57 protein-coding genes (1 of these 57 only partly in view) are annotated in these 55,563 nt (G+C 65.4%); 34 read left to right on the top strand and 23 right to left on the bottom strand.

Annotation, left to right across the window (positions count from 1 at the left end; genetic code table 11):
- The 12 genes from xdhB to uraH form a co-directional block, all read left to right on the top strand.
- Positions 1-841, top strand: the end of a protein-coding gene (xdhB, locus tag HNW77_RS07895) for a xanthine dehydrogenase molybdopterin binding subunit (protein ID WP_172156681.1). The gene continues 1,526 nt to the left of window position 1, outside the view; the window shows 841 of its 2,367 coding nt (coding positions 1,527-2,367); its start codon lies beyond the left edge, outside the window; the stop codon is at positions 839-841.
- A 5-nt stretch (positions 842-846) separates the two neighbouring features.
- Positions 847-1,701 carry a xanthine dehydrogenase accessory protein XdhC gene (xdhC, locus tag HNW77_RS07890; RefSeq protein ID WP_172156679.1) on the top strand — a complete coding sequence of 285 codons (855 nt, stop codon included), beginning with the start codon at positions 847-849 and terminating at the stop codon, positions 1,699-1,701.
- The gene (locus HNW77_RS07885) at positions 1,698-2,654 is read left to right on the top strand and encodes a LysR family transcriptional regulator (protein ID WP_172156677.1); all 957 of its coding nucleotides are present in this window, start codon (positions 1,698-1,700) and stop codon (positions 2,652-2,654) included. Before xdhC ends, HNW77_RS07885 begins: the two co-directional genes overlap by 4 nt.
- Before the next feature lie 185 nt (positions 2,655-2,839).
- On the top strand, positions 2,840-4,276 hold the full coding sequence (locus HNW77_RS07880) for a SidA/IucD/PvdA family monooxygenase (RefSeq protein WP_241694358.1): 1,437 nt from the start codon (positions 2,840-2,842) through the stop codon (positions 4,274-4,276).
- 42 nt (positions 4,277-4,318) lie between these two features.
- Entirely contained in the window at positions 4,319-4,555 is a 237-nt protein-coding gene (locus HNW77_RS07875) for a DUF4089 domain-containing protein (protein ID WP_172156673.1), read from the top strand.
- The gene (locus HNW77_RS07870; protein WP_172156671.1) at positions 4,552-5,925 is read left to right on the top strand and encodes an AtzE family amidohydrolase; all 1,374 of its coding nucleotides are present in this window, start codon (positions 4,552-4,554) and stop codon (positions 5,923-5,925) included. The genes HNW77_RS07875 and HNW77_RS07870 overlap by 4 nt, the downstream gene beginning before the upstream one ends.
- Complete coding sequence (locus tag HNW77_RS07865; RefSeq protein ID WP_172156669.1) at positions 5,919-7,511, top strand: gamma-glutamyltransferase family protein; 1,593 nt, start codon at positions 5,919-5,921, stop codon at positions 7,509-7,511. The genes HNW77_RS07870 and HNW77_RS07865 overlap by 7 nt, the downstream gene beginning before the upstream one ends.
- Complete coding sequence (locus HNW77_RS07860; RefSeq protein ID WP_172156667.1) at positions 7,505-8,776, top strand: allantoate amidohydrolase; 1,272 nt, start codon at positions 7,505-7,507, stop codon at positions 8,774-8,776. The genes HNW77_RS07865 and HNW77_RS07860 overlap by 7 nt, the downstream gene beginning before the upstream one ends.
- Positions 8,773-10,002 (top strand): pyridoxal-phosphate-dependent aminotransferase family protein, encoded by a 1,230-nt coding sequence (locus HNW77_RS07855; protein WP_172156665.1) that lies wholly within the window; start codon positions 8,773-8,775, stop codon positions 10,000-10,002. Before HNW77_RS07860 ends, HNW77_RS07855 begins: the two co-directional genes overlap by 4 nt.
- 20 nt (positions 10,003-10,022) lie before the next feature.
- Complete coding sequence (puuE, locus tag HNW77_RS07850; RefSeq protein WP_172156663.1) at positions 10,023-10,934, top strand: allantoinase PuuE; 912 nt, start codon at positions 10,023-10,025, stop codon at positions 10,932-10,934.
- Positions 10,931-11,458 carry a 2-oxo-4-hydroxy-4-carboxy-5-ureidoimidazoline decarboxylase gene (uraD, locus tag HNW77_RS07845; RefSeq protein ID WP_172156661.1) on the top strand — a complete coding sequence of 176 codons (528 nt, stop codon included), beginning with the start codon at positions 10,931-10,933 and terminating at the stop codon, positions 11,456-11,458. Before puuE ends, uraD begins: the two co-directional genes overlap by 4 nt.
- On the top strand, positions 11,455-11,811 hold the full coding sequence (gene uraH, locus HNW77_RS07840; RefSeq protein WP_172156659.1) for a hydroxyisourate hydrolase: 357 nt from the start codon (positions 11,455-11,457) through the stop codon (positions 11,809-11,811). The genes uraD and uraH overlap by 4 nt, the downstream gene beginning before the upstream one ends.
- Before the next feature lie 146 nt (positions 11,812-11,957).
- Here uraH and HNW77_RS07835 read toward each other — a convergent pair whose 3' ends face one another.
- The 5 genes from HNW77_RS07835 to HNW77_RS07815 form a co-directional block, all read right to left on the bottom strand.
- A complete protein-coding gene (locus tag HNW77_RS07835) occupies positions 11,958-12,986 on the bottom strand; it encodes an isocitrate/isopropylmalate dehydrogenase family protein (RefSeq protein ID WP_172156657.1) in 1,029 nt (342 codons plus the stop codon).
- Positions 12,987-13,159: 173 nt separating this feature from the next.
- On the bottom strand, positions 13,160-14,932 hold the full coding sequence (locus tag HNW77_RS07830) for an aminopeptidase P family protein (protein WP_172156655.1): 1,773 nt from the start codon (positions 14,930-14,932) through the stop codon (positions 13,160-13,162).
- Positions 14,933-14,957: 25 nt separating this feature from the next.
- Positions 14,958-15,476 carry a GNAT family N-acetyltransferase gene (locus tag HNW77_RS07825; protein WP_172156653.1) on the bottom strand — a complete coding sequence of 173 codons (519 nt, stop codon included), beginning with the start codon at positions 15,474-15,476 and terminating at the stop codon, positions 14,958-14,960.
- Positions 15,469-16,371 carry a 50S ribosomal protein L11 methyltransferase gene (locus tag HNW77_RS07820; RefSeq protein ID WP_172156651.1) on the bottom strand — a complete coding sequence of 301 codons (903 nt, stop codon included), beginning with the start codon at positions 16,369-16,371 and terminating at the stop codon, positions 15,469-15,471. Before HNW77_RS07820 ends, HNW77_RS07825 begins: the two co-directional genes overlap by 8 nt.
- Positions 16,372-18,585, bottom strand: coding sequence for an ATP-dependent helicase (locus tag HNW77_RS07815; RefSeq protein ID WP_172156649.1), 2,214 nt, complete (start codon positions 18,583-18,585; stop codon positions 16,372-16,374). It abuts the gene before it with no gap.
- 63 nt (positions 18,586-18,648) lie between these two features.
- Here HNW77_RS07815 and HNW77_RS07810 point away from each other — a divergent pair, with 63 nt between their 5' ends.
- Entirely contained in the window at positions 18,649-19,344 is a 696-nt protein-coding gene (locus HNW77_RS07810) for a JAB domain-containing protein (protein ID WP_241694357.1), read from the top strand.
- 12 nt (positions 19,345-19,356) lie between these two features.
- Here HNW77_RS07810 and HNW77_RS07805 read toward each other — a convergent pair whose 3' ends face one another.
- Complete coding sequence (locus tag HNW77_RS07805) at positions 19,357-20,049, bottom strand: HAD hydrolase-like protein (RefSeq protein WP_172156647.1); 693 nt, start codon at positions 20,047-20,049, stop codon at positions 19,357-19,359.
- An 83-nt stretch (positions 20,050-20,132) separates the two neighbouring features.
- On the opposite strand from HNW77_RS07805, the gene HNW77_RS07800 reads away from it, so the two are divergent.
- The gene (locus HNW77_RS07800; protein WP_172156645.1) at positions 20,133-20,804 is read left to right on the top strand and encodes a JAB domain-containing protein; all 672 of its coding nucleotides are present in this window, start codon (positions 20,133-20,135) and stop codon (positions 20,802-20,804) included.
- Between the two features lie 117 nt (positions 20,805-20,921).
- Here HNW77_RS07800 and HNW77_RS07795 read toward each other — a convergent pair whose 3' ends face one another.
- From HNW77_RS07795 to HNW77_RS07785, 3 genes are read right to left on the bottom strand one after another with little or no spacing between them, the layout of a single operon-like run.
- Entirely contained in the window at positions 20,922-22,082 is a 1,161-nt protein-coding gene (locus HNW77_RS07795) for a 5-(carboxyamino)imidazole ribonucleotide synthase (RefSeq protein WP_172156643.1), read from the bottom strand.
- Positions 22,079-22,588, bottom strand: a complete 510-nt coding sequence (gene purE / locus HNW77_RS07790) for a 5-(carboxyamino)imidazole ribonucleotide mutase (RefSeq protein WP_276592077.1) — start codon at positions 22,586-22,588, stop codon at positions 22,079-22,081. The genes HNW77_RS07795 and purE overlap by 4 nt, the downstream gene beginning before the upstream one ends.
- Before the next feature lie 25 nt (positions 22,589-22,613).
- On the bottom strand, positions 22,614-22,814 hold the full coding sequence (locus HNW77_RS07785; RefSeq protein ID WP_061272640.1) for a YdcH family protein: 201 nt from the start codon (positions 22,812-22,814) through the stop codon (positions 22,614-22,616).
- A gap of 159 nt (positions 22,815-22,973) precedes the next feature.
- Between HNW77_RS07785 and HNW77_RS07780 the strand changes: the two genes are divergently transcribed.
- The gene (locus tag HNW77_RS07780; RefSeq protein WP_078526835.1) at positions 22,974-23,144 is read left to right on the top strand and encodes a YdcH family protein; all 171 of its coding nucleotides are present in this window, start codon (positions 22,974-22,976) and stop codon (positions 23,142-23,144) included.
- Positions 23,145-23,193: 49 nt separating this feature from the next.
- Here HNW77_RS07780 and HNW77_RS07775 read toward each other — a convergent pair whose 3' ends face one another.
- The 3 genes from HNW77_RS07775 to rpmE form a co-directional block, all read right to left on the bottom strand.
- Entirely contained in the window at positions 23,194-23,781 is a 588-nt protein-coding gene (locus tag HNW77_RS07775) for a DUF1013 domain-containing protein (protein WP_130729986.1), read from the bottom strand.
- Between the two features lie 298 nt (positions 23,782-24,079).
- A complete protein-coding gene (locus HNW77_RS07770) occupies positions 24,080-24,586 on the bottom strand; it encodes an Hsp20 family protein (RefSeq protein ID WP_172156641.1) in 507 nt (168 codons plus the stop codon).
- Between the two features lie 186 nt (positions 24,587-24,772).
- Entirely contained in the window at positions 24,773-25,003 is a 231-nt protein-coding gene (rpmE, locus tag HNW77_RS07765; protein WP_061272648.1) for a 50S ribosomal protein L31, read from the bottom strand.
- 249 nt (positions 25,004-25,252) lie between these two features.
- Here rpmE and mscL point away from each other — a divergent pair, with 249 nt between their 5' ends.
- Entirely contained in the window at positions 25,253-25,762 is a 510-nt protein-coding gene (mscL, locus tag HNW77_RS07760) for a large conductance mechanosensitive channel protein MscL (protein WP_172156639.1), read from the top strand.
- A 236-nt stretch (positions 25,763-25,998) separates the two neighbouring features.
- Positions 25,999-26,451, top strand: a complete 453-nt coding sequence (locus HNW77_RS07755) for a hypothetical protein (RefSeq protein ID WP_172156637.1) — start codon at positions 25,999-26,001, stop codon at positions 26,449-26,451.
- 93 nt (positions 26,452-26,544) lie between these two features.
- On the opposite strand, the gene secF is transcribed toward HNW77_RS07755, so the two are convergent.
- Positions 26,545-27,495: a protein translocase subunit SecF gene (gene secF / locus HNW77_RS07750; RefSeq protein WP_130730221.1), complete on the bottom strand. Its 951-nt coding sequence runs from the start codon at positions 27,493-27,495 to the stop codon at positions 26,545-26,547.
- Between the two features lie 13 nt (positions 27,496-27,508).
- Entirely contained in the window at positions 27,509-29,059 is a 1,551-nt protein-coding gene (gene secD, locus HNW77_RS07745; RefSeq protein ID WP_172156635.1) for a protein translocase subunit SecD, read from the bottom strand.
- 310 nt (positions 29,060-29,369) lie between these two features.
- On the opposite strand from secD, the gene HNW77_RS07740 reads away from it, so the two are divergent.
- On the top strand, positions 29,370-30,371 hold the full coding sequence (locus tag HNW77_RS07740) for a Gfo/Idh/MocA family protein (RefSeq protein WP_172156633.1): 1,002 nt from the start codon (positions 29,370-29,372) through the stop codon (positions 30,369-30,371).
- On the opposite strand, the gene HNW77_RS07735 is transcribed toward HNW77_RS07740, so the two are convergent.
- The 3 genes from HNW77_RS07735 to HNW77_RS07725 all read right to left on the bottom strand — a co-directional run bounded on the left by HNW77_RS07735 (position 30,359) and on the right by HNW77_RS07725 (position 34,487).
- On the bottom strand, positions 30,359-32,188 hold the full coding sequence (locus HNW77_RS07735; protein WP_172156631.1) for an ABC-F family ATP-binding cassette domain-containing protein: 1,830 nt from the start codon (positions 32,186-32,188) through the stop codon (positions 30,359-30,361). The genes HNW77_RS07740 and HNW77_RS07735 overlap by 13 nt on opposite strands.
- A 53-nt stretch (positions 32,189-32,241) precedes the next feature.
- Positions 32,242-33,621 carry an alpha,alpha-trehalose-phosphate synthase (UDP-forming) gene (locus tag HNW77_RS07730; RefSeq protein ID WP_172156629.1) on the bottom strand — a complete coding sequence of 460 codons (1,380 nt, stop codon included), beginning with the start codon at positions 33,619-33,621 and terminating at the stop codon, positions 32,242-32,244.
- A 125-nt stretch (positions 33,622-33,746) separates the two neighbouring features.
- Positions 33,747-34,487, bottom strand: a complete 741-nt coding sequence (locus HNW77_RS07725; RefSeq protein WP_172156627.1) for a response regulator — start codon at positions 34,485-34,487, stop codon at positions 33,747-33,749.
- 127 nt (positions 34,488-34,614) lie between these two features.
- Here HNW77_RS07725 and HNW77_RS07720 point away from each other — a divergent pair, with 127 nt between their 5' ends.
- The 12 genes from HNW77_RS07720 to thiL all read left to right on the top strand — a co-directional run bounded on the left by HNW77_RS07720 (position 34,615) and on the right by thiL (position 46,476).
- On the top strand, positions 34,615-35,106 hold the full coding sequence (locus tag HNW77_RS07720) for a sigma-70 family RNA polymerase sigma factor (RefSeq protein WP_172156625.1): 492 nt from the start codon (positions 34,615-34,617) through the stop codon (positions 35,104-35,106).
- Between the two features lie 104 nt (positions 35,107-35,210).
- Positions 35,211-35,783 carry a sigma-70 family RNA polymerase sigma factor gene (locus HNW77_RS07715; protein ID WP_172156623.1) on the top strand — a complete coding sequence of 191 codons (573 nt, stop codon included), beginning with the start codon at positions 35,211-35,213 and terminating at the stop codon, positions 35,781-35,783.
- 128 nt (positions 35,784-35,911) lie between these two features.
- Positions 35,912-36,298: a hypothetical protein gene (locus tag HNW77_RS07710; protein ID WP_172156621.1), complete on the top strand. Its 387-nt coding sequence runs from the start codon at positions 35,912-35,914 to the stop codon at positions 36,296-36,298.
- A 132-nt stretch (positions 36,299-36,430) separates the two neighbouring features.
- Complete coding sequence (locus HNW77_RS17705) at positions 36,431-36,613, top strand: hypothetical protein (RefSeq protein WP_241694356.1); 183 nt, start codon at positions 36,431-36,433, stop codon at positions 36,611-36,613.
- Positions 36,614-38,419 (top strand): sensor histidine kinase, encoded by a 1,806-nt coding sequence (locus tag HNW77_RS07705; RefSeq protein ID WP_172156619.1) that lies wholly within the window; start codon positions 36,614-36,616, stop codon positions 38,417-38,419.
- A 98-nt stretch (positions 38,420-38,517) separates the two neighbouring features.
- Positions 38,518-40,233 (top strand): thiol reductant ABC exporter subunit CydD, encoded by a 1,716-nt coding sequence (cydD, locus tag HNW77_RS07700; protein ID WP_172156617.1) that lies wholly within the window; start codon positions 38,518-38,520, stop codon positions 40,231-40,233.
- Positions 40,230-41,927: a thiol reductant ABC exporter subunit CydC gene (cydC, locus tag HNW77_RS07695; RefSeq protein WP_172156615.1), complete on the top strand. Its 1,698-nt coding sequence runs from the start codon at positions 40,230-40,232 to the stop codon at positions 41,925-41,927. The genes cydD and cydC overlap by 4 nt, the downstream gene beginning before the upstream one ends.
- Before the next feature lie 134 nt (positions 41,928-42,061).
- Entirely contained in the window at positions 42,062-42,436 is a 375-nt protein-coding gene (locus tag HNW77_RS07690; RefSeq protein WP_172156613.1) for an OmpA family protein, read from the top strand.
- 23 nt (positions 42,437-42,459) lie between these two features.
- Entirely contained in the window at positions 42,460-44,292 is a 1,833-nt protein-coding gene (recQ, locus tag HNW77_RS07685; protein WP_172156611.1) for a DNA helicase RecQ, read from the top strand.
- Between the two features lie 47 nt (positions 44,293-44,339).
- Positions 44,340-44,846, top strand: a complete 507-nt coding sequence (gene nrdR, locus HNW77_RS07680) for a transcriptional regulator NrdR (protein ID WP_172156609.1) — start codon at positions 44,340-44,342, stop codon at positions 44,844-44,846.
- 72 nt (positions 44,847-44,918) lie between these two features.
- Positions 44,919-45,464, top strand: a complete 546-nt coding sequence (nusB, locus tag HNW77_RS07675) for a transcription antitermination factor NusB (protein ID WP_172156607.1) — start codon at positions 44,919-44,921, stop codon at positions 45,462-45,464.
- Positions 45,465-45,489: 25 nt separating this feature from the next.
- Positions 45,490-46,476: a thiamine-phosphate kinase gene (thiL, locus tag HNW77_RS07670; RefSeq protein ID WP_172156605.1), complete on the top strand. Its 987-nt coding sequence runs from the start codon at positions 45,490-45,492 to the stop codon at positions 46,474-46,476.
- A gap of 91 nt (positions 46,477-46,567) precedes the next feature.
- Here the strand turns inward: thiL and HNW77_RS07665 are convergent, their stop codons facing one another.
- Positions 46,568-47,728, bottom strand: a complete 1,161-nt coding sequence (locus HNW77_RS07665; protein ID WP_172156603.1) for a hypothetical protein — start codon at positions 47,726-47,728, stop codon at positions 46,568-46,570.
- 155 nt (positions 47,729-47,883) lie between these two features.
- On the opposite strand from HNW77_RS07665, the gene HNW77_RS07660 reads away from it, so the two are divergent.
- Complete coding sequence (locus tag HNW77_RS07660; protein ID WP_172156601.1) at positions 47,884-48,681, top strand: SDR family NAD(P)-dependent oxidoreductase; 798 nt, start codon at positions 47,884-47,886, stop codon at positions 48,679-48,681.
- Positions 48,682-48,935: 254 nt separating this feature from the next.
- Positions 48,936-49,910, top strand: a complete 975-nt coding sequence (gene glk, locus HNW77_RS07655) for a glucokinase (RefSeq protein WP_172156599.1) — start codon at positions 48,936-48,938, stop codon at positions 49,908-49,910.
- A 171-nt stretch (positions 49,911-50,081) separates the two neighbouring features.
- Here the strand turns inward: glk and HNW77_RS07650 are convergent, their stop codons facing one another.
- On the bottom strand, positions 50,082-50,540 hold the full coding sequence (locus HNW77_RS07650; RefSeq protein ID WP_172156597.1) for a hypothetical protein: 459 nt from the start codon (positions 50,538-50,540) through the stop codon (positions 50,082-50,084).
- A gap of 215 nt (positions 50,541-50,755) precedes the next feature.
- Positions 50,756-50,890, bottom strand: coding sequence for a hypothetical protein (locus HNW77_RS17975; protein ID WP_275942142.1), 135 nt, complete (start codon positions 50,888-50,890; stop codon positions 50,756-50,758).
- Between HNW77_RS17975 and HNW77_RS07645 the strand changes: the two genes are divergently transcribed.
- The gene (locus HNW77_RS07645) at positions 50,883-52,583 is read left to right on the top strand and encodes a thiamine pyrophosphate-binding protein (RefSeq protein ID WP_172156595.1); all 1,701 of its coding nucleotides are present in this window, start codon (positions 50,883-50,885) and stop codon (positions 52,581-52,583) included. The genes HNW77_RS17975 and HNW77_RS07645 overlap by 8 nt on opposite strands.
- A 56-nt stretch (positions 52,584-52,639) precedes the next feature.
- On the opposite strand, the gene HNW77_RS07640 is transcribed toward HNW77_RS07645, so the two are convergent.
- Positions 52,640-53,137, bottom strand: coding sequence for a hypothetical protein (locus tag HNW77_RS07640; RefSeq protein WP_172156593.1), 498 nt, complete (start codon positions 53,135-53,137; stop codon positions 52,640-52,642).
- Between the two features lie 168 nt (positions 53,138-53,305).
- Between HNW77_RS07640 and HNW77_RS07635 the strand changes: the two genes are divergently transcribed.
- On the top strand, positions 53,306-54,130 hold the full coding sequence (locus tag HNW77_RS07635; protein WP_172156591.1) for a hydroxyethylthiazole kinase: 825 nt from the start codon (positions 53,306-53,308) through the stop codon (positions 54,128-54,130).
- Between the two features lie 104 nt (positions 54,131-54,234).
- Here the strand turns inward: HNW77_RS07635 and hpxZ are convergent, their stop codons facing one another.
- A complete protein-coding gene (gene hpxZ, locus HNW77_RS07630) occupies positions 54,235-54,624 on the bottom strand; it encodes an oxalurate catabolism protein HpxZ (RefSeq protein WP_172156589.1) in 390 nt (129 codons plus the stop codon).
- 28 nt (positions 54,625-54,652) lie between these two features.
- Positions 54,653-55,105 (bottom strand): hypothetical protein, encoded by a 453-nt coding sequence (locus HNW77_RS07625; RefSeq protein WP_172156587.1) that lies wholly within the window; start codon positions 55,103-55,105, stop codon positions 54,653-54,655.
- Positions 55,106-55,563 lie beyond the last annotated feature (458 nt).

The raw sequence follows: 55,563 nt of genomic DNA, 5'->3' as shown, positions 1-55,563 counted from the left end.
CCTGGGCACCGACCAGGTGCGCATTACCGCCACCACTACCGGCAAGGTGCCCAACACGTCCGCCACGGCGGCCTCGAGTGGGGCGGACCTCAACGGCATGGCGGTGCTCGATGCCGTGCGCCGCATCAAGCGCAGGCTGGTTGAATTTGCCGCCAGCCACTGGAACGTAGGCGAGGACGCGGTGCGCTTCGCCCCCGATGGCGTGCATGTGGGTGAGAAGGTGATCGCGTTTGCGCACCTGACCCGGCAGGCCTATTTCGCGCGCGTGTCCATGTCGGCCAACGGGTTCTACAAAACGCCCAGGATCTCGTGGAATGGCGATACGGGGCAGGGGCGGCCCTTCTATTACTTCGCCTACGGGGCCGCGTGTTCGGAGGTGGTGATCGACCTGCTGACGGGCGAGACGAAGATTGACCGGGTCGATATCCTGCATGACGCGGGCCAGTCGCTGAACCCGGCCCTCGACATCGGCCAGATCGAGGGCGGTTTCGTGCAGGGGGCTGGCTGGCTGACATGCGAGGAACTGGTGTGGGACGATGCAGGCCGCCTGCGCACGCACGCGCCCAGCACCTATAAAATCCCCGCCTGTTCCGACCGCCCGCGCGTGTTCAACGTGGAATTGCTGGAAAACGCGCCCAACCGCGAGCACACCATCTTCCGCTCCAAGGCGGTAGGCGAGCCGCCCTTCGTGCATGGGGTGTCGGTGCTGCAGGCCATATCGGATGCGCTGGCCAGCCTTGATGGCTACCGCACCTGCCCCCGGCTGGACGCGCCCGCCACGCCGGAGATGATCCTGCGCACGGCAGATCGCCTGCGCTGCGGCCAGCCTGCCGCTGGCTGAACCCCATGAGCATGGAAATGCGCGCCGATCTGGCCCGCTGGCGGCTCATGGGCCAGCCGGTCGCCCGGATCAGCGTGGCTGCCGCGCGGGGGTCCACCCCGCGTGAGGCGGGCACCTTCATGCTGGTCACCGCCACGGAGCAGTCCGGCACGGTGGGCGGTGGGGATCTGGAATGGAACGCCGTCTATCACGCCCGCCACCTGCTGGCCACGGGGGGTGGCGGGCAGGACCTGCGCATCGACCTTGGGGGCAACTCCGGGCAATGCTGCGGGGGCGAGGTGAGGCTGTTCATCGACGTGCCCGATGGCAGGGGGCTGGACGCTGTCATGGCGCAACTCGAGCGCCAGCGCCGCGAGGCTCCGCTGCTGTTGCTGTTCGGGGCAGGGCATGTGGGCCGCGCCCTGGCGCATGTGCTGGCCCCGCTGCCGCTGCGGCTGGCATGGTGCGATTCGCGCCCGCATGAATTCGGCCCCGTCATTCCCGCAGGGGTAGAGGTGCATGATGATGGCGACTGGCAGCGCCTTGTAACCGATGCGCCCGCCGGATCAGGCGCGCTGGTGCTGACCCAGAGCCACGCGCTTGACAGCCTGATTGTTGCATCCATCCTCGAACGGGGCGACTTTCGCTATGTGGGCCTGATCGGCTCGCACACCAAGCGCCGCCGCTTCGAGATGGCCTTCCGCGCGCTCGGCCTGCCTGAAGAGCGCATCAGGGCCATGGTCTGCCCCATCGGGGGGCAGGGCGTGCGTGACAAGCGGCCTTCGGTCATCGCGGCGCTGGTGGCGGCGGAAATCGTCACGCGCTTCGTGCATGCCGCACAGGAAGGCCGTGATGCAGATGGGGATGAGAGACGCCTATGAACGATCCGCTTTCGCGCACGCCCCGCATGATGCGCCTGCACGCGCGGGGCATTTCCTATTTCAATGCGGTGCGCGAATGCCGCTCCATCCGCGAGGCGGCGCGCAGGCTCAATGTCACGCCCTCGGCGCTGACGCGCCAGCTTGCGCAGATGGAGGCCGAGATCGGCGCGCCCCTGTTCGACCGCCTGCCCGAGGGCATGGTCCTGACCGAGGTGGGCACCATCATGGCCCGCCATATCGTGACCGTGATGCAGGATGCCGCCCGGACGGAGGAGCAGATCAACGCCCTGTCCGGCCGGCATGACGGCAGGCTGCGCATCATGGCGGTGGAAGGGATTGCGGGCCAGCTCTTGCCCGCGCTGCTCGAGCGCATCATCTCGGCCTTCCCCAGCGTTGAGCTGCATGTGGAGGTCGGCGCCCCAAAAACCATCGTCTCGGCGTTGCAGGATGGGCGGGTGGACCTTGGCATCGCGTTCTCGCTGGCGCTGTACCCCGAACTGCGGCGGGTGGCGGTGGGGCACTTCCCGGTCGGCGCGGTGGTGCGGGCCGATCATCCGCTGGCACACCTGCGCACCGTAACGGTGGAGGAATGCGTGGCCTACCGGCTGATCCTGCCCACGCGCACGCTCTCGCTCTACCGCGTGATGGAGCCCATGCTGCGCCCGTGGCAGGACCGGCTGAACGTGGTGCTGCATACCGGCTCGATCGAACTGACCAACCGCATGGTGCTTGCCGGCGCGGGGCTGGCCTTCCAGTCGCCGCTGGCCGTAGGCGTGCAGCCCGGCCAGGACAGCCTGCGCCATGTGCCATTGCGTGATACCCGCGCCGTGACCGACCTCGGGGCCTATGTGCGTGAATCCCGCTGGCTGCCGCCATTGCTGGAAACCGTGATCGAGGAACTGCGCCTCGAGTTGCGCCGCGTGCAGGGCGTGGGCGACGAGCGCGTGGTCTGAACCCTGTTGCGATTTACGCAACGGAACGATGAAATCATTCTACTGGACGGAACAGCCTGCGGGCTGATTAGATCAACCCATCGTGGTGCGGTTGGGGGATATCCGTATGGCGTCGGGGGACGTCATACGGGGCTGCATCAGCACAAGACGCAAAAACAGATGGGGACCCGCAGATGGATACCAACATGCAGCCGAAAGACGGGGGGCTGGCAGCGCTCGATGCAGCCGTGCGCCGCGATCTGGAAATCATCCGCTACCCGCGCAAGGAATGGATTCCCCCCATCGAGCGTGATGGACAGCGCGTGCTGGATGTGGCGATCATCGGCGCGGGGCAGGGCGGGCTTGCCACGGCCTTTGCGCTCAAGCGCAACAACATCACCAACGTGCGCATCTTCGACCGCGCCGCAAAAGGTGGCGAAGGCCCGTGGGTGACCTTCGCGCGCATGATCACGCTGCGCACCCCCAAATACGTGACCGGCCCCGACCTTGGCGTGCCCTCGCTCACCCCGCGCTCGTGGTATGAGGCGCGATACGGCGCGCAGGCGTGGGAGAAACTGGACAAGATCCCCCGTGGGGACTGGCAGGCCTATCTCGACTGGTACCGCGACATCCTTGACCTGCCGGTGGCCAATGACCACGAATTCAGCGGCGTGACGTGGGAGGACGGCCTGCTGCGCCTGACCTTCCGCCGCCCCGATGGCACGAGCCATGTGCATTATGCCCGCAAGCTGGTGCTGGCCACCGGCATCGAGGGCTGTGGCACGTGGCATGTGCCCGACTTCATCCGCAACGGCCTGCCGCGCGACCGTTATGCCCATACATCCGAGGCGATCGATTTCGCAGCGCTCAGGGGCAAGCGCATCGGCGTGCTCGGCGCCGGGGCCTCGGCGTTCGATAATGCCGCCACGGCACTCGAGGAAGGTGCGGGCAGTGTCACGCTGTGCCTGCGGCGTAAGGAAATCCCTTCCATCAACCCGTACCGGTGGATGGAGAATACCGGCTTCCTCGCCTACTACCCCGCCCTGTCCGATGAACTGCGCTGGGGCTTCATGCGCCGTATCTTCGACCTCAACCAGCCGCCGCCGCAAGATACGTTCTGGCGCTGCCGCAGGCATGAAAACTTTGCCTACCGCACCGGCTGCCCCTGGACCGCCGCCCGCATGGAAGGCGATGAAATCGTTGTCGATTCGCCCACCGGCGAGATGCGCTTTGACTTCGTGATCATTGGCACGGGCTTCGCAACCGACCTGTCCCGCAGGCCCGAGACCGCATCGTTTGCCCCCTCCGTCGCCCTGTGGGGCGAGCGCTACAAGGCACCCGCAGGGGCCGAGAGCGCGGTGCTCGAAAGCTATCCCTACCTGGGCGACTGCTACCAGTTCCTGCCGCGCGAGCCGAATGATCCGCTGGCGCCCATGCTGGCCAACATCCACAATTTCACGTTCTCGGCCACGCCGAGCATGGGGCTTTCGGGGGCGTCGATCAGCGGCATGCGCTTTGGCGTGGAGCGTCTTGCCCACGGGCTGGGGCGTGACCTGTACGTGGCCGATGGCCGCAAGCACCTTGAAAGTCTGCTGTCTTATGACGTGGCGGAACTAGTCAGTCTCGATCCTCCTGTTGCATGATGCGCCCCGGGTAGATTTATCCATTCGGGAGAGAGTGAGTAGATGAGCAGCACTGTAAGCCTTTCACCTTCCGCGCCGGGTGTTGCCGGCGCGGGGGCGAGCAATGACCACAAGGTGCCCCCCGTGGCAGACATGGCCCGGATGATCGGCCTGAACATTCCGGTGGCCTGCCTGCCAGATGTCGTGGCCAATATGGCGCTGCTGCAGGGCTATGCCGACCTCGTGACAGGCTTCGTGCTGCCTGATGACTGCGAGCCAGCCTATGAGTACGCGCCATGAGCGCCCATGCCATGGGTGCCGCGCTTGGCATTGCCGCCGACATACGCGCCGGCCGCCGCAATGCCGTGGGCGTGGTCACGGCGGTCATTTCCGATATCGAGGCGCGTGACACCCGCTTCAACAGCGTAACCCGCATTCTTGGCCCCGCCGCCGTGGCGCAGGCCGAGGCGGTGGACAAGGCCATGGCCGCGGGTCAGGACCCCGGCCCGCTCGCAGGCGTGCCCTTTGGCGTAAAAGACCTGTTTGACGTGCGCGGCGAAGTCACCACCGCAGGCTCGATCGTGCTGCGCGACAACCTGCCCGCCACCGAGGACGCCACCGTCATCGCCCGCCTGCGCGCGGCTGGCGCCGTGCCGGTGGCCACCCTGAACATGGATGAGTTTGCCTACGGCTTCTCCACCGAGAACGCCCATAACGGCACCACCCGCAACCCGCATGACCGCGACCGCCTTGCCGGTGGCTCGTCGGGCGGGTCGGCAGCCGCCGTGGCGGCGGGGCTGCTGCCCTTTACGCTGGGCTCGGACACCAATGGCTCGATCCGCATCCCCTCCGCGCTGTGCGGGGTGTGGGGGCTCAAGCCCACCTATGGCCAGGTGCCGCTGCGCGGTGTCTATCCCTTCGTGGCCAGCCTTGATACCGCAGGCCCCATGGCCGATACGCTTGAGGACCTGATGGCGGTATATGCCATCATGGCAGGCCGGGACGTATCGGTCCTGCCTGATGTGGCATCCGTTAAAGTGGCGCGGCTGGGGGGGTGGTTTGCCCGCAATGTCAGCACCGGGCTGACGGCCGCGATCGATGGCGTGATGGCGCATCTGGGCCATGACCGTGTCATTGAACTGCCCGAGGTGGCGCGCGCGCGGGCATCGGCCTTCCTCATCAGCGCGGCGGAAGGGGGCAACCTGCACCTGCCGCGCCTGCGCCGACGCTCCATGCAGTATGATCCCGCCACCCGCAGCCGCCTCATGGCGGGCGCCATGCTGCCCGCGGCGACCTTCGTGCAGGCGCAGCGCTTCCGCCGGTGGTTCCGCGCGCAGGTGCATGAAGCCCTGACGCAGGCCGATGTGCTGGTGGCGCCGACCACGGTGGGGGTTGCGCCGCGTATCGACCAGCCTTCCATCATGGTGGATGGCAAGAGCGTTTCCGCGCGGGCCAATCTGGGCATTTACACCCAGCCCATCAGCCTGGCCGGGCTGCCGGTGCTGGCCACCCCGCTGGCCGCGCCGGGCCTGCCGCTGGGCATCCAGCTCATCGGCGCGCCCGGAGCCGAGGCAAAGCTGTTTGCCGTGGCGGCCGAACTGCAGCGCGCGGGCCTTGCCGCCTGCCGCCCGCTTGATGCGGGTTACGCGCGGAAGGAAAAGGCATGCTGAATACGCCACGTTCATGCCGGGGGATGGTCACATCCCCCCACCACCTTGCCAGCCAGGCCGGTCTTGACGTGCTCAAGGCAGGCGGCACGGCCATCGAGGCCGCCGTTGCCACCGCCGCGGCCCTGGCCGTGGTCTATCCGCACATGACCGGCATTGGCGGCGATGCCTTCTGGCTGACCATGTGGCCCGATGGAAGGGTGGAAACCATCGATGCCTGCGGGGCTGCCGCAGGCAAGGCGGATGCCGCGTTCTATCACGCCGCGGGCCATGACACGATTCCGTGGCGTGGCCCGCTTGCGGCCAATACGGTCGCGGGCACGGTGTCGGGGTGGGAGATGGCCCTGTCATGGAGCCACGCCATGGCGCCGGGCCTGCCGCTTGGCCGCGTGCTGCGCGATGCGCTGTACTATGCCGAACAGGGCGTGCCCGTCACGGCGGGGGCTGCCGAGATCACCCGCCAGAAGGCGGAAGAACTCAAGGACGTGCCCGGTTTTGCCGCACAGTTCATGCCCGGCGGCAAGCTGCCGCAGGCAGGCGACATCCTGCATAACCCGCGCCTGGCAACGACCCTGCGCCAACTGGTTGATGAAGGGCTTTCCAGCTTCTATCGCGGCACGGTGGCGCGTGAACTCGCCGCCGACCTGCAGGCCCTTGGCAGCCCGCTGGCACTGGCCGACCTGCAGGCGCACAAGGCAACCCACCAGCCCGCACTCCATGCCCGCATTCACGGCGCGGACCTGTACAACATGGCGCCGCCCACGCAGGGCGTGGCCTCGCTGCTGATCCTGGCGCTGTTTGACCGGCTCAAGGCGGCAGAAGCGGATGATTTCGATTACCTGCACGGGCTGGTCGAGGCCACCAAGCAGGCCTTCCGCTACCGCGACACGCATGTGGGCGACCCCGCCTACATGACCGTGCAGGCGCAGGACATCCTTGATGACCGCAAGGCACTCGACCGCATGGCGGCAGGCATCGACCCCAACAAGGCGGCGCCGTGGCCATGGCAATCACAGCAGGGCGATACGGTCTGGCTGGGCGTGATCGATTCCGACGGGCTGGCCGTGAGCATGATCCAGAGCCTGTATTTTGAATATGGCTCGGGCGTGGTGCTGCCGCGCACCGGCGTGGTGTGGCAGAACCGCGGCACCAGCTTCGGGCTTGACCCGCAGGGGTGGAACGGGCTGCAGCCGGGCCGCAAGCCGTTCCATACGCTCAACCCGGCGGGTGCGCGCTTCGAGGATGGCCGGACCATGGTGTACGGTACCATGGGCGGCGAAGGCCAGCCCCAGACACAGGCGGCCCTTTTCACCCGCTATGCACGCTATGGCATGCCGTTGCAGCGCGCCATCACCGCGCCGCGCTGGCTGCTGGGCCGCACATGGGGCGAATCAAGCGTCAGCCTGAAATATGAGGACCGCTTCGACCCCGAGGTGATCGCCCGCATGCGTGCCGCAGGCCACCAGATGGAACGCGTGCCGCCATTTTCCTCCATCATGGGGCATGCGGGTGCGCTGGTGCGCCATGAATCGGGGCTGCTGGAGGGAGCGAGCGACCCCCGGAGTGACGGGTGTGTCGCGGCATGGTGAATCTTGTAGAACAGAGGCGGCAGCCTTCCGGCCCGCGCGCGGTCCGGCGCTGCACCGAACTGGGGCGTGCGCCGTATTCCGAGATGGAGGGCGGGCTGTTCCGCCCCTATCTCGGCCCCTCCTACCGCGCCACCTGCGACCGGCTGGCCACATGGATGCACGAAGCGGACATGACAACGCGCATGGATGCGGCCGGCAACCTGCTGGGGCGCTATGAAGGGTTGACACCTGATGCCCCGGTGCTGCTGATCGGCTCGCATATCGACAGCGTGCGTGATGGTGGCTTCTTTGATGGCATGCTCGGTGTCATCCTGGGTATCGAGACCGTGGCCCATTTTGCCCGGCAGGGAAAACGCTTCCCCTTTGCGCTGGAAGTGATCGGTTTTGGCGATGAGGAGGGCTCGCGCTTTCCATCCGGCATGCTGACCTCGCATGCCGTGGCAGGCGTGCTCGAAACCCCCGATCCCGCCATGCGCGACTGGGCCGAGACCACCACGCTGGCCACGGCGCTGGGGGCATTCGGGCTGGATGCGGGGCAGATGCACACGGCATCGCGCAGGGGCGAAAAGATCCTTGCCTATGTCGAGGCGCATATCGAGCAGGGGCCCGTGCTCGAGGCCGAGGGCCGTGCGCTTGGCGTGGTCAGCGCCATTGCCGCCCAGCACCGCTACCGCATGACCCTGCGCGGCATGGCGGGGCATGCGGGCACCGTATCGATGGACCTGCGGCGTGATGCGCTGGCAGGCGCTGCCGAGATCATCCTCGCCGCCGAGCGGATCGGCCGCGCGGGCACGGATGGGCTGGTGGCCACCGTGGGGTCGCTTGACGTGGTGCCGGGGGCGGCCAACGTGGTGCCGGGCGAGGTGGTGTTCACCCTGGACCTGCGTGCCGGCACCAATGAAGTGCGTGACCGTGCGGCCCGCGACATCCTGGCCGTAGCCCATGAAGTGGCAAAGGCACGCAGGCTGGAACTCGCCATCAGCATGCAGCAGGATCTTGATGCCACGCCGTGCGACCCGAGGCTGACCACCTTCATGGAACAGGCGGTCGGTACCGTAACCGGGCATGAGGCGCGGCTGCTGGTCAGCGGTGCCGGGCATGACGCCATGATCATGGCGCATCTGGCTCCTGTTTCCATGTTGTTCATCCGCTGTGCGGGCGGTATCAGCCATAACCCCGCTGAATCCGTAACCGATGCGGATACGGATGCAGCCCTGCGGGCGATGATCGCCTTTATCGGACTTTTTGAGAGACATTTCGGATGACCCAGACCTTTTTCGGCCAGATCAACCCTCCCGCCCGGCTGCTGATGGGGCCGGGGCCGGTCAACGCGCACCCGCGCGTGCTGCGCGCCATGGCGGCCGACATGCTGGGCCAGTTCGACCCCGAGATGACCGACTACATGAACCAGACGATGGATCTCTACCGTCAGGTGTTCATGACCAACAACCGCTGGACCCTGCTGGTCGATGGCACGGCGCGCGCGGGTATCGAGGCGGCCCTCGTCTCGCTCGTCGAGCCGGGCATGAAGCTTTTGATCGTGCGCGCGGGGCGCTTTGGCCTGCTGCTCTCCGAGATCGCGCAGCGCATCGGCGCCGAGATCGTGACGCTGGACCTGCCCTGGGGCGAGGTGGCCAGCCTCGAACAGATCGAGGACGCCATCATCACCCACCGCCCGCATGTGCTGGCGTGCATTCATGGCGATACCTCCACCACCATGGCCCAGCCGCTTGATGGCGTGGGCGCATTGTGCCGCAAATACGATGTGCTCTCCTATGTCGACACCACGGCCACCCTGGGCGGCATGGAAGTGGCGACCGACCGCTGGGGCGTGGACGTGGTGAGTTCGGGCCTGCAGAAATGCATGGGCGGCCCGCCGGGCTCGGCGCCCATCACCCTCTCCGACCGCGCGGCCGAGCACATCTTCGCCCGCCGCCATGTCGAGGCGGGCATCCGCGGCAGCGACACCACGGACGGCACGCGCGTGCGCATTCCGTCGAACTATTTCGACCTGGCCATGGTCATGGATTACTGGTCCGAAAAGCGCCTGAATCACCACACCGAGGCCACCACCATGCTGTATGGCGCGCGTGAAGCCGCCCGCGTGGTGCTGGAGGAAGGGCTTCAGGCCCGCTTCGCCCGCCATGCCGCCGCCTCGCGCGCGGTGTGCGCCGGGCTGCGCGCCATGGGGCTGGAACTGTTTGGCGGCGACGCACACCGCATGACCAACGTGACCGGCGTGTACATCCCCAGGGGCATTGACGGGGAGCAGGTGCGCAGGCGCATGCGCGAGGATTTCGAGATCGAGATCGGCTCCGCCTTTGGCCCGCTGCAGGGCAAAATCTGGCGCATCGGCGCCATGGGCTACAACGCTGAAAAGCACAAGGTGCTGCTGACCATGGGCGCGCTTGAAACCGTGCTGCGCCATGAGGGCCACGGCTTTGCCGCGGGCGCAGGCGTCGATGCTGCCCTTGCCGCCTATAACGACTGATAACGGGAGATTACGGCATAATGTCTGACACAGGTGCCTATCCGCGCGACATGGTTGGCTACGCGGGCAACCCGCCAGATGCAAAATGGCCTGGCGGGGCGCGGATCGCGGTCCAGTTCGTCATCAATTACGAGGAGGGGGCCGAGAACTCGGTCCTCCATGGCGATCGCGGGTCGGAGGCATTCCTGTCCGAGATGGTGGGCGCGCAGTCCATTCCCGGCGCCCGCGCCATTGCGATGGAAAGCCTGTACGAATATGGCTCGCGCGCCGGGTTCTGGCGGCTGCACCGCATCTTTACCCAGCGCAGGCAGCCGCTCACGGTGTTTGCCGTGGCTGCCGCCATGGCGCGCAACCCCGCAGCGGTTGCCGCGATGAAGGAAGCCGGGTGGGAAATCGCCTCCCACGGGCTGCGCTGGATCGACTACCAGCACATACCCGAGGCCGTGGAGCGCGCCCATATCCTTGAATGCATCGCGCTGCATGAAAAGCTGACCGGCTCGCGCCCGCTGGGCTGGTACCAGGGCCGCACCAGCCCCAACACCGCCCGCATCGTGGCGGAGGAAGGCGGCTTTGTGTACGACGCTGATTCCTACGCCGATGACCTGCCTTATTACGACCGTAGTGCGGGGCGGCCGCAACTGATCGTGCCCTACACGCTCGATGTGAACGACATGCGCTTCGTGGCGCTGAACGGCTTTACCGAGGGCGAGCAGTTCTTCAACTACCTGCGTGACACGTTTGACGAACTGTATGAGGAAGGGGCCGAGAAGCCGCGCATGATGTCGGTCGGCCTGCACTGCCGCGTGGCGGGCCGCCCCGGCCGTGCAAGGGCGGTGGCGCGGTTCCTTGACTATATTGCCCAGCGCGAGAAGGTCTGGGTTGCGACCCGGCTGGACATCGCCCGGCACTGGCTGGAGACGCACCCGGCATGAACCGTGTTTTTGACCGGGTGAATTCGCTCTCCGCCGTGCGGTTTGTGGAACTGTTCGGCCCGATATACGAGCATTCCCCCTGGATTGCCCAGCGCGCCCATGGCCATGCGCCCTTTACCGGGCGCGAGGCCATGCTGGCGGCCATGGCGCTGGTGCTGGAACAGGCGGACGAGGCCGAAAAGATGGCCCTCATCCGCGCCCACCCCGAACTGGCGCAGCGCATGGGGGTTGACCCCACGCTCACCTCGGCCTCGGCAGCCGAGCAGGCCTCCGCCGGGCTGGACCGGCTGACGCCGGATGAGTTTTCCAGCTTCCGCGCGCTCAATGAGGCTTATGCCGCCAAATTCGGCATGCCGTTCATCATCTGCGTGCGGCGCTCGGACAAGCAGGCGATCCTCAACGGCCTGCGCACCCGGCTGGACAACACGCCACAGGCCGAGCAGCAGACCGCGCTGGCCGAGATCAACAAGATTGCGGCACTCCGCCTGGCCGATGTGCTTGAACGCCTGGAGCATGACCTGTGAGCACGCTTTCCACCCATGTGCTTGACCTCGTATCGGGCAGGCCCGCTGCTGGCATGGCCATCAGCCTGTGGGCGGGGCAGGACTGCCTGTTCCGTGGCGTGACCAACGCCGATGGGCGCTGCCCTGAACTGGGCCAGCAGATGGGCGAGATGCAGCCCGGTGCCTACCGGCTGGAATTTGCCGTGGCCGCCTATTTCCGCGCGCAGGGCGCTGCCTTGTCCGAGCCGCCTTTCCTTGACGTGGTGCCGATTGCATTCGGCATGGCGGCAGCGGGGGCCGATGGCAGGGGCGGGCATTACCACGTGCCGCTCCTGGCCTCGCCGTTCGGGTTTTCGACCTATCGCGGGAGCTGAAAGCCAGACGTTTCCGGTGAAGCTTTTTTCAAAAATCTTCGGATAACGGTAACTTCTGGAAAATGCAAAAAGGGCCGCGGCAGTCATGCCACGGCCCTTTTTGCATGCCCCTGCGGCAGGTTGCCCCGCCGCAGGATGCACCGAAATCAGGAAACAGCCTGCTTCAGCGCTGCCGTCAGGTCGGTCGTGCTGGCCTTGCCGCCAAGGTCGCCGGTGCGCACGGCACCCGAGGAGATGACCTTCTCGATGGCCTTGTCGATGCGGGTGGCCAGATCCTGGCGGCCCACATGCTGCAACATCATGTTCGCTGCCAGCAGCAGCGAGGTCGGGTTGGCCTTGTTCTGGCCCGCAATGTCGGGGGCCGAGCCATGCACGGCTTCGAACACGGCAGCCTTTTCGCCAATATTCGCACCCGGTGCCAGGCCAAGCCCGCCCACGAGGCCAGCGGTCAGGTCGGACAGGATATCACCAAACAGGTTGGTGGTAACGATGCAGTCATACTGCCACGGATCGGTCACGAGCTGCATGGCGCAGGCGTCAACGATGCGCTCGTTCACTTCCACGCGGCCTTCATATTCCTTGGCGACCTTGCGGCCTTCTTCCAGGAACAGGCCGGTCAGCAGCTTGAGGATGTTGGCCTTGTGCACCAGGGTGACGCGCTTGCGGTTGTTCTTGACCGCGTATTCAAAGGCATAGCGCACGATGCGGTTGCATTCCGCGCGCGAGGTGTAGCCTGCGCTGGTGGCGATGGCGTGCGGGTCATCACCGACGGGGATGTAGTTTTCGAGTGCGGCGTAATAGCCCTCGAGGTTCTCGCGGAAGATGACGAGGTTGATGTTCTCGAACCGCCCGCCCGGCACGATCGTCTTTGTGGGGCGCACATTCGCGAACAGGCCGAACTCCTGGCGCAGTGTGACGTTGATGGACTTGAAGCCACCACCGACGGGCGTGGTCAGCGGGCCTTTCAGCGCAAGGCCGGTGCGGCGGATGCTTTCGATCGTCTCCTTGGGCAGCGGGCTGCCGGTGGCTTCAAGCGCGGACACACCACCAAGCGCCTTTTCCCATTTGAAGGGGGCGCCAACCGCATCCAGGATCTCGATAACGGAGTCGACAATTTCAGGCCCGATTCCATCACCGGGAATCAGGGTAGCGGGAATTGTTTTTTCTGCAGACATTCTCGAACGTCTCCCTTTAGTGCTTGCTACTGAAAAGCGTTTCAGCATACGCACCGGCTTGGCGGACCCGGTTCGTTGCCGGGTGCCCCGTCGGAACTGGTTAAAAGTCCTAGGCCCCCCAGTCCGGCGTGACAATCGGGCCACGGGGCCGGGCTGGCGGTTTTACAGTCACATTATCCGGCGTGCAGCGGCGCGCAGGCTGCCGCAAGCCATGTGCGCGCCGGAGTTTGCAGATGCGGCGCGACGCTTTCAAAAACCCGTGCATGATAGCCATCCAGCCATGCCGTCTCGGCTGCTGACAGGCTGGCTGCATCGATCAGCCGCCTGTCGAATGGGGCCAGGGTAAGCACCTCGAATTCCAGAAACGAGCGATTGGCCTCGCCCACATTGCTGGGCTGGACCAGATGCAGGTTTTCAAGCCGGATGCCAAACGCGCCGGGGCGGTAATAGCCCGGCTCGTTGGACAGGATCATGCCCGCATGCAGTGCTATGGGCCGGAACACGGGCGAGATCGTGGCCGGTCCCTCATGCACCGACAGGTAGCTGCCAATGCCGTGGCCGGTGCCGTGGTCGTAATTCAGCCCGCCCTCCCACAGGGCATGGCGGGCCAGCGCATCGAGCGCGTGGCCGGTTACGCCAGTGGGGAAGCGCGCGCGGGCCAGCGCGATATGCCCGCGCAGCACGCGGGTAAAGGCATCGCGCACATCCGCATCGGGCGCCCCCGGCCCGGTCCAGATGGTGCGGGTGATGTCGGTGGTGCCAAAGGGGTACTGCCCGCCGCTATCGATCAGGTAGACCTCGTTGGGGCGCAGCGCGCGGTTGCTCTCGGGGGTGACGCGGTAATGGATGATCGCCCCGTTCGGCCCCGCGCCGGAAATGGCGGGAAAGCTCTCCTCGCGGTAATCGGGGCAGTCGGCGCGAAAGCCATTGAGCTGTTCAGCCGCATCAAGCTCCGTGGTGCGGGCTGCATTGTCATCCAGCCAGTGCAGGAAGCGGCATATGGCCACGCCATCAAGCAGGTGGGCACGCCTGCTGCCCTCCTGCTCGGTCGGGTTCTTGATGGCCTTGGGCAACTGGCACGGGTCATCCTTGCGGATGATCGTGGCCCCCGCCTGTTCCAGCACCTGCATGAACCATATCGCGTTGCGGGCGGGGTCAACCTGCACGCGGGCCGGGGCGAGGGCGCGCAGGCTCTCCTCCAGTGCTGATGGCGGCAGCAGGGTCACGTCGGCGCCCAGCCAGTCGCGCGTCTGCTGCGCCACCTTGGCCGGGTTGATGAACAGCGTCACCTGTCCGTCGCCCTGCACAATGGCAAAGCTCAGGCTGAGCGGCGTGTAGGGCACATCATTGCCGCGGATGTTGAGCAGCCACGCAATCGAGGCCGGATCACTCAGCACCAGCGCGTGCTCGCCCGCTGCGCGCAGGCTGGCGGCAAGGGCTTCGCGCTTGGCGGCACTTGCCTGCCCCGCCCAGGCCTCGGGCTGGGGCACGCAGGGCGTGCAGGGGGCAGCAGGGCGGTCGGTCCAGACCTGGTCCACGGGGTTTTCGGCCAGCGGCACCAGCGTCAGCCCCGCATCACTGAACGGGCGCAGCGCGCTCTCGCTGGTCAGGCGCGGGTCGTAGCCGATGCGCAGGCTCGCTCCATGCTGCGCCAGCCAGCCTGCGGGCGGGGTCCGGGTAATGTGCAGCCGCTCCCACGCTGCTGCATCAACCTGCTGGTCCATCTGGGTCATGTAGCGCCCGTCGGAGAACACGGCGGCGCACCCGGGCAGGATGGCCGCCAGCCCCGCGCTGCCGGTAAAGCCGGTGAGCCAGGCCAGCCGTTCCGCGCAGGGGGCGACATATTCGCCCAGATGTTCATCGCCACGCGGCAGGATGAAACCGTCCACGCCCATCCGGCTCAGGGCGGCGCGCAGGGCATCGGGGCGGCTGGAAACAGGCAACATGGGGGTATCCTTGCTGGGGGTGGAACTACGCCGGTGACATGATGCGGTACAGGAACAGGAGGTCCATCCAGCGGCCGTACTTGGTGCCGCATTCAGGCAGCAGGCCCCCATGCTGGAAGCCAAAGCGCTCATGCAGCCTGCGCGAGGCGATGTTGGTGGACGTAATGCCCGCGATCATGACATGCACGTTTGCAGCCGTCGCCCGCTCGCACAGGGCCTGCAGCAGGGCGCTGCCAATGCCCTGGCGCTTGTAGGCGGGCGCGATATAGAGCGAATGCTCCACCGTATGGCGATAACCCGAGAACGGGCGGAACATCTTCCAGCTACTGTAGCCCGCCACATTGCCATCGGGCATCTGCGCCACCAGCACGGGAAAGCCGCTGGCCTGGCTGGTGTGCAGCCAGTCCAGCCGGGCCTCGAGCGTGGTTTCCTGCGTTTCCCACATCGAGGTGCTGTTGCGGATGGCGTGGTTGACGATCTCGACAATGGCCGGGATGTCATCATCCGTCGCATCGCGGATCAGGAGGGCGGGGGTATCAGCCATGGGGTTTGCGCAGGATCAGCGTGCCCCAGTCTCCCTCGCGCAGGTGGCGCTCGAGCACAAGCCCGTGCCGCCTGTGGGCGGCCAGCACCATGCGCACCTGCGTGTTGAGCAGCCCCGCCAGGATGGCGGTGCCGCCGGGCATCAGGTTAAGCGCGAGGTCAGCGGCCATGGCGCAGAGCGGGCGGGCCAGGATGTTGGCGAACACAAGGTCGTAAGGCGCATGGCGGCGGATGGCGGGCGTGGACCAGCCATTACCCAGATGGCAGTCGATCAGGTTGGACAGCCCGTTCATGGCGGCGTTGCGTCTGGTCACCCGCACCGACCACGGATCGATATCGGTGGCCAGCACCGGCTTGTGCAGCAGCGCTGCCGCCGCCATGGCCAGAATGCCCGACCCGCAGCCAAGGTCGAGAATGCGTTGCGGCCTGCGATATGCCACCATCTCGAGTGCGCGCAGGCAGCCGCGCGTGGAGCCGTGCTCGCCCGAGCCGAAGGCAACCCCCGCATCGAGTGTTATGGTAATGCGCTGCGGGTTGGGGGCATCCTCAAGGTGGGTGCCGCGAATGGCGAAGCGCCTGCCTGCAAGCTGCTCGGGGAAGGATTCGTAGGTGCGGGCCAGCCAGCCTTCGGCCTCGGTGTGGCTGCGCTCGAGTTCGGCATCCACGCCGCTGGTCAGGGCGGCGAGGATCAGGGCCGCGCGCAGTTCGTCCTCGCCGCTGCCGGTGTCCTTCACCCCTTCCACGCGCCACAGGGTCTGGCTGTCATCGAGTTCGAAGATGCCGATGGTGGCGCACACGGTGGCGAGGGCGGATTCATAGGCCTCGACCGCATCAGGCGGAACGGTGACCGATATGGTTTCAAGTTCGGTGGCGTGACGCCGGGGGGAAAGGCTCATCTATACCTGCTCAACAAATTTATCGATCACCCGCTTGGGGCCTGCTTTTTCAAATGCGACTTCCAGCCGGTTTCCCTCGACCGAGGTAATCGTGCCGTAGCCGAATTTCTGGTGGAATACACGCACCCCCACCTTCATGCCCGCAGCCGGGGCGGCTGCGGGGGTGACGTCATGCACCCGTCTGGCCGCCACGAGCGGGAAGGGGGAGGACCCGAATACCGCAGGCCGCCCGAGGAAGTTGCGGCGGCTGTTGGCGCTGTCGCCCCGGCTTTCAATGTGCTCGGCGGGCAGTTCTTCCACAAACCGACTGGGAATGGCGGACTGCCAGCTACCATAGATGAGCCGGTTGGCGGCGTGGCTGATGATGGCCAGCCTGCGCGCGCGCGTAATGCCCACATAGGCCAGGCGGCGTTCCTCCTCCAGCCCCTTCAGGCCGCCTTCATCAAGCGTGCGCTGCGAGGGGAACACGCCTTCCTCCCAGCCGGGCAGGAATACGGTGTCGAATTCCAGCCCCTTGGCGCCATGCAGCGTCATGATGCTCATGCTGTCATCGCCCGCCTTCGCCTCGGTATCCATGACAAGGGCGACATGTTCGAGGAAGCCGCCAAGGTTCTCGTAATCCGCCAGCGAGCGGACGAGTTCCTTGAGGTTCTCGATCCGGCCCGGCGCGTCGGGTGACTTGTCGGCCTTCCACATCTCGATATACCCGCTTTCATCAAGCAGGTTGTCGATGGCCACGACATGCCCCTCGCGCCCGGCCTGCTCGCGTGCGGTGGCGAGTGCGTGCATCAGCGCGGTCAACTGTTCCTTTGCCTTGCCCCTGATCTCGCCGGTAGCCAGCATTTCCAGCACGGCGGCGGTGAGCGGGATCTGGCGCTCGCGGGCGTGCATGTGCAGCTTCTGCAACCCCGTGGCGCCCACGCCCCGGCGCGGCACGTTGATGATGCGCTCGAACGCCAGGTCATCGGAGGGCTGGCTGACCACGCGCATATAGGCAATGGCATCGCGGATCTCGGCGCGCTCGTAAAAGCGCAGGCCACCCACCACGCGGTAAGGCAGGCCGAGGGTGATCAGCCGTTCCTCGAATGCGCGGGTCTGGAAGCCCGCGCGCACGAGGATGGCGATCTCGCTCATGGCGTGGCCATCGGCGCGCAGGCGCTCGATCTCGGCGCCGACCATGCGGGCCTCGTCATCGGAGTCCTGCACGGCAATCACGCGCACTTTCTCGCCTTCCGCATCCTCGCGGCCGGGGTGCAGCGTTTTGCCAAGGCGCTCCTCGTTATGGGCGATCAGGCCCGAGGCCGCGCCAAGGATCTGGCGGGTGGAGCGGTAATTGCGCTCGAGCCGCACCACGCGCGCACCAGGGAAGTCACGCTCGAAGCGCAGGATGTTCTCCACCTCCGCCCCGCGCCATGAGTAGATGGACTGGTCATCATCCCCCACGCAGCAGATGTTCGATGGCTGGCCCGGCCTGTGGGCCAGCAGCCGCAGCCACAGGTACTGGATGGTGTTGGTGTCCTGATATTCATCAACCAGGATGTAGCGGAAGTAGCGGTGATACTGCTCGAGCACGGCAGGATGCCTGCGCAGGATTTCCGTCATGTGCAGCATCAGGTCGCCAAAGTCGCAGGCGTTGATCTGCTTCAGCCGGTTCTGATAGTCGGTATAGATCTCGGCGCAGCGGCCATTGGCGAAATCCGTGTCCTCGGCCGCCGTGATGGCGTCGGGCATGAGGCCACGGTCCTTCCAGCGCTGGATCACGCCCATGATCGCCTGTGGCGGCCAGCGCTTGGTGTCGATACGGTAGGGCTCGAGCACCTGCTTGAGCAGGCGCAACTGGTCATCGGTATCAAGGATGGTGAAGCTGCTGGTAAGACCCACATATTCCGCATGGCGGCGCAGCATGCGCGCGCATAGCGCGTGGAAGGTGCCCAGCCACAGCCCCTCCGCCGGTTCACCGAGCAGCGCGCTCACGCGCTCGCGCATCTCGCGCGCGGCCTTGTTGGTGAAGGTCACGGCCAGGATCTGGTTGGGCCGCGCCCGGCCCGAGAGCAGGATATGCGCGAACCGCGTGGTCAGCACCCGCGTCTTGCCCGTGCCTGCGCCGGCAAGGACCAGCAGCGGGCCGTCGGTCGTCTCGATCGCGGCGCGCTGCTCGGGGTTGAGGCGGCTGAGGTATTCCGGCGCGTTGCCGGTGGGGATAAGGCTGTCCATCACGCTTTCTTCTATACCAATCCGGCGGGTCAGCACCAATGCTATCGGCTGTCAGGAGGGGGAATGAAAGAAACGGAACCCGCAAAGACACCGGCACGGATCGGCCCCGGTGGGCACAGGGCGCGCATGCGCCAGCGCATCCGCATGGCGGGCGCGCATTCGCTGGCTGATTATGAACTGCTCGAGGTGCTGCTTTTTGCAGCAACCCCCCGGCGCGACACCAAGCCGCAGGCCAAGGCGCTGCTGGCAGCCTTTGGCAGCCTCGAGGCGGTGCTTGAAGCGACGCCCGCCGCCCTGCGGGCAGCAGGACTCGGCCCGCGCGGGGTGGCGGTCATGGGCGTGCCGGGCGCGGTGGCGCAGCGCCTGGCCCATGCCGATCTGCGCGGGCAGGTGGTGTTTGCCGACATGGCGGTGCTGCTCGATTACTGCGACCGCCTGCCTGCCACCGCACCCGATGGCATGCGGCTGTTCTACCTTGATTCAGCCCGCCAGATGCTGGCCGATGAGGTCGTGCCCGCAGGTGCTGCTGCCGCGCAGTGCCGCGTGGTACTGGCCCGCGCGCTGGAACTGCATGCGGTCTCGCTCATTGCGGTGCGCGACATGGGCCAGCACGCGCCCCCACCGCCACACAGCCTGCCCGAACTGCGCTTTGTGCGCATGCTGCACACGCATGCCCGCCTGCTTGGCCTGGTGTTTCAGGACTGCCTGCTGCGCGGAGCAGGGCAGGTGGTGAGCATGCGGGGGCTGATGGACCGCTGAAACCGTCCTTCTTCAGGTGTGGGGATGGGCTTCTTCCGCCGCGAATTGCTGGCGGATGGCGGCCAGCAGTTCGGCAGGCTGGCTGACCAGCGCATCAGCACCCGCCTGCACCAGTTCCTCGCGCGTGCCATAGCCCCACAGCACGCCCAGCGCGCGCACGTGGTTGGCATGCGCGCCGCTGATGTCGAAGCGGCGGTCACCGATCATCAGCGCATCCTCGCGGTTGACCGCGTATTCACGCAGCACGGCGGCGATCAGTTCGGGCTTTTCGGCCCCGCTTTCATCCTCGCGCGCGCCGGACAGGCCATCAAAATACTGCACGAGGCCGCGCATGTGCAGGATCTTGCGCGCCAGGTAGCGCGGCTTGGAGGTGGCCACGAACAGCCGCACGCCCTCGGCCGAGAGGGTCTCGATCACCTCGCGCATGTGCTCGAAAACCGGGCTCTTGTGCATGCCGGCCGACTCGTAGTGCTTGCGATACAGCGCCATTGCCTCCTGAACCCGGTCATCGCCATAATGGGCAAGGATGTGGCCGATCAGTTCCTCAAGCGGTGGGCCGACCACCCAGGTCAGGTCCATCGACAGGTCGGGTTCATGCCCGAGGTCGCGCAGCACGGCATGGATGGATTCGACAATGCCATCGCGCGAGCGGATGATGGTGCCGTCGAGGTCAAAAAGTACGGTATGGGACTGATGAAGACGCATGCAGGTTCATAACCTCCTTATTTTGCCGCCATCATGCACCATGGCGGCGCGTTCTGTCCTGCAATTGTTGGGGAAGGGCCGTTTTGTCCGACCATAAGCCACCCGCCCCCGCATCGGTGCCGCTTGGCGGCAGCATCAGCCGCGCGCAGGACCATGCCCTGCTGCATCGTCTCATCCGCACGCTTGATACGGCGCACCCCGCTCCTGACCGGCTGGCTGCCAGCCTTCTGGCCCGGTTTGGTTCGGCGGGCATGGCGCTTTCGGCGCATGTGGGCGGGCTGGATGAAGTGGCGGGGCGCGAGGCCCTCGTGCCGCCACTGCTGGCAGTGGCGCGTGAGGCGGCGCTACGGCTGTACCGGAGCCGGGTGCGCAGGACTGATGTGCTCGCGGGCCGCAAGGGGCTGGAGGCCTACCTGCAGGCCTGCATGGGCCATGAGGTGATCGAGCAGTTCCGGGTGCTGTTCCTTGACGGGGATTTCCATCTGCTGGCTGATGACCTGATGGGCACCGGCACGGTCAACCATTCCCCCGTCTATCCGCGCGAGATCATGCGCCGTGCCCTGCACCTTGGCGCGCAGAAGCTGGTGCTGGCCCATAACCACCCCGCAGGCCGCCCCGAGCCATCGGGGGCCGATATCGAGATGACCATGCGCATTGCCCAGATCGGCAGGCTGATGGGCGTTGTGGTACATGACCATATTATCGTGGGTAACGGGCGCAGCCATAGCTTTCGCGCCATGGGGCTGATTGCCTGAGTAAGTGTTTGGTGAAGCCTTTTTCAAAAAGCTTCAAAGAGCACCGCCTTTTTGAAAAAAGGCGGCACCCCAAAACTTTTATCATTTTTCATCAATGAGTTGTTTTCAAACAGTCTCTTATTGATCAGCGGCGTCGTCTTTTGGGTTCACGGGCGTTGCCAGCGGGCCAAGGGCGGCTTCAACACCGAACGCGCCAGGCAGGCTGCCGGGCGGAAAGATCACGTTCACATGCCCCATCTTGCGCCCCGGCCGGGCCTCGGCCTTGCCGTAATGGTGGGCCAGCAGGCGCGGGGTGGCCATGATCTCGGGCCACAGCGCCATGTCTTCGGGGCCGATCAGGTTTTTCATCACCGCGTCGCTGTGGCGGGTGGCGGGCGGCAGCGGCAGATTGGTCACGGCACGCACATGCATCTCGAACTGGTCCACCGGGCAGGCATTCATGGTCCAGTGGCCCGAATTATGCGGGCGGGGCGCGATCTCGTTCACGCGCAGGCTGCCGTCATGATCGACGAACATTTCCACGCCCAGCAGGCCCACAAGGCCGAGGGCCGTGGCAATGCGGCGGGCCAGATCACGCGCCTGCGCCGCCAGATCGGGTGCAATGCGGGCCGGGGCCAGGCTGATGTCGAGAATGCCGTTGCGGTGGCGGTTCTCGGTTACGTCAAAGGTGCTGATCTCGCCGCGCTCATTACGCGCCACCATCACGCTCACTTCACACGCGAAGCGGATCATGCCCTCGGCCACCAGCGGGTGCGGGCGCAGCGCATCAAAGGCATGGTCGAGGTCGGCCGCGCTGTGAATGCGGGCCTGGCCCTTGCCGTCATAGCCCAGCCGGGTGGTCTTGAGGATGAAGGGATAGCCCAGCACGTCTGCCGCGCGGTCCAGGTCGGCCCGGCTTTCCACCGCGTGCCAGGGGGCGACGGGAATGCCGTGCTCGCCCATGAAGCTTTTCTCGGCAATGCGGTCCTGGCTGATGCGCAGGATCGCACCCGCCGGGTGAACCGGGCGCAGGCTCGAGAGCAGGTCCAGTCCGTCGGCGCTGATGTTCTCGAACTCGAAGGTGATGACATCCACCGCACCGGCAAAGCGGCGCAGGGCATCATGGTCATCATACGCGCCAAGGGTTACGGCATGCGCCACCTGGGCGGCCGGGCCATCGGCCTCGGTGGTCAGGATATGGGCGCGGTAGCCAAGGCGGGCGGCGGCAATGGCGGACATGCGGCCAAGCTGGCCACCGCCCACGATGCCCAGAACGGAACCGGGGGGCAGCATGCTCATCGGGTCGGCTCATCGGCCACGGCCGCCGTCTGGGCCGCGCGCCACGCTGCCAGCCGCGTGCCCAGTGCCGGGTCAGCCAGGGCGAGGATGGAGGCTGCCATCAGGGCGGCATTGGTGGCCCCTGCCTTGCCAATGGCCAGCGTGCCTACGGGAATGCCGCCGGGCATCTGCACGATGGAAAGCAGGCTGTCCATGCCCTTGAGCGCATGCGATTCGACCGGAACCCCCAGCACCGGCAGCGCCGTCCAGGCCGCGCACATGCCCGGCAGGTGCGCGGCCCCGCCAGCCCCCGCGATGATGACCGAAAGCCCGCGCCCCTGCGCGGCTTTTGCATAGTCGGCCAGCCGGTCTGGCGTGCGGTGGGCGGAGACGATGCGCACCTCATGCGCAACCGCGAGCTTTTCCAGCACGGCGGTGGCGTGGCGCATGGTTTCCCAGTCGGACTGGCTGCCCATGATGATCCCCACGCGGGGGGAGGCGGAAGAGGCGGGGGAAGGGTGGCTCACGGTTTGGAATACTCTCGTCAGGTCGTCAGGCAATACTGTCGGGGATCAGGCGGCTTTCCAGCCAGGTGATCTCGTCCTTGAGCAGCAGTTTGCGCTTTTTCAGCCGTTGCAGTTGCAACTGGTCCGATATCTGCAGGGCCATGCGGCTTATGACCGTATCAAGGTCACGATGTTCGCTGCGCAGTTCATGCAGCTTGCGAAGGAGGGTCTCGCGATCTGTCAGCATGGCGGCTCATCTGTTCGGTGGGCAGGGGGCCAGTCTAAGCATATCCGCGCCAAAAGGCGAAATGCGTGCCTTGCCCCACGGCCTGCAATTTTAGCATGGAATTTGCCTGCGCGTCTGGTCTAGCCTGATCGGGTCGTAGCAAAGACGCTGGAGGGTTCCATGTCGTATGAAGCGCGTATCAACAGCCTCAAAACTCGCCATGCGCGGCTTGATGCCCGCATTTTTGATGAAGACCGCCGCCCGCTGCCTGATGAAGGCGCGATCAGGCGCCTCAAGCTGGAAAAACTGCGCGTAAAGGAAGAAATCGAGCGACTGGCCAGGCTGGGCTGAACAAAGGCCCTGCTTTCGCCCGGCGGGTCATGCCGCCGGGCGGTCAGGCTTACAGTGCGTGCTCGCTGTCGTCATCAAGCTCGAGCGGCGGCGGCACGGCCTGACCTTCACGGGCAAGGCGCTCATTGGCGGCGGCAACCATGGCATTGAGGTCGGTCTGGCTGCACAGGCCCAGCGTGACAGGATCGCGCGGCTTGATGTTGGGGCTGTTCCAGTGCTGCTTGCTGCGCACTTTCTCGATCGTGTCCTTGGTGGTGCCCAGCAGCTTGCTGGTCTGCTGCTCGGACAGCTGCGGGAAGTTGCGCAGGATGAACGCAATCGCATCAGGCCGGTCGTTGCGCTTGGCCACCGGGGTGTAGCGCGCGCCCTTCGAGCGGCGGTTGATCGGGTTGGCGGGCGGCAGGATCTTGAGGCGCGACTCAGGGTCCTTTTCGCAGCGGTCGATTTCCGCCTGGGTCAACTGGTGGTTGGCAATCGGGTCATAGCCCACGATTCCCTGCGCCACTTCGCCATCGGCGATGGCCTGCACCTCAAGGGGGTGCATTCCACAGAATTCGGCAATCTGGGTAAAGGTCAGCGCCGTCTTTTCAATAAGCCACACGGCGGTTGCCTTGGGCATCAGGGGCAGGGCAGTCATTGTCACTCAGGTCCTACAGCGTGTGGCGCCACACGCAGGCACCTGAAAGGGTGTTTGAAACGGCTCCATCCCGAAGCGGGAACCGTGCGGGCCTGCTGGCGCGCTTAAACGGAAAACACTCGTGGAAGTGATATGAAGGTTGAGGGCGCCAAAGGTCAAGACATCAATCCGCCCGCACCGGATGTTTCGCATCCATCAGCCCGGAGCCTGAAAAGATGCGGACCAGCAATGCCGACGCGCGTACCGTACAAAAACGGGGGCGGGCCATCTGGCCCGCCCCCGCAATCAATGACCGTGCTCAGGCCGCGCAGCCGCACGCGGCGGGCTGTGGGGCAGGGGTGGCAACGGAGGCTGGCGCGGGCTGCGCGCCCTCCATGGCCACGACCTGCCCTGACGAGATGGGAATGCGCCGCGGCTTGAGCGCCTCGGGCACGATCTGGCGCACGGCAATGCGCAGCAGCCCGTTGGTCATGTCGGCCTTTTCCACCACCACATGGTCGGCCAGCACGAAGCGGCGCTCGAAGGCACGGGTGGCGATGCCGCGATGGAGCATCTCGCGCTCCTGCGTGTTTTCTGCCACGCGACCGGCCACGATCAGCGTGTTGTCCTGCACGGTCAGCTCGATGTCATCGGGGCCGAAGCCTGCCACCGCCATGGTCAGGGCGTAACGGGCATCGGACAGTTTTTCGATATTGTAGGGCGGGTAGGACGGGCTGACCGGATTCTGGGCCGCCGTGTCGACAAGCTGGGCCAGCCGGTCAAATCCGATCGCGCTGCGAAACAGCGGTGCGAAATCATAAGCCATGTTCAAAACCTCCATGAAGCAAGGTCTGCGGATAAGCGGCCCCTCGGTCGAGCAGGCCGCGCTGTAGGGATCATGCGAACCCGCTCGGGCATTCGCATGATCCAGACATGGGAATGCCCGGCCCCCCGTTCAAGGGACCGGGCATTGCCGGTAACCGCAGTGTGTATTCGGTGGAGGTGAGGGTTATCAGCCCTTCTTGCGCTGGCCCAGCGCGCCGAACTTCTTGTTGAACTTGGCGACCTGGCCCCCGGTGTCCATCATGCGCTGCACGCCGGTCCACGCCGGGTGGGACTTGGTATCGATGTCGAGGCGGAGCGTATCGCCCGGCTTGCCGTAGCAGGAGCGGGTCTTGTACTCGGTGCCATCGGTCATGATGACATTGATCTCGTGGTAGTCGGGGTGGATGCCGGATTTCATTTCAAACAACTTTCGCGCTGGGCCCACCGATGCCGACCGGGGGCGTATGTTCGGCTGGCCTATAGACGAGATGGGCGCCCGAGATCAACACCCGATGGCAAGAAAACCCACGCCTGTTGCGGGCAGGCAGGGTGTTACCGCGTTGCATCAGGCGCGCGGAATGGCAAAAAAGCAGCGTTGATGCAGTCGTCACGCGCGCCCGATGTTGCTAGGAGTAAATATCTTCTGAGAAATAAAGGATTGGCGTTAATGGCAAAACTGCCGGATCACGTGCCTGAACTGCACGTCAAGGATATTCATGTACCCGGTTGGCTGGGCGAATTCCGTAACTTCCTCATGCGCGGCAACGTGGTTGACCTCGCTGTCGGTGTTATCGTCGGCGCGGCGTTCACGGCCATCGTGAACAGCCTGGTGAAGGATATCTTCACCCCCATCCTTGGCCTGCTCATTGGTGGTATCGACTTCACCAACCTGTTCATCACCCTGCGCGGCCCGCATCTGGCCACGCTGGCCGATGCGCAGAAGGCGGGCGCGGTCACCCTGAACGTGGGCCTGTTCCTCAATGCCGTGATCCAGTTCGTCATCATCGGCTTCGTGATTTTCTGGGTGGTCAAGGTCATCAACCGCCTGACCGCGAAGAAAGAAGCCGAGAAGCCGACAACGCCGCCCGCCCCCCCGCGCAGCGAAGTGCTGCTGCAGGACATTCTCGACGTGCTCAAGACCGAAGCCGCCCAGAAAGGCGAGGCCCCCAAGGCCTGAACGCCCGCCCCCGGCGCAGCGTAAGGAACGGGCACCCTGTCGGGGTGCCCGTTTTTTTGTGTCCGCCCGCGCCCTTGTGCCCGGTGGCCTGCGTGCCCACTATGGCAGGCGCGGGTTGATCCCTTGCGGCGTTTGTGTAACCCGATGGCCGTAACCCGCCCGCCTGAACTGGCCACGGTGCGGGGCATGCGTTGTGCATGAGAGAATTTTCACAGCCGTTACAGGGTTGGCGCTACATGACTGATTTCCTACGACATGTCCGTTCCGGCATGCTGCTTGTGGCAGCGGCCAGCGTGCTGGCGGGCTGCCATGGCCCGCAGCGCCCGGACATGGCGCGCCTGCCCGGCCCGGCCCAGGATTACCTGCTGGTCTCGACCTATTTCATGGCCGAGGGCAGCCTTGTCAGCCGCCTGCAGGATGGCGGGCTGTCCGGCCAGCAGGTGTATGACATGGCGGCCTCGCTCAAATATGGCAAGCACACGATCATGACCGTGCTGCAGAAGCCCTCGCGCCGCGCCCGCCGCGAAGGCCAGCAGGCCGTCGCCCTGATGGTGGCCTGCGCCAACCAGCCCGATCCCTCCACGCTCAATGGCGTAGCGCCCCCGCGCTGCCTTCCCGGCGCGCCGCTCATGCCCGTCAATGCACAAGGGCAGGTTCAACCGCCATCGGTTAAACCTGCCCCCAGATAATCTTGAGAAAAGTTGTTGAAGGCGTCTTTCGAAGCTTTTTGAAAAAAGCTTCACCCACAACTTTTATTTTTTATCATTCTGCCCGGCACGTGCTCAGGAGCGCGCGGGCGGTCGTGCATCGCGGCGCAGGCGCTTCTCGCCCATCAGCAGCAGCAAAGGCGCTGCGATGAAGATGGAAGACGACGTGCCCACCACGATCCCGAACAGCATCACCCACGCAAAGCCGGACAGGCTGGCCCCGCCAAACAGGGCCAGCGGCAGGGCGGCCAGGAACACGGTGCATGACGTGCCCAGCGTGCGGCTGAGTGTTTCGTTGATCGACAGGTCGATCAGTTCGGCCAGCGGCATGGTGCGGTATTTGCGCAGGTTCTCGCGCACGCGGTCATACACCACCACCTTGTCGTTGGTGGAATAGCCCAGGATGGTCAGGATGGCGGCCACCATCACCAGATCGAACTCGAAATGCGTAATGACCAGGAAGCCGATGGCCTTGGTCAGGTCCAGCACCAGCGTCACCACCGCGCTGACCGCGAACTCCCATTCAAAACGGAACCAGATATAGGCCAGGATCATCAGCAGGCTGATGCCCAGCGCCAGCATGCCGTTGCGGAACAGTTCCTTCGACACCGAAGCCCCCACCGCATCCGCCCGCAGCACCTGGGCGCCGGGCAGGGTGGCGATGGCATGGCGCACGGAGTCGACCATGGCCTGCGTGCGGGCCTCGTGGTCGGGCTCGCTGTCGGGCGGCGTATCAAGGCGGATCAGCACGTCATCCGGCCCGCCAAAGGACTGCACGCCCGCAGCCGAGACATGCTGGGCGGCAAGGGCTGCGCGGATGACGTTGAAATCGGCCGGACCCTGCGTGCGGGCCTCGACCACGATGCCACCCCTGAAATCCAACCCCAGCGTAAGCCCGGGGTGGAAGAACAGGATCAGCGAGGCGATGGACAGCACGGCCGACGTGGCCAGCCCGATGAAGCGCCCGCGCATGAAGTTGATTTTCGTGCCACGCGGCACGAACCGGAGAAGGGGACGATCAAACATCATTCGGCGCGCCTCAGACCGGCAGGGTGCTGGGGCGTGTGCGGGCATACCAGCGCACCATCAGCATCCTTGAGAGGAGAAGGGTGGTAAACAGGGTCGTCACGATACCGATCGTGATGGTGAGCGCGAAGCCGCGCACCGGCCCGGTTCCGAAAACGAACAGCATCACATGGGCCAGCAGGGCGGTGGCGTTACTGTCCACGATGGTGGCGGTGGCCCGCTCGAAGCCTGCCTGCATGGCCTGCAGCGCGCTGCGGCCACGGGCTACTTCCTCACGGATGCGCTCGTTGATCAGGATGTTGGCATCCACCGCCATGCCCAGGGTCAGCAGCATGCCCGCCATGCCCGGCAGGGTCAGTGTTGCCTCGAACAGCGAGAGGATGGCGGTCATCAGCACCAGGTTGGCCAGCAGCGCAATGTTGGCGTACCAGCCAAACCGGCCATAGAACAGCGCCATGAACGCGATCACGAGCACGAAGCCAGCCGCGAGGCTGTAGCCACCCGCCCGGATCGAATCCGCACCGAGCGACGGGCCGATGGAGCGCTGCTCGATCACGTTGAGCGGGGCGGGCAGGGCGCCCGCGCGCAGCAGCAGGGCGATGTCGGTGGCCTGCTGGGCGGAGAAGCCGCCGGTAATCTGCCCATTGCCGCCGGTAATGGCGGTGCGGATGACCGGAGCCTCGATCACCTTGTTATCGAGCACGATGGCAAAGCGCTTGCCCACATTGGCGCGGGTGACATCGCCGAATTCCTGCGCGCCGGTCGAATCGAAGGTGAAGTTCACCGCCCATTCGCCGCCTTCCTGATCGATCGAGGCGCTGGCGTTGGTCAGGTCCGCGCCATCCACGTCCACGTGGGAGAACACCGGCAGCGTGCCCTGCCCGTCGCTCATGGGCAGCATTTCCACGCCCGCGGGCGGTACAGCGGAGCCAATGGCGGAATCCGCCACGAGGTGGAAGGTCATCTTCGCCGTGGTGCCGAGCAGGTTCTTCACCCGCTCGGGGTCGCTGATGCCGGGCAGTTCGACAATGATCCGGTCCTCGCCCTGGCGGGTGATCTCGGGGTCGATGGCGCCGGTGGCGTCAATGCGGCGGCGCACGATCTCGATGGACTGGGTCACGGCGTCATAGGCGCGCTGGCGGGCCGCATCGGGCGAGAGGGTGATGGCAACCTGCCCGCCTTCGCTCTCTTCCACCCTGAACTCGCCCGGTGCGTTCATCGGCATGGCGCGCAGCGCCTTGAGGTCGGGCTGCGTCTCGTCGGGCGTGCGGGGCGTGAAGGTCACGCCACGGGGGCCGGTGGCGAGGTTGCGGTAGCCCAGCCCGGCCTTGAGCAGGGTCTGGCGGGTTTCATCCTGCAGGGCGTGCAGCCTGTCGGCGGCGACACTGGCCATGTCCACCTGCAACAGCAGGTATGAGCCGCCACGCAGGTCAAGGCCCAGATGGATCTGGCGCCAGGGTAGGGAGGGGCTGGGCTGGCGGATGAAATTGGGCAGGCACAGCGCCAGCCCGACCAGACATACGCCAATGACCGAAGCCATTCTGAGCCGACTGTAATACATCATGACTTGATGGAAAGCTCCCTGCGCCCGGCTGAGCCGGTTCCCTTGCCCGGCATGGTCAATGTGTCGTGTGCACGTAAAATCAGTGCGGGAACATGCCGCCCCGCGCCCGATGATGCAACCGCTGATGCACCGAGCGCCTGCCCGGCGTTGCCGTTTTGCCGCATTGGCGGGGGCGCGCCGGCAGGGCGGGGGCTGTGCGACCGGCGTGCTGGCTGCTAATCCGGCAGGGGGACCGTTTCAAAAGCATGGTCGGGGCAGGCCGGTTTTTGAAACGGTCTTTTGAAAAAACAGTACGCAGGGGAGGCAGGATATGGCGCAGGCAGCACGGCGGTTACGCATCGGCATTGTGGGGGCAGGGCATTTTGGCCGCTTCCACGCGCTCAAGGTGTTGTCTGGCGCGCGGGAGGAACTCGTGGGCATCCACGATCCCGACACCGCGCGGGCGCGCAGGGTAGCTGATGAGGCCGGGGGCGTGCCGGTGCTGTCCTATCCCGACCTGCTGGCCTGTTCGGATGCGATCATCGTGGCGGCCCCGGCGGAATATCATTTCGACCTTGCCCGCGCGGCACTGGCGGCGGGCAGGCATGTGCTGGTGGAAAAACCCATGGCCGCGACGCTGGAGCAGGCCGATGAACTGATGCATCTCGCACAAAGGCACGGCGTGGTGCTCCAGGTTGGCCACCTGCTGCGCTATTCCGCCGAGCACCGCGCCATTACCGAGCGCATCACCCGCCCGCTCTATATCGAGGCAACCCGCATCGCGCCCTACAAGCCGCGCGGCACGGATGTATCGGTCATCCTCGACCTCATGATCCATGACCTCGACCTGGTGCTGGCCATTGTCGACAGCCCGATCGAGAGCGTGGATGCGCTGGGCGCTGCGGTGAGTTCCCCGTTCGAGGATATCGCCAATGCCCGCGTGCGTTTTGAAAATGGCTGTGTCGCCACGATTGCGGCCAGCCGCATCTCGCTCAAGACCGAGCGGCGCATGCGCCTGTTCTCGCAGGAGGGCTATCTCTCCGCCGATTTCATGAAGCGCGAACTGACCATGATCGGGCGCGAGCGGGGCCTGCCGCTGCCAGGCACCGGCGGCTTCCGCCGCGAATCGGTCACGTGGCGCGACCATGACACGCTGGCCGCCGAGCACGCGGCCTTCGCCGCTGCCTGCCTTGATGGCGCGAAAGTGCTGGTTGATGGCGCGGCAGGCCGCCGGGCGCTGGCAGCCGCCCTTGCGGTGACACAGGGCATTGCCGCGACACGGGCGCGGATGGAGGCCTCGGGGCTGATCATTCCCCCCGTTCAGGAGGACTGAAGCGTCTCGCGCAGCATTTCAAGCTCCAGCCAGCGCTCCTCGGCGGCGGTCAGGCCAGCCTGCGCCTTTTCCAGTGCTGCGGTGGCGGCGGTGAAGGCAGCGGGGTCGCGGGCATAAAGCCCGCCATCGCTCAGGATGGCGCGCAGGCGCTCGATGTCCGCCTCAAGGGCTGCCATCTGCCCCGGCAACTGCTCGAGCGCATGCCTGTCCTTGTAGGTCATCTTGCGTGCGGGCTGGCGGGGCGAGGCGCTGGGCGTGACATCGGTTTTTGCCGGTGCGGCGGCCTCAACGCGTTCGGCGCGGGGGCGGGCAGCGAGTGTGGCATCCTGGCGCTGGGCCAGCATGTCGCTGTAGCCACCGGCATATTCCACCCATTTGCCCCCGCCTTCGGCCATCAGGATGGAGGAGGCGACCCGGTCGAGGAAGTCACGGTCGTGGCTGACGAGCAGCACCGTGCCGGAATAGGCGGCCAGCATCTCCTGCAGCAGGTCGAGCGTTTCAAGGTCGAGGTCGTTGGTCGGCTCATCAAGCACCAGCAGGTTAGAAGGCCGCGCCAGCGCACAGGCCAGCATCAGCCGCCCGCGCTCGCCGCCTGACAGCACGCCCACCGGGGTGCGCGCCTGCTCGGGGCGGAACAGGAAGTCCTTCATGTAGCCAATGACATGGCGCTTCTCGTCGCCCACCTGCACCATGTCGCCCCCGCCGCCGGTCAGCGTATCGGCCAGGGTGGCCTTGGGGTCGAGCGTGCGGCGCTGCTGGTCAAGGGTCACGACCGACAGCGCGCTGCCGATGGTAATCGTGCCGGAATCGGGCTGGTCCTGCCCGGTGAGCAGGCGCAGCAGCGTACTCTTGCCCGCACCATTGGCCCCTACAATGCCCAGCCGGTCCTTACGCAGCACGCGCAGGTCGAGGTGGCTGACCACGGGGTGGGCGGGGTCATAGGCGCGGCACACATCCTCGGCCACGGCGACGAGCTTGCCCGACAGGTCGCTCTCGCGGGCTTCCATCTTCAGCCCGCCCTGCGGGCGGATGGCGGTGCGGCGTTGGTTACGCAGTTCGGCCAGTTCGGCCACGCGGCGCACGTTGCGCTTGCGCCGCGCGGTTACGCCGTAGCGCATCCAGTCTTCCTCGCGCGCGATCTGGCGGTCGAGCTTGTGGCTGTCGCGTTCCTCCTGCTCCAGCACTTCCTCGCGCCAGGTCTCGAAGCGGGCGAAGCCCTGGTCGAGCCTGCGGGTCACGCCACGGTCGAGCCACACCACCGAGCGCGACAGCGTTTCAAGCAGGCGGCGGTCATGGCTGATGATGACCATGGCTGATGACAGCGAAAGCAGTTCGCGCTCCAGCCATTCAATGGTGGGCATGTCGAGGTGGTTGGTCGGCTCATCAAGCAGGAGCAGGTCCGGCTCGGGGGCGAGCGCGCGGGCCAGCGCGCAGCGGCGCGCTTCCCCGCCCGAGAGGGTGGCGGGGTCTTCCGTGCCGTTCAGGCCGAGTTCGGTCAGCAGCAGTTCGGCGCGGTATTCGGGGTCGTTTGGCCCCATGCCCGCGCGCACGTAATCCAGCGTGGTGGCAAAGCCCGACAGGTCGGGCTCCTGCGGCAGGTAGCGCACCGTGGTGCCGGGCTGGAGGAACACGGTGCCGGAATCGGCCTGGATCTCGCCTGCGGCAATGCGCAGCAGGGTGGACTTGCCGCAGCCATTGCGCCCGACAAGGCAGACCCGCTCGCCGGGGCCGATGCCAAACCCCGCGCCATCAAGCAGCGGCGCGCCGCCAAGGGTCAGGGTAATATCCTGGAGGAGGAGAAGGGGAGGAGGAGCCATACCCGCTTATGTCGTGTCAGACAGGCCGGGCGCAAGGTCCGTGTGGGCAACCCCTATTTGCGCGCCGTGCTTTCCAGCAGTTTCAGGAAGGACAGCCCCCAGCCCAGTGCCGTGCGGTTGGCGATGGCGTTCCAGCACGCCTGCCAGCGTTCACGCTTTTCGGCCGCCGGCATGGCCAGCGCGCGCTCGAGCGCATCGGCCATGCCATCATGGTCGAGCGGGTTGACCAGCAGGGCGGCATCAAGCTGGTTGGCGGCCCCCGCCAGCCGCGACAGGATCAGCACGCCGGGATTTTCAGGGTCCTGGGCTGCGATGAATTCCTTGGCCACGAGGTTCATGCCATCACGCAGCGGGGTGATGTAGCCGATATCGGCCAGGCGCATGTAGCCCGCCACCGTGGGGCGCGGGCTGCCGCGGGTGAGGAAGCGCAGCGGCGTCCAGTCCGCCTGGCCGCGATGGGCGTTGAGCTTGCCGATCTGGAGTTCGAGCTTCTTGCGCAGCGCCTTGTAGGATTCGACCTCGGTGCGGCTTTCGGCTGCGATCTGCAGGAAGGTGACCTGCCGCTCGCGCTCGGGGTAGGTCTCGAGCATGCGCTCGTAGCCCGCCAGCCGGTGGTCCAGCCCCTTGGTGGGGTCCATGCGGTCCACGCCAAAGATCAGCTTGCGCCCCGCCAGCGAGCCCGAAAGGCGCTTGAGGTCCTGCGAATCGGCGGCTGCCGCGGCCACCCGGGCAAAGGCCTGCGGGTCGATCTCGACGGGAAAGGTGCCGACGCGCACCACATGGCCCTCGAACACCAGCGTGTCCTCGTCCTTTAGCACCGCGCCTGCCGTGCGGGTTGCGGCGAAGATGAAATTGGCGGTGTCATCAGCCGTCTGGAAGCCCAGCAGGTCCGCCCTGAGCAGGTCGCGCAGGAAGGTGCCGCCATCAGGGGCGGTGGCCAGCATGTCGGGCGCGGGGAAGGGCGTGTGCAGGAAGAAGCCGATGGGCTGGCGCACGCCGCTGCGGCGCAGCAGGGCGGGTAGCGGCAGCAGGTGGTAGTCGTGAATCCAGATGATGTCATCGGGCCGCAGCAGGGGCAGCAGGTTCTCGCAGAAGCGCTGGTTGACCGACCAGTAGGTGGCAAGCTCGCGCCGCTCGAAGTGGATGTGCTCGGGCAGTGAATGCATGAGCGGCCACAGCGTGGCATTGGAAAAGCCGGTGTAGTAATTGCGGTGCTCGGCCGGGGTGAGGCCGATGGTGGCGTATTCCACCCCTTCGGCCTGCTGGTGTTCAGGTGGCAGGTGGGCGGCGTCGGGGTGGCAGGTGCCGTTCCAGCCGAACCACATGCCGCCCTGGCGGGCGAGCAGGTCCTTGAGCACGACCGCGAGGCCACCGGGCCGCAGCCCCTCCTTGGGAACCGGAACGCGATTGGAGACGATGACCAGCCGTTTCATTCTGCCCTCTCTTCACTCAGCTGTCGCATGGCGGCCCAGCTTTGTCCGGCAGCACGACGGGGGCAGCATACACATCTTGCCGGGCAGCGGGATGGCAGTTGCGCCGGGACTGGCATGCGGCTTTGTCAGTTCAGCGGCACGCCACCCGATACGGCCTGATAGGTGGAGACCGCCAGCGTCAGCGGCTCGAATGGCTTGGTGATGACAAAGGCGGGCTCGATCGTATCGCCCGTGAGCAGGCGCTCGGGGTAGGCGGTGACGAAGATGATCGGAATATCCTGGTGCTGCAATATGGCCGAGACGGCCTTCATCCCGTCGCCGCCATCGCCAAGGTTGATGTCGGCCAGGATCAGGCCGGGCCGGGTCTCGCGCGCAAGGCGCACGGCCTCTTCCTCGCTGCTGGCAACGCCTGCGATGGTGTGGCCGCACTGGCGCACCAGTTCCTCGATATCCATCGCGATGATCGGCTCATCCTCGATGATCAGCACGCTGGTCTGGGCGCACGAGCGCAGGCGGGCATGCGCATCCTCCAGCATGGCGGCGGCCTGGGGCTGGGCAATGGCCAGCACGCGGGCGGCATCATTCACGCTCAGTTCCTCAAGCGAGGTGAGCAGGAGCAGCTTGCGCGCCAGCGGCGGCATGCCGCCCGCCTTCGTCTCCTGTGCGCCGTGCTGGGCATGGTGGCGCGAGATCCATTGGTACAGGCGTAGCCTCGGTGGCAGGGTGGGGTCATCCACCGCCATGAGTTCGCGCAGGCTCTCGGCTACCAGAAGGTCGCCGCTTGACTGGCTGCCACATAACGCGCGGGCGTAACGCCGGGCATAGGGCAGGGCGCGAAGCAGGTCTTGACGCCGTGATAGCGGCATGAGGCATTCATCTCCCCAGATAAACTGTTACACTCCGGATCATGACAGCGTTAGGCTGTGCTGCAAGAGTTGAAGAGTAAACAAACTGGAATCCAGAATACCATTTGATCCGTCACGGGTCACGCACTTGCGTGGGGAGATCCTGTCCCTCCTGCCACAGTTGCGTGGTTTTGCCCGTTTCCTGACCGGCCAGCCCGCGGCGGCGGATGACCTGGTGCAGGAAACCGTGCTGCGCGCGCTCGGCGCGCTCGAGCAGTTCACGCCGGGCACGAGCATGAAGGCGTGGCTCTATACCATCGCGCGCAACCTGTTTTACGAACAGGCACGAAAAGGCAGGCGCGAGCGCGATGTGATGTCGGACTACGCCCTGCGCCCCGACCAGGCCGAAAGCGGCGCCGGCGCGGGGGAGGCCGATGCGTTGCGCGACCTCAACGGCGCGATCTGGCAGCTCACCCCCCGCCTGCGTGAGGCGCTGGTGCTGGTGGGCGTGCAGGAAATGACCTATGCCGAGGCCGCGCATGTGTGCGGCGTGACAGTGGGCACGCTCAAGGCCCGCGTGTCACGCGCGCGCGCCCAGATCATGGACTACATGCAGGCGGGCGCTGCGGGCGAAGGCTGAGGCAAGCGCCGTGTCGTGCTCGCGTTTTCGTTACATGGAAAATGTAACCTTTCCTCCCGCCCGTTCATTGCACTGGCATGAACGACGAAACAGGGGAAATGAAAATGACCAGCAGCTTTCATGACCAGATGATTGCAATCCTGCCCCGACTGCGTGTGCAGGCCCTGTCGCTCACGCGCAACCGCGCCGCAGCCGATGACCTGGTGCAGGATGCCGTGTGCAATGCGCTGGCCGCCCAGCACAGCTTTACGCCGGGCACCAATTTCTCGGCATGGATGCACCGTATCCTGCGCAACCGCTTCATTTCCGACCTGCGCAAGAAGCGCGAGACCGGCAATATCGAGGATGTGCCCGCATCCAGCATGGCGGGCAGTGGCGCGCATGAAGAGCGCCTGATGGTCAAGGAACTGGCCGAGGCCATGAACCGCCTGCCCGCTGACCAGCGCGAGGCGCTGGTGCTCGTGGTGATGCAGGGCATGAGTTACGATGAACTCGCCGCCGCCACAAGCTGCGCCGTGGGCACCGCCAAGAGCCGCGTGTTCCGCGCGCGCCGCCAGCTTGCCACATGGCTGTATGGCGAGGAGCGCGATATCTCCACCGTTGAACTGCGCGGGGCGGTGCAGCGCCTGCGTTCACGCACGCAGGCCCGTGGCGCCACGGCTGCGGCATCGGTCTGAAACGGGAATTCCCGCTTTGAATCATGGCGTGAATATGGCACTGACAATGGCATCGCCGTTGATATCCCGGGCTTCGGAAGGGTAGAGCGTGCTGGCACATCCAGCGGTTGTATGAGGGCAGGTGACATATGCACGATCATGAGCAGTATATATTCGGACTCTTCAACGCACAGTGGTGGTATGAGCGCCCCTCCTATCTGGCGCTCCTGCTTGTCAGCATGCTGATCGTGTGGCTTTCGTCCGCGTATCTGCTGAATCTGGCCATTTACAACATCACGTTCAATAGTGAGGAAGAAGAAAAGAAGAAGAAGAAAAAAGACGACGGTGACAAGACGTTCGGCGCGCTTATTCTTTCCGGTGTGGCCTTTCTTTACGATCACGGCCTTGCCTATTTCTTGATGTTTCTTCTCATGGGGGCCATCGGTCCGTTCGTGCTGGTCATACCGGCTGTTCTGATGGCGGTTTCAAGTTACTGGCGCAGCAACGACAAGGCGACCGGCGCCACGCCGGAGTGAGGGTATGCGTGAACATGGCCGTATGAACGGCGCCATGGTCTGCGGTTATGTTTAAGGGAAAAGCAAGATACATTTCCAATGAAACCGCCCGAGAATACGGCTACGAACGGGAATTTACTTCGGGATAATGCGATGGCTCTGAAGGACAGGTGTCCTCCCAGGCAACCAGGAAAGAAGTCCACAAGCAGATCGGATGATGCATTCGAGCTATGGCTGCGGCGAGGGCTGCACCAGTTATTCGATGATGTGACCAAAGAGCCTGTTCCCGAGGAACTGCTGCGTCTTATCGAGGAAGACCGGAAGCGGACAAAATAGATGTCCGTTCCACCTTCCTCCGGTCGGGGCGGCAGGCACGGGCGCCATCGCAGCCTGTTTACGCGGGTCGGGCGCGTGTTCGACGCCGTGCGGGGCCGGATGATGGCGATCATCCTGCTCGCGGCCATGCCCATTGCCCTGATCGGGGCCGTGCAGGCGTGGCACAGCTATCATAATACCCTCGAGGCGCCAGGCTACCGCACGGACATGGCCGTGGCGCGGATCGATCTTGAACTGCACCATGAATCCGAGCATCTCGCCTCCCTGCTGCAGGCGGTGGCGCGCATGCGGCTCGATAACGGTGGGCTTGCGCGCATGCTTGAGCTTGTGCAGTCCCTGACCGGGCGGCATTACAGCCAGATCGCGCTGGCGGATGACCGGGGCAACATCGCCGCCGCCGTCGGCCCCGACCACGACATGACCCCCCTGACCATTGACGAGATGCCCCGCTTTCAGGGTGATGTGAAACTCGTGGCCATACCTGACGCGCTGACAGGCGTGCCCGATCATTTCCGCATCACGGTTGCGGCCATGATTGGCGATGACGCGGGCCGCCCGGCGCGCGCGGGCTACCTGACCGCCATCATGCCGCTGTCATGGCGCAGCGCCATGCTCCAGACCAGCGACCCCCGGCTTGACCTGATGCAGCAGAACGGCCCCATCGAGATCTGGGTCATGGACAGCCGCGCCCGCGCCACGACCCCCCTCTGCGCGGACTGCAACTGGCAGGCCCATCCCCCGGTGCGGATCATGCAGTGGGCGCGTTTCGAGGTCACGCATGGCATGGAGCATGACCACATCACCCTGCCGGAGGGCTCGTATTCCATCGGGCGGGTGCAGGGCGGCGTTTATGTGCTGACCATGACGCGGCGCAACGCCAGCGAGCGGCATGCGGTGGTCATGTTCGCCATTTCGCTCGTTACCAGCGGGGTGCTGCTGCTCGTGGGGCTTCTCGGTGCCTCGAAAAGTGCTGACGTGCTGGTGATCACGCCGCTGCGCCAGCTTACGGCGTCGGTCAACCAGTGGCAGCTCGGGGGCGTGTATGACGTGCGCTCGAACTGGGCCATGCCGCTTGAGGTCAGGCAGTTGGCCCATGCCTTCAGCAAGGCCACGCGCAGGCTGGCGCGGCATGAAAGGCGCCTTGAGCGCGCGCAGGTGCGCCAGGAACTGCTGCTCAAGGAGATGCACCACCGCGTCAAGAACAACCTGCAGATCGTGGCCTCCCTGCTCAACCTGCAGGCGGGCCGCATCCGCCAGCCCGGCGCGCGCGAGGAATTTGCCCAGGCGCGTGACCGCGTGCGCGCGCTGGCCACCCTGCACCGCTACCTGTATGCCGATGGCGAGCTGTACAGCCTGAACATGCAGAGCTTCGTGCGTGAACTGTGCGGCCAGATCATGCACGCCATTGGTGAATCCGATGAAGGGCGCATCACGCTCGATATCCGCGTCGATGACCTGCTGATGGTGCCCGACCAGGCGGTGCCGCTGGCCCTGATCGTGACCGAGGCGGTGAGCAACACCATCAAATACGCTTTTCCCGACCAGTTGCACGGCACGCTTGAAGTCGGGCTGCGCGCGCTTGATGGCGGGCGGGCGTGTCTGTGGATTGCCGATAACGGCGTGGGCATGGCGGCGGGCCGCAACCTCAGGGGGGCGGAAGACGAACGCGGCGGGATCGGCATGCAACTGATCCGCGGCTTTGCGCGGCAGCTGGGGGGCACGTTGCAGATGTTTGAGGAGAACGGCACCCGCTATGTGCTTGTTTTTCCGTTAAAGCAGCCTGATCAGGACGAACTGGCCGACTGAATGCATGCAAAAATGCATGGCAGAGTTATCTCACGGGCAGTTTATCGCGGCGCATGATGGCTGTCCCTGTGTCGTGTCATTCGGTATAGGGAGCGGTCATGAGTGATGACAAGACAGTGATGAAGGCGTGGACCCGGGCACAGTCGCGCCTGGGGCGCAGGCAGGCCATGCCTGTGGTGTTGCTGGGTCTGGCCATATCCGCCATCGCCGTGGGGCAGGTGTGGTGCATCGCCACCGTGCTGGCCTGCGTGCTGGTGCCCGGTGGCATGCCGGTTGTTGCATGGCCGCTGGCCGGGCTGGTCGGGCTGGCTGTGGCGCGCGCGGGCCTGCAGGCGGCATCGGACACGCTGGCCGCGCGCGCGGGCATGAAGGGCCGCGCCCGCCTGCGTGGCGGCGTGATCGAGGCCATCATGCGTGGCGGCCCGGGCCTGTTGCGCCAGCACCATACGGGCGAGCTGACCGCGCTGGCCGTTGACCGGATCGAGGCGCTGGACGGGTTCTTTGCCCGCTGGCTGCCTGCTTCCGTGCTGTGGGTGGCGGCACCGCTTGTCATTGGCGTGCTGGCGGCGCTCGTGCAGCCGGGCTCGGCGCTGATCATGGCCGTGTGCGGCCTTGCCGTGCCGTTTGGCCAGGCGCTGTTCGGCATCGGGGCGGCGGTGGCCTCGCGCAACCAGTTCCTGGCCATGACCCGCCTTCAGGCCCGCTTCCTTGACCGGGTGCGCGGCATCGCCACCATCGTGCTGTCCGGCCGCACCGAGGATGAAACCCGCAGGCTTGCGGCAAGTGCTGAGGAGTTGCGCCTGCGCACCATGAAGGTGCTGCGCGTGGCATTCCTCTCTTCCGCCTCCATTGACTGCGCCATGGTCGTGGCCCTTGTGCTCATTGCCCTGCGCAACGGTGCGCATCTGATGGACCTGCACGAGCAGGGCGTGCCCGCTGCCTTCATGGCAGGGCAGGTCGCGCGCGGGCTGTTCGTGGTGCTGGTGGTGCCGGAATTCTTTGCGCCTTTCCGCAGCCTTGCCCTGGCCTATCAGGACCGGGCGCATGCCTCGGGTGCGGCAAGTGCGATGCGCATCCTGCCCGATGGGGCCACGCCCGCGCGGGTGGGCGGCCAGGCGGTGTGCGACATGACGGGGGGCGTCGCGGTTGCCTTCGAGCATGTCAGCTTCGCATGGGACATCGCACGCGGCATGGCGGTTGATGATGTGTCCTTCAGCGTGCCCGCGGGCCAGACGCTGCTGCTGTGCGGTGCGTCGGGCTCGGGCAAGTCCACCATCATCGAACTGCTGCTCGGCTTTATCCAGCCGGCCAGCGGGCGCATTACGTTCAACGGCGTGGACATGACCACGCTGGCGCCGGAAGCCCTGGTGGCCATGACCTCATGGATCGGGCAGAAGCCGGTGCTGTTTGCGGGCACGCTGCGCGAGAACATCCTTTTCGCCCGCCCCGATGCAACCGAAGACCAGCTTCGTGCCGCGGTGGAGGCGGCAGCAGCCGGGAATTTCGTGGCCAGCCTGCCCCATGGGCTAGATACCTTTATTGGCGAGGGCGGCTTTGGCCTGTCTGGCGGCCAGGCGCAGCGCGTGGCGATTGCGCGTGCCTTCCTCAAGGATGCGCCGCTTGTGGTGCTGGACGAGCCCACCGCGCATCTCGACCCTGATACCGAGGCCGATGTGTTTGAAAGCCTGCGCCGCCTTGCCGCCCGGCGCACCGTCATCCTGGCCACCCATTCCAGCGCGGTGGCGGGGTTTGACGGCCAGCGCATCGACCTGGCGCAGGGCCATGTCGTGACCAGTGGGGAGAAAGTATCGTGAAATCCTCACAGACAAGGGAACTCGACCGTCAGGCACAGCGCGAGGGCGTGCTCGCCCCCGTGGGCCGCATCCTGCACATCTGGCAGCGCCGTGCGCCGCTGCTTACGGCAGGTGCTCTGCTGTCGCTGCTGGCGCTGATCATCGGCCTTGTGCTGATGCGCGAGGCCGGCATCCGTGTCGCCGCCATGACCATGGGCATGATCGTGGTCACGACCGGGGCGCTGCGCATCTTTGGCAGTGCGCGCGTGATCCTGCGCTATGCGGAGCGGCTGGTCGCGCATGATGCCATGTTCCGCGCGCTGGCCGATGTGCGGGTGTGGTTCTTCCGCCACCTTGCGCGCGGGGCGGCGGCGGGGCTTGGCTTCCGCCGCGCGGGCGACCTGCTCTCGCGCCTCGTGTCGGATGTCGAGACGCTGGACGGGCTGTACCTGCGCATCATCCTGCCGCTGGCGGGCGCGTGTCTTGTGCTGCCGTTCCTGTTCATTGCCATCAACATGGTCTGCACGGTGCTGGCCGTGGTGGTCTGCGCGCTGTTCGCCTGCGGGGCCTTCGTGCTGCCGCTGTGCGCCGCCGTGCTGGGGCGGCGCGAAGGCGGACAGGTCAACCATGAGGCGGCGCAACTGCGCGTGGGCGTGCTCGACATGGTCGGTGGCCTGCGTGAAATCGCCACCTTCGGGGCGGAGGGGCGCATGCTCGACCATGTGCGCGACCGTGACGCCGGCCTCTACCGTGCGCAGATGAAGCAGGCCCGCATGCTGGCGCTGGCCGGTGCCGCCTCCTATCTGTGCGGGCAGGCGGCGGTTGTGGCGGTTCTGGCCGCAGCACTGGGTCTGGGCCTGCCGCGTATTGCCCCGCTGCAGGCGGCTGCCGTGCTGTTCCTGACGGTCGCGGCCTTCGAGAGCATTGGCGGGCTGACGCGCGCGGGCGCGCTTGCAGGCAACATTACCCGCGCCGCCGCCCGCGTGGTGGCGGTGGGCGACCTGCCCGAGCACGCGCCGCCCGAAGGCACGCAGCCTGCGCCCGCGGGCACCGACATCCGCTTCGAGCAGGTTTCCTTCCGGTGGGATGCGGCGCGCGCCCCGGTGCTCGACCATCTTGACCTGAGCATTCCCGCAGGCCAGCGCATTGCGGTCATGGGGCCTTCGGGGGCGGGCAAGTCCACGCTGGCAGCGCTGCTGCTCAAGGTGGTGGGGCCGCAGGCGGGGCGCATTATGCTTGGCGGCGAGGATATCGCCACCATCCGCGATGAGGCGATGCGCGCGCGGATTGCGTGGCTTTCTCAGGCGACGCATCTGTTTACCGATACGATTCGCGCCAACCTGCTGCTCGGCCGCCCCGACGCCACCGAGGCCGACCTGTGGGCGGCGCTGGAGCAGGCCCGCGTGGCCGATGTGGTGCGCGCCCTGCCCGATGGGCTGGATAGCTGGCTGGGTGAAGGCGGGGCAAGCGTGTCAGGCGGGCAGGGACGGCGGCTGGCGCTGGCGCGTGTGCTGCTGTCGCGCGCGCCGATCCTGATCCTGGATGAACCGGCCACCGGGCTGGATGCCCAGACCGAGCGCGAATTCCTGCTCACCCTCAATGAGGTGACGCAGGGGCGCACGGTCATTCTGATCGTGCACCGGCTGACGGGTGTGGAAAAGCTGGATCAGGCATGGCGTATCGTCGGTGGCAAAACCGTGGCCGCTACGGCATGAAGGGGCGGCCATGCCTGCCGAAAGGATTGACGTGCCCCGCCCCAGCGGGCACGAAGTAGCTCAAAACCGGATCGGACACACCTCAAGGCTGGGCGCGGTCCGTCATGCATATCTGAAACGGGAGTAACTCCATCATGCGTCGCCTGTCCCTTCTTCTTGGTCTTGGTCTGCTGGCAGGATGCGCTGGTGGCCATCCGGGCAAGTATGTCGTGTTCTTCACCCCCAATTCGGCCCAGCTTGATGCCCCGGCCCAGACCGTGATCTCGCAGGCGGCCCAGCGTGCCGTGGCCAACAACGCCAAGGTGCGGGTTGAAGGCTATGCCGCCGCCAGCCATGACCTGTCGGCTGATGAACTGCTGGCCATTGACCGCGCCAAGATCGTGGCCCGCCAGCTTGCGGTTGACGGCGTGGATGCCGGCCATATCACCCAGCAGCCGCGTGGCCCGATGAACAACGAGGACGGTGCGCTGGCCTCGCGCCGGGTCGAGATCGAGGTTGGCGGACACTGAGCCAAGGCCCCGCCTTTCATGATATGATGCCGCCCGAAGGCAGCACGCGCGACCCGCGCGCGGTGCTGGCCGAGGTATTCGGCTTCCCTGATTTCCGTGGCCTGCAGCAGCAGGCTGTCGCCGAGGTCATGGCCGGGCGCGACTGCCTCGTGCTCATGCCGACCGGCGGCGGCAAGAGCGTGTGCTATCAGGTGCCCGCCCTGGCCCGGCCCGGCACGGGGCTGGTCATATCTCCCCTGATCGCGTTGATGGATGACCAGGTGGCCGCGCTGCGGCAGCTTGGCGTCAATGCCGGTGCCCTGCACTCCGAGCAGGAACCCGAGGATGCCGCCCGCGTGCGCTCGGACCTGATGGCGGGTCGGCTCGATATTCTCTACGTCTCGCCCGAGCGCCTGCTCTCGCCGGGCATGCTCGACCGGCTCGGGCGGCTCACGCTTTCGGTCATCGCCATTGACGAGGCGCACTGCATCTCGGCCTGGGGGCATGAATTCCGCCCCGAATACCGTGAACTTGCGGCCCTGCCGCAGCATTTCCCAAATGTGCCGCGCATCGCACTCACCGCCACGGCGGATGCGCGCACGCGCAGCGATATCCTTGAAGCCCTGGCCATGCCGGATGCCACGGTGTTCAAGGCCAGTTTCCATCGCCCCAACCTCGATATCGCGGTCAAGCCCAAGACATCGGAAATCCGGCAGCTCACCACCATTCTCGACCGGCACCGGGGGGCGGCCTCCATCGTGTATTGTGGCAGCCGCAGCAAGACCGAGCGCGTGGCGCGTTCGCTGGCGGGCAAGGGCTATGCGGCGCTGCCGTTCCATGCCGGCCTCTCGCCGGTGGAAAAGCGCGCGGCACTGATGCGCTTCCGCTCGGGCGAGCCGGTGGTGATCGTGGCTACCATCGCCTTTGGCATGGGCATCGACCGGCCCGACGTACGCGCCGTGGTGCATCTGGACATGCCATCCTCGCCTGAAGGGTATTACCAGCAGATCGGTCGTGCCGGGCGTGATGGCGAGCAGGCCGAGACCGTGCTGCTGTATGGCGGCGATGACATGGCACGTGCGCGCTACTGGCTGGAGCAGTCCAACGCGCCCGATGCGCAGAAACGCATCATGAGCGCACGGCTCGAGGCCATGATCGCCCTGACCGAAACCACGGGCTGCCGCACCCAGGCGCTGCTCTCGTGCTTTGGCGAGGAACTTGATGAAGCCTGCGGCCATTGCGACAACTGCCGCAGCCCGGTGGCCACGTTTGATGGCACCGTGGCCGCGCAGAAGGTGCTCTCGGCCATCTACCGCACCGGCCAGCGCTTTGGCGCGGTGCATGTGGCGGGCGTGCTGCGGGGCAAGACATCGGACATGACGGCGCGGCACGGACATGAAAAGCTGAGCGTGTTCGGCATCGGCCGCGACCGGCCCGAGCCGTTCTGGCGCGGCGTGATCCGCCAGCTTATCGCGCGTGGCGCCATCAGGGTAACGGGCGAATATAACGCCCTTGCCCTTGAGGAAGGCCGCGCGCGCCCCATATTGCGCGGCGAGGAACCGATCATGCTGCGCGAGGACGCGACCGAGGACCTCAAGGCCGCGCGCGGCACCGGGGGCGGCACGCGCCCTGCCATGGCCGACCTGACCCCCGAGGCCGCTGCCCGCTACGAGGCGCTGCGCGCCTGGCGGCTGGGCGAGGCGCGTGAGCAGGAAATTCCGCCTTATGTCATTTTTCATGATGCGGTGCTGCATGATATTGCCCTCGAGCGCCCGACCTCGCTCGATGAACTTGGCATGATCCGTGGCGTGGGCGGCTCGAAGCTGGCCCGCTATGGCGAGGCGGTGCTCGACGTGCTGGCGCAGACCGGGGCCTGAGGCCACGCCACGCGTGTTTTTGCCCCCAGATCAGGAACAGCTTGCCCATGCGTTGCCCTTTTTGCGGACATGACGACACACAGGTAAAGGACAGCCGCCCGCATGAAGATGGGGCGGCCATCCGCCGCAGGCGCATCTGTGGCTCGTGCGGGCAGCGCTTCACCACCATCGAGCGCGTGCAGTTGCGTGATCTGGTGGTGATCAAGGCCGATGCGCGGCGCGTGCCCTTCGAGCGTGACAAGCTGGCCCGCTCGGTCAAGGTCGCGCTGCGCAAGCGCCCGGTCGATGCCGAGCGCATCGAGCGGATTGTCAACGGGCTGGTGCGCAGGCTCGAGGCGATGGGGGAGACGGACATCCCCTCACGCGATATCGGGCGGCTGGTCATGGAAACGCTGCGTGAAATTGATTCAGTCGCCTATATCCGCTTTGCCAGCGTGCACTGGGATTTCCGTGAAACCAAGGATTTTGCTGATATTCTGGCCACGATTTCAACCGCGGGACCGGGGGCGGGCAGCGAGGACTTTCCGCCTTCCGGCCCGAAAGACAAAGATTGAACTGGACCCCGCCGCCCAAAGAGGCGATGAAGCCGTGATTTTGCAGCAACGCCACAGCAGGAGTAACGCGCCATGACACAGACAGACGGCGACCGGCAGCCCAAGGTCCGTTCCCGCACCGCTTCACGCGTGGCAGCAGTGCAGGCCCTGTTCCAGATCGAGCAGGGGCATGAAGGGGCGGAGCAGGTCATCAACCAGTTCAACCGGCACCGCCTTGGCGGGGCCAGTTCCGAATATGCCGAAGGCCAGGTGCCCGAGGCCGATGCCCGGCTGTTCGGCATCGTGGTGCGCGGGGCCGTGGCCCGGCAGGAGCGTATCGACGCGCTGCTGCACGAGATCCTGCCCGCCTCATGGCCGCTGGCCCGCCTTGACCCGGTGCTGCGCGCCATCATGCACGCCGCAGGCGGCGAGATGCTGGCAGCCGACCCCGCGCCCGCGCGCGTCATCATCAACGAATACATGGATATCGGGCACGGCTTCCTCGCCGGTGACGAGCCGCGCATGCTCAACGGCGTGCTCGATGCCCTGTCGCGCCGCGTGAACGAACCCGCCCCCGCAGCCCCTGCCGATGCGGCGCAGGATGGCGTTGATGAAGCGCCTGACAGCCAGGCTTCCTGAAGCGGGGTCATTAAGGAGGGCGGCCATGGCACCGGATCGCGCTGGCGAGCACGGCCTGCCGGCTGAATTCGGCTTCATTGCCCGCGTGTTCCGCCCGCTGGCGGGTGATGGCGCGCTGGACCTGCGTGATGACGCGGCCGTCTTCACGCCGCCAGCCGGGCGGCAGCTTGTTGTCGCGGCGGATGCCATGGTCGAGGGCGTGCATTTCCTGCCCGATGACCCTTCGCACACCATTGGCCGCAAGCTGCTGCGCTGCAACCTGTCCGACCTTGCGGCCATGGATGCTACGCCTCTGGGCTACCTGCTGACCGTGTCCATGCCGCCTGCGCGTGATGAAGCCTGGTTTGCCGGTTTTGCGGCCGGTCTTGCACGCGACCAGCAGCAGTTCGCCCTTGCCCTGCTGGGTGGCGATACGACCGCGACAACCGGCCCGCTGGTGCTCTCGCTGACCATACTGGGGCATGTGGCGCCCGGCATGGCGCTGCGGCGCAGTACCGCGCAGGCGGGGGATGGCATATGGGTGACCGGTACGATTGGCGATGGCGCCATGGGCCTGCTGGCCCGGCAGGGGCAGGTGCCCGACCCTGATGGCTACCTGGCCAGCCGCTACCAGCTACCGCGCCCGCGGCTGGGGCTTGAACTCGGCGGCATTGCCTCGGCAGGCATGGATGTATCCGACGGGCTGGTGCAGGATCTGGGGCACATGGCGCGCGAGAGCGGGGTGGGGGCCATGATCGAGGCCGCACGGGTGCCGCTTTCGCCCGCGGTGCGCGCGCTTGGCCCCACATGGCTGCCGCGGTGCCTGACAGGCGGCGATGATTATGAATTGCTGCTGGCCGTACCGCCCGCGCAGGAAAGCCGCCTGCTGGCCCATGCCGCCCGCGTGGGCATTGCCGTGACCCGCATCGGCCAGATCGTGCCAGGGAGCGGCGTGCGGGTGCATGATGATGCGGGGCAGGACATAAAGCTGGCCCGGCAGGGCTGGAGCCATGTCGCCAGCCCTGACACATAGGAAAGTTTTTGGTGAAGCTTTTTTCAAAAAGCTTTGAAAGAGCACCGCCTTTTTGGAAAAAAAGGCGGCACCCAAGAACTTTTATTTTCTCTTATTCTTCCAAAAGGCGGTCATACACCCGGTAGCGCTTGCACGGCTCGGGCGTGATGCGCTCGATCAGGCGGCGCATTGACGTGTTGGTCTCCAGCACCCAGCCCAGTTCGATGGTGCGGTAGGGCAGGCTGCGGCCGCGCTTCATGAGTTCGGTAATGGCCAGGGCGGGCATGATCGCGCCAAGGGCCGTGCCATCGAGCACGGAGCTTACGCCCAGCAGGATCACGCGCGCGGAATGGAACTCGTGGCGCAGCAGCCGCTTGCCCAGCTTGAGCCAGCCCAGCGGCGAAGGATCGCCATTGAGGTCGGCCGAGATGTCGAACACGTTGGGCACCACCAGCGCCACGCACACCGGCTTGCCCGCCTGCTCGATCAGCACGAAATGCTCGGGCTTGAGCAGTGGCTTCATCTCCACGATCATGGATTCGATATCTTCGCGCGCCAGCGGGATCGAGCCCCAGTTATTGCGCCACGCATCGTTGTAAAGCTGGCGCAGGATCTCGCCATCTTCCTTGATGCGGTCCATGCGCAGGCCGCGCGTGGTGACATTGCCCAGCCTGCCTTCGCCCAGCCGCAGGCTGGCGGGCACGAGATGGGCTTCCTCCGCATCAGGCCCGGTATGCATCTGGTAGGCCACGAGGTCGCGCACCTTGGTGCAGCCGCAGGCCTCCATCATGCCGGGCAGCCATTTGGGGTGCCACGGCATGGCCACCATGGGCAGGGCGTGGTGGCCTTCGAGCATCATCCCGAACTCGCCATTGCTGTCGAGCGTCTGGGGGCCGCGCATGGTCTTCATGCCGCGCTGCCGCAGCCAGGTGCCCGCCGTATCGAGCAGGGCGGAGACCACCTCAAGGTCGTCAATCGCATCGAGCGCGCCAAAAAAGCCGATCGGCGCGCCGTAATGCTCCATCGAGACCGGATCGATCTGCGCCGAGATGCGGCCCACGGCCCGCCTGCCGCGCATGGCCAGGAAATACTGCGCCCGCCCGTTGCGGAAAAAGGAGTTCTTGCGCGGGGTGAGCAGGTCGCGCTGGGTCAGGTCGAGCGGCGGCACATAGCCCGGCAGCCCCGCATAGAGGTGGCGGGGCAACTGGATGAAGGTGGTCATCTGACGAAAACCGGAAACGGGTATGATAGTAAGACGATCGGTTTCGTTCATGACCGGTTCGTTGCATCCTGAACATTACCGGCATCGACCTCATTCCGTGGCAAAACGGGGCAGGCTATGCAGGCATGGGTTAAAAGAAATGATTCGGTGGTCCGTCCTGTTGTTGTGCTCATGGCACAGATGGACCCCGAAAAGGAAGATGGACAATGACAGGAAGCACCGCATCACGCACGGATGAAGGCCGATATGTGCTGATTACGGGGGCCTCGAGCGGGATAGGAGCGGAACTGGCATGGCTCTATGCCGCCCAAGGGCGGCCGCTTTTGCTGTGGGGGCGCGACGCGGCGCGGCTCGAGGCGGTGGCGGCGCGCGCGCGGGCCTGCGGTGTGACGGTGCAGACCCGCGTGCTCGACCTGGCCGATGGCGCCGCCGCCATCGCGGCCCTGCGCGCCGATGATGCGGCCCATCCCATTGGCATCGCCATCCTTGCCGCAGGGCTTGGCGACATGCGGCGCAGCGATGACGTGGTGGAAAAGGCGGAGGACGTGCTGCGGCTGGGGCTGGTCAACTACGCCACCCCTTCCGCCATGGCGGCGGCGGCGGCGGAATGCATGGTGGCGCGCGGGCGGGGGCATATCGTCATGCTCGCTTCGGTCGCGGCCTTTCATGCGCTGCCGTTTGCTGCGGCCTATTCCGGCTCAAAGGCCGGGCTCAAGCGCTTTGCCGAGGCCCAGCAGATGGCGCTCGCGCCCCTGGGCATCGGGGTGACGCTGGTCTCGCCGGGGTTTGTCGATACCCCCATGAGCCGCCGCGTGGTGGGGGCCAAGCCCTTCCTGCAGAGCGCGCCCTCTGCCGCGCGCCGCATTGCGCGCGCGGTGGCGCGTAACCAGCCGCACCTGGTCTTTCCGTTCGTGTTTTCGGTGCTGCGGCTGGTCGATACGCTGGTGCCGTGGCCGCTCAAGCGGCGCATCCTTGCCGCCATCAGGGCGGACCAGACGGACTGATCTGCCGCTGTGTTGCGGTTATAAAATGTATTTTAGTCCTGATCGCAACGATTAGGGCCATTTTGTGACTTCGATCAATGAAATGCCGACCCGGCTGGTCTCTTTTCAGGATCGAGATGTGAATCCACAGGCCTGCGAAGCCCGAATTGATCCGCCTGTTGCATGCAATGCCGGGGACGGGCACACTTGCAGGCCATTTTTATTACAATGATGCGGGCAGCCATCTGCCGTATGGCCACGGAGCGTGACCGGACATGAAAGAGATCGTAGCAGTTGACATTGGTGGAACCCATGCGCGGTTCGCCATTGCCCAGGTGGACCAGGGCCGTGTCGTCACGCTGGGGGAGGCCACGACCCTGAAATGTGCCGATCACGCCAGCCTGCAACTGGCATGGGAGGCCTTTGCCCGCGTGGTCGACCGCCCGCTGCCCAAGGCGGCCGGCATTGCCGTGGCGTGCCCGATCAAGGGCGATATCCTCAAGCTGACCAACAACCCTTGGGTGATCCAGCCTGCGTGGCTGCCGGTCAAGCTCGGGGTGGATGAACTGATCCTGGTCAATGACTTCGGCGCCGTGGCCCACGCCGTGGCGCAGGTGGGGGCGGATAGCCTCCAGCATATCTGCGGGCCTGACGTGCCGCTGCCCGAGCAGGGCGTGACCACCGTGGTGGGGCCGGGCACGGGGCTGGGCTCGGCTTACATCGTGCGGCGCAAAAACGGTTACTTCGTGTGCGAGACCGAGGGCGGGCATATCGATTTCTCGCCGCTCGACCCGCTTGAAGACCGTATCCTGACCGTGCTGCGCCGCCGTTACCGTCGCGTGTCGGTCGAGCGCGTGGTGTCCGGGCCGGGCCTGCTGAACCTGTATGAGGCGATTGCCGAGATGGGGGAACTCTCGGTCAAGGCGCGTGATGACAAGGCCCTGTGGACCATGGCGCTGGAAGGCTCCGACCCCGTGGCGGCGGCGGCCCTCGAGCGCTTCTGCCTCAGCCTGGGCACCGTGGCGGGCGACCTTGCGCTGGCGCAGGGCGGCAGTGCCGTGGTGATTGCAGGCGGCCTGGGGCTGCGCCTAGCCAAGCACCTGCCCAATTCCGGCTTTGCCGAGCGCTTCGTGGCCAAGGGCCGGTTCGAGGGCATGATGTCGGAAATGCCGGTGAAACTGATCACCTATCCGCAGCCCGGCCTGCTTGGCGCGGCCGCGGCCTTTGCCGAGGCGTACCGCCAGGACTGACAGCCTGCCTGAAAACGGCTGACTGATAAAAATTAAAGACAGTTTCCCGATGCCGCCTTTTCGCGAGAAAGGGCGGCATTTTTTTAGGCGACTGTTTAAAAATGAGAAAAGTTCCTAGGCGACGTCTTCTGAAACTTTTATGATTTCAGGCTATGATAGAGGCTGCCAGTTTCAGCCGCGCCACAGGTGGCCGGGCATGGCATCGTAATGCCGGGTCAGGAAATCAAGCAGCAGGGCCAGAACCTGCCCCATATGCTCGGGGTCGTGGCGCGCATGGCGGGCAAGTTCGGCCAGGGGCCGGTGATCGATCATCGCGGCGACGAGCACGCGCTCGTAACGCGCCCCGATGATATCATGGATATGGCGATACCGGTTGATCGACCCGATCCGCCCGTTGAGCGGGCGACGCGACAGGCCGAGCGATGTCCGGTCAAACAGCGGGTCATCCAGCCCCATCACGCCAATCCGGTAATCCGTGGCCCAGAACCGTGCCGCCTCGACCTGGCGGGCGGTGATGATGCCATCATGGCGCAGCGCCTCGATAATGACGGGAAGTGCCGGGTCATGATCCGCCTGCGCGCCGTGGGCGGTTGTCTGTGCAGTCGGTGGCGCGGGACTGTCGGCAGGCAAGGGAGCGTACTTTCATGGTCGCGTAAGCGTGTATCATCTTCGTGTTGCAGCAGGTGGTCAATCACAAGATGCACGCTTGTGCGCGTCGGTACCGTGGGCCTGTGATGCCCGTGATAAAAAACGGCATCACCCGGGTGCAGGTGATGCCGCAAGTTGCCGTGGGAAGGGTTGGGAAATCGACGGTTGGGAATCTGTCGGGGAACCCACGGGGTGCATTACTGATAATGATAATCACTATCATTATCAAGATAAAAATTGACACCTGCCTGCCCCGCCGCTGCTGGACCCGCACCCCAAAACGTGGTGCCATGACCCACACCTTCAAAGCAGGCAGGGAACAGCATGGCCATTACACCGCTTGAGGTCGCGGCACGGGGAACGGGCGGTCGGCGCGGCGCCGACATCCTTCTCGAAATTCTGGAAAGTGAAGGGGTGCGCTATATCTTTGGCAATCCCGGCACGACGGAACTGCCCCTGATCGATGCCCTGCAGCGCCGCCCGGACCTGAAATACATCCTGGCCCTGCAGGAGGCGAGTGTTGTGGCCATGGCCGATGGCTATGCGCAGGCGGCAGGCCGCCCCGGCTTTCTCAACCTGCATACGGCGGGCGGGCTGGGGCATGGCATGGGCAACCTGCTCAATGCCAGCGTATCACAGACACCGCTGGTGGTGACGGCGGGCCAGCAGGATTCGCGGCATACCATTTCCGACCCGCTGCTGTTTGGCGATCTGGTCAGCATCGCCACCCCGGCGGTGAAATGGGCGCAGGAAGTGCTGCATGCCGACCAGTTGCCCGTGCTGGTGCGCCGGGCTTTCAACGATTCGATGGCCGCGCCCTCGGGGCCGGTTTTCCTGTCGCTGCCTATGGATGTAATGGAGGAGGCCAGTGATATCGACATCGGCAGGCCCTCTGTCATCAACCGCGAGGCCATAGCCGGTGGGCTGCCCGAACTGGCCCGCGCGCTGGCTGGCATCACGCCGGGGCGGCTGGCCATCATCGCGGGCGACGAGGTGCATGGAGCCGGTGCCGCAGCACAGGTCGCGGCCGTGGCTGACATACTGGGTGCGCCGGTTTATGGCGCGTCATGGCCCTCGCGCATTCCGTTCGCCACGTCGTGCCCGCTCTGGGCAGGCAACATGCCCACGCGCGCAACCGACATAGCCAGCCGCCTTGCGGATTATGATGCGATTTTCGCACTCGGCGGCAAGTCGCTCATCACCATCCTGTATTCCGAGGGCTCGCCTGTGCCACCGGGCTGCGCGGTCTATCAGGTCTCGGCCGATGCGCGTGACCTTGGCCGCACGTTCCAGACGCCGCTCTCCCTCGTGGGCAATATCCGTGCCTCGCTCGAGGTACTGCTGCCGCTGCTCGGGCGCGAGACCGAACCCCGTCGCGCGGCGTATGTCGCCGCGCGTGAAAACGTCGTGGCCGCCCGCGCCCGCAGGCGGCGCGAGGCTGAAGAACTGGTCGTGGCCCATCAGGATGATGCCGTCATCGCCCCGTGTGTTGCTGCCCATGAGGCCGTGCGCGCCATAGGCCCGCAGGTTGCCATCGTGGATGAGGCGATCGCCACCTCGTCCTACACGCGCATGTTCCTCAACAGCGACTGGGCGGCGCAGTATTCCTTTCTGCGCGGGGGCGCGCTGGGCTGGGGCATGCCGGCTGCGGTAGGCGCTTCGCTCGGGCTGGGGCGCGAGCCGGTGGTCTGCCTGGTGGGCGATGGCGCGGCCCTTTATTCCCCACAGGCGATCTGGACGGCGGCGCATGAGCAGTTGCCCGTGACATTCGTGGTGATGAACAACCGCGAATATAACGTGCTCAAGGGCTTCATGCGCGGGCAGACGCATTATGTCTCGGCCCGGCAGGGCAATTTCCTGGCGATGGACCTGTGTGATCCGCCCATTGATTATCAGGCGATGGCGACGTCATACGGGCTGGAATCCCGGCAGATCACGCGGGCCGCCGACATTGCCCCGGCCATTGAGGCCGCGATGGCATCGGGGCGGCCCAACCTTGTCGAGATCGTGATCAGTACAGTCTAGCGGGGAAGGAAAGACCCGATAATGCCCTGAAATAACAAAATTTTTTACACACGTTCCTAGCGGATGGGGAAACTGCAGGAGGCGGGCATGGCCTCGACCCGCTCCCCACCAGGATCAACCTTCAGGGTCAGGCGCATGACGGCGGCGGCCAGATGCGCCCCGCTCGTTCGCATGCTCGCCTTGATATCAACGCCATGGTTGTTATCGAGCACTGTTACGTTACGGCCCCGGCCAATCGTACCTTCGGCCCGAACCGACCAGTACGTGCCATTGATGTCGGACAGGCGGGCAAGGTTGTAGACTTTCCCTTCGCCCCGCAGCGTGCTGTAGCCGATTCCCACCGCGCCGCCACCCGTGATCTTGACCGGGTAGGAATGGCCGCCAAAATAAAGCCGCCCCTTGCCCCATGAATAGCCACCGGCAAGGGCAGCGTCATGCAGGCGGAAGCACAGCGAAGCCGTTGGCTGGCCCAGCGCGTCAGCCGCCCGGGCGGAGGGGGCGGCCAGTAGTCCCGCTACAAGAAGGACGGGGGCGGAAAGAAGGGCTGGGCGCACGATATGTTCCTGTTACGATAGGCTGGCTGGGAGCATGAAGGCCGTCACTGGGTTCCGGCATGGTTGACCGGCTTCGTTCTTTGTTTTTCAGTTGATTATCATCAAAAGGCAACCCCTGTCTGCTTCATGCCCACTGTCTGCATGACGGGAAGGGAAGGGAACGTAACCATGCATTCTGTAACATGTGTCACGCGCCGCATGCAGTATGACAGTCCCGATTGCGGCCCCGCCCTGCGGCGCATCCGCTCCCAGGCACCATTTGTTTATGGCCTGACGAATTATGTCGCAGCCACCTTAAGCGCCAACGTGCTGCTTGCGGCAGGTGCCGCGCCAGCGATCGGGGCAGCACCCGGCTGGCCCGCGGCCTTCGGCGCGCAGGCCGGTGGGCTATGGGTGAACGCGGCAGGGCTGATCAATGCGACAATGCAGGACATGCTGGCCGCGATCGACGCCGCCAATGCGGCAGGGGTGCCCTGGGTGCTCGACCCCGTCGCCATGGGGGCGGGTGCTGCGGAATATGACGATATCATTCGCACCATGGCGGCGCGCAGGCCCGCTGTCATTCGCGGCAATGCCAGTGAAATCATGGCCTTGGCAGGCGGCGCAGCCTCCGCGCGCGGGGTGGAGACAACCGCCTCGATCGCGCAGGCCGTGCCGCCGGGGCAGGCGCTGGCACGCAGGCTGGGTGCGATCGTGGCCATTAGCGGGCCGGAGGACCATGTCCTTTCGCCTGATGGCCAGCAGGTCATCATACCGGGCGGGCACCGTTGGCTGACAACCGTAACCGGGGCGGGCTGCGCCCTTGGTGGCCTGATTGCAGCAGGGCTTGCGGTAACGCCCCTGCCGGGCGAGCAACTGACAATGGTTGCGGCCGTGCATGCCCTGTATGCCCGCGCGGCTGAAAAAGCGGCTGGTGCTGCGCAGGGCCCGGCCTCCTTCGCCACGGGGTTTGTCGATGCCCTGGCGCAGCTACAGGGCATGGCAGGCGACTAGAGAAATTCCACTGAACTCAGGCTCAGTGGAATTTCTCTAACTCATTGTTTATCGAGCATCTTCACCAGTTCGAATGTATCTATTCAAACGGTATCTGTCCTAGGTCAGGAAATATCGGCCATGAGGGAGACATGCGCCGCAATGATTTTCCATCCATCGGGCATGCGCACCCATGTCTGGCTCTGCCGCCCGATGCGTTCGCCACCGTGGCGGCGGAATTCCAGGTCAACCGTGCCCAGATCCGTGCCGATGGCGGTAATGTGCCGGCGCAGCACATCGCGCGGCGGCGAGCCGCCGGTGCGGTTACGGCGGAAGGCGGCAATCTCGTCATATCCATACAGCGTCTCGCCGACGCCATAACGCACCGTTTCCGGGCCATGATAGAACAGGGCATCGAGTTCGGGGATGTCGTTTTCACCCAATGCACGCTCGTAGCGGTCGGACATGGCGGTCAGTTCCGCCACGATTTCACAGCGGTTCAGTTCCGGAGGCATGCGGTTCTCCCTTAATATATGCGACAGGTCAGGATGCCGGGGCAGGCGGGGTGGCGTGCGGCGCTTCATCCGTCACATTGATAACAGCCTCATCAGAAATCGATACGACTTCTGACGGCGGGCGATGGGCTACTTCATCCGTTTTGCGGGTCAGGTCACTGATGACCGTTTTCAGTTCGGTGACCTCGTCGCGCACGTCATTGAGAATTTCCATCAGGGCTGCATGGTCTTCCGCCGCGCGCTGGTCGGCCCCGCGGCTCAGAACCGCGTTGCCCACCATCAATGCGGGCAGGGCAACGAGCTGGATGCAGTTGCTTATATAGAGCAGCGTATTCTGCCATGCGGGTGCCGCCAGTGGAATGAGCGAAAAAACCAGAAAGCCGTAAACACACCAGATGCTGCCGAAGATGATGGTCATGCGCACGGCAACGCGCTCGTTGACCTCGCTGATGAGGGAAGACTTGGGGGACTGATTCGTCATGAGACCCTGCTTTTTGCAATGAATGACACTGGTTCAGGCGGTATGTCTCAAAACATGTCGCTTTGCGCCTGCCTTAAATGGATAGGATTTATGCCTTCAATGGGGGAAGCCCCTTTTTGACGGTTGTTTTTTTATGGCCAGAAACCCGCAGTCTGATGCCGTTTTCCGGGCATATGCCTTGAGATAGGGGCAAGTTTTTTCGCCCAGGCTGCATTTTTCTAATTGACGGTGGTTGGTGGTGGTCCTATATCCCCAATCACCGGCGGCGCTGAGGAAACTTCTTGAGGTTTCTTGGTGGATTTGCTAGGTTACTCGGCCCTGTTGGGTTGAGGGTTCTTTGACAAGAGAATAGAGAGAGTATCTGGAAGGGATATGCTGGCGGCGCGATTGTTGTCCTTTAGGGGATGATGATTGGCGGTCTGGACTGGGTGAGACTGGTCTGGGTAGCTTGGCGTATC

Source organism: Komagataeibacter melomenusus (assembly GCF_013155395.1).
Classification (GTDB): domain Bacteria; phylum Pseudomonadota; class Alphaproteobacteria; order Acetobacterales; family Acetobacteraceae; genus Komagataeibacter; species Komagataeibacter melomenusus.
The sequence above is the reverse complement of the archived record's forward strand: the minus strand, read 5'-3'. Positions and strand labels throughout refer to the sequence as shown.

Coding starts and splice junctions, on each gene's coding strand:
- HNW77_RS07885 (WP_172156677.1), top strand. CDS start 1,698: ATGAACGATCCGCTTTCGCGCACGCCCCGCATGATGCGCCTGCACGCG.
- HNW77_RS07865 (WP_172156669.1), top strand. CDS start 5,919: ATGCTGAATACGCCACGTTCATGCCGGGGGATGGTCACATCCCCCCAC.
- HNW77_RS07875 (WP_172156673.1), top strand. CDS start 4,319: ATGAGCAGCACTGTAAGCCTTTCACCTTCCGCGCCGGGTGTTGCCGGC.
- nrdR (WP_172156609.1), top strand. CDS start 44,340: ATGCGTTGCCCTTTTTGCGGACATGACGACACACAGGTAAAGGACAGC.
- HNW77_RS07755 (WP_172156637.1), top strand. CDS start 25,999: ATGACTGATTTCCTACGACATGTCCGTTCCGGCATGCTGCTTGTGGCA.
- HNW77_RS07795 (WP_172156643.1), bottom strand. CDS start 22,082: ATGAGCATGCTGCCCCCCGGTTCCGTTCTGGGCATCGTGGGCGGTGGC.
- HNW77_RS07860 (WP_172156667.1), top strand. CDS start 7,505: ATGGTGAATCTTGTAGAACAGAGGCGGCAGCCTTCCGGCCCGCGCGCG.
- HNW77_RS07660 (WP_172156601.1), top strand. CDS start 47,884: ATGACAGGAAGCACCGCATCACGCACGGATGAAGGCCGATATGTGCTG.
- secF (WP_130730221.1), bottom strand. CDS start 27,495: ATGTTTGATCGTCCCCTTCTCCGGTTCGTGCCGCGTGGCACGAAAATC.
- HNW77_RS17975 (WP_275942142.1), bottom strand. CDS start 50,890: ATGGCCATGCTGTTCCCTGCCTGCTTTGAAGGTGTGGGTCATGGCACC.
- HNW77_RS07730 (WP_172156629.1), bottom strand. CDS start 33,621: ATGAAACGGCTGGTCATCGTCTCCAATCGCGTTCCGGTTCCCAAGGAG.
- HNW77_RS07830 (WP_172156655.1), bottom strand. CDS start 14,932: ATGTTGCCTGTTTCCAGCCGCCCCGATGCCCTGCGCGCCGCCCTGAGC.
- HNW77_RS07870 (WP_172156671.1), top strand. CDS start 4,552: ATGAGCGCCCATGCCATGGGTGCCGCGCTTGGCATTGCCGCCGACATA.
- HNW77_RS07705 (WP_172156619.1), top strand. CDS start 36,614: ATGTCCGTTCCACCTTCCTCCGGTCGGGGCGGCAGGCACGGGCGCCAT.
- HNW77_RS07625 (WP_172156587.1), bottom strand. CDS start 55,105: ATGACGAATCAGTCCCCCAAGTCTTCCCTCATCAGCGAGGTCAACGAG.
- HNW77_RS07710 (WP_172156621.1), top strand. CDS start 35,912: ATGCACGATCATGAGCAGTATATATTCGGACTCTTCAACGCACAGTGG.
- nusB (WP_172156607.1), top strand. CDS start 44,919: ATGACACAGACAGACGGCGACCGGCAGCCCAAGGTCCGTTCCCGCACC.
- HNW77_RS07635 (WP_172156591.1), top strand. CDS start 53,306: ATGCATTCTGTAACATGTGTCACGCGCCGCATGCAGTATGACAGTCCC.
- HNW77_RS07810 (WP_241694357.1), top strand. CDS start 18,649: ATGAAAGAAACGGAACCCGCAAAGACACCGGCACGGATCGGCCCCGGT.
- xdhC (WP_172156679.1), top strand. CDS start 847: ATGAGCATGGAAATGCGCGCCGATCTGGCCCGCTGGCGGCTCATGGGC.
- glk (WP_172156599.1), top strand. CDS start 48,936: ATGAAAGAGATCGTAGCAGTTGACATTGGTGGAACCCATGCGCGGTTC.
- HNW77_RS07815 (WP_172156649.1), bottom strand. CDS start 18,585: ATGGACAGCCTTATCCCCACCGGCAACGCGCCGGAATACCTCAGCCGC.
- HNW77_RS07825 (WP_172156653.1), bottom strand. CDS start 15,476: ATGGCTGATACCCCCGCCCTCCTGATCCGCGATGCGACGGATGATGAC.
- HNW77_RS07665 (WP_172156603.1), bottom strand. CDS start 47,728: ATGAACGAAACCGATCGTCTTACTATCATACCCGTTTCCGGTTTTCGT.
- cydD (WP_172156617.1), top strand. CDS start 38,518: ATGAGTGATGACAAGACAGTGATGAAGGCGTGGACCCGGGCACAGTCG.
- HNW77_RS07775 (WP_130729986.1), bottom strand. CDS start 23,781: ATGACTGCCCTGCCCCTGATGCCCAAGGCAACCGCCGTGTGGCTTATT.
- HNW77_RS07715 (WP_172156623.1), top strand. CDS start 35,211: ATGACCAGCAGCTTTCATGACCAGATGATTGCAATCCTGCCCCGACTG.
- HNW77_RS07835 (WP_172156657.1), bottom strand. CDS start 12,986: ATGTCTGCAGAAAAAACAATTCCCGCTACCCTGATTCCCGGTGATGGA.
- rpmE (WP_061272648.1), bottom strand. CDS start 25,003: ATGAAATCCGGCATCCACCCCGACTACCACGAGATCAATGTCATCATG.
- puuE (WP_172156663.1), top strand. CDS start 10,023: ATGTCTGACACAGGTGCCTATCCGCGCGACATGGTTGGCTACGCGGGC.
- HNW77_RS07740 (WP_172156633.1), top strand. CDS start 29,370: ATGGCGCAGGCAGCACGGCGGTTACGCATCGGCATTGTGGGGGCAGGG.
- HNW77_RS07820 (WP_172156651.1), bottom strand. CDS start 16,371: ATGAGCCTTTCCCCCCGGCGTCACGCCACCGAACTTGAAACCATATCG.
- HNW77_RS07785 (WP_061272640.1), bottom strand. CDS start 22,814: ATGCTGACAGATCGCGAGACCCTCCTTCGCAAGCTGCATGAACTGCGC.
- mscL (WP_172156639.1), top strand. CDS start 25,253: ATGGCAAAACTGCCGGATCACGTGCCTGAACTGCACGTCAAGGATATT.
- uraD (WP_172156661.1), top strand. CDS start 10,931: ATGAACCGTGTTTTTGACCGGGTGAATTCGCTCTCCGCCGTGCGGTTT.
- HNW77_RS07690 (WP_172156613.1), top strand. CDS start 42,062: ATGCGTCGCCTGTCCCTTCTTCTTGGTCTTGGTCTGCTGGCAGGATGC.
- HNW77_RS07770 (WP_172156641.1), bottom strand. CDS start 24,586: ATGGCTTATGATTTCGCACCGCTGTTTCGCAGCGCGATCGGATTTGAC.
- HNW77_RS07780 (WP_078526835.1), top strand. CDS start 22,974: ATGTCGTATGAAGCGCGTATCAACAGCCTCAAAACTCGCCATGCGCGG.
- recQ (WP_172156611.1), top strand. CDS start 42,460: ATGATGCCGCCCGAAGGCAGCACGCGCGACCCGCGCGCGGTGCTGGCC.
- thiL (WP_172156605.1), top strand. CDS start 45,490: ATGGCACCGGATCGCGCTGGCGAGCACGGCCTGCCGGCTGAATTCGGC.
- HNW77_RS07735 (WP_172156631.1), bottom strand. CDS start 32,188: ATGGCTCCTCCTCCCCTTCTCCTCCTCCAGGATATTACCCTGACCCTT.
- HNW77_RS17705 (WP_241694356.1), top strand. CDS start 36,431: ATGGCTCTGAAGGACAGGTGTCCTCCCAGGCAACCAGGAAAGAAGTCC.
- HNW77_RS07880 (WP_241694358.1), top strand. CDS start 2,840: ATGCAGCCGAAAGACGGGGGGCTGGCAGCGCTCGATGCAGCCGTGCGC.
- HNW77_RS07725 (WP_172156627.1), bottom strand. CDS start 34,487: ATGCCGCTATCACGGCGTCAAGACCTGCTTCGCGCCCTGCCCTATGCC.
- hpxZ (WP_172156589.1), bottom strand. CDS start 54,624: ATGCCTCCGGAACTGAACCGCTGTGAAATCGTGGCGGAACTGACCGCC.
- HNW77_RS07805 (WP_172156647.1), bottom strand. CDS start 20,049: ATGCGTCTTCATCAGTCCCATACCGTACTTTTTGACCTCGACGGCACC.
- secD (WP_172156635.1), bottom strand. CDS start 29,059: ATGATGTATTACAGTCGGCTCAGAATGGCTTCGGTCATTGGCGTATGT.
- HNW77_RS07645 (WP_172156595.1), top strand. CDS start 50,883: ATGGCCATTACACCGCTTGAGGTCGCGGCACGGGGAACGGGCGGTCGG.
- HNW77_RS07855 (WP_172156665.1), top strand. CDS start 8,773: ATGACCCAGACCTTTTTCGGCCAGATCAACCCTCCCGCCCGGCTGCTG.